The 57,671-nt window shown below is 38.9% G+C and carries 48 protein-coding genes (1 of these 48 running past the window's edge); 29 read left to right on the forward strand and 19 right to left on the reverse strand.

Annotation, left to right across the window (positions count from 1 at the left end; translation table 11 throughout):
* On the forward strand, window positions 1-217 hold a 217-nt coding region (locus XM47_RS19200; RefSeq protein WP_048693559.1), incomplete at its 5' end, for a hypothetical protein.
* 266 nt (window positions 218-483) lie between these two features.
* On the opposite strand, the gene XM47_RS13585 is transcribed toward XM47_RS19200, so the two are convergent.
* The 3 genes from XM47_RS13585 to XM47_RS13595 form a co-directional block, all read right to left on the reverse strand.
* The gene (locus XM47_RS13585) at window positions 484-1,380 is read right to left on the reverse strand and encodes a surface lipoprotein assembly modifier (protein WP_048693562.1); all 897 of its coding nucleotides are present in this window, start codon (window positions 1,378-1,380) and stop codon (window positions 484-486) included.
* 90 nt (window positions 1,381-1,470) lie between these two features.
* Window positions 1,471-2,385 (reverse strand): hypothetical protein, encoded by a 915-nt coding sequence (locus XM47_RS13590; protein WP_048693564.1) that lies wholly within the window; start codon window positions 2,383-2,385, stop codon window positions 1,471-1,473.
* A gap of 171 nt (window positions 2,386-2,556) precedes the next feature.
* Window positions 2,557-2,757 carry a hypothetical protein gene (locus XM47_RS13595; RefSeq protein ID WP_048693567.1) on the reverse strand — a complete coding sequence of 67 codons (201 nt, stop codon included), beginning with the start codon at window positions 2,755-2,757 and terminating at the stop codon, window positions 2,557-2,559.
* Between the two features lie 52 nt (window positions 2,758-2,809).
* Here XM47_RS13595 and XM47_RS13600 point away from each other — a divergent pair, with 52 nt between their 5' ends.
* From XM47_RS13600 to malE, 6 genes are all read left to right on the forward strand, one after another.
* Complete coding sequence (locus XM47_RS13600; protein WP_053084573.1) at window positions 2,810-3,736, forward strand: class I SAM-dependent methyltransferase; 927 nt, start codon at window positions 2,810-2,812, stop codon at window positions 3,734-3,736.
* Between the two features lie 128 nt (window positions 3,737-3,864).
* Window positions 3,865-5,208 carry a hypothetical protein gene (locus XM47_RS13605; RefSeq protein ID WP_048693569.1) on the forward strand — a complete coding sequence of 448 codons (1,344 nt, stop codon included), beginning with the start codon at window positions 3,865-3,867 and terminating at the stop codon, window positions 5,206-5,208.
* A 65-nt stretch (window positions 5,209-5,273) separates the two neighbouring features.
* Window positions 5,274-6,272, forward strand: a complete 999-nt coding sequence (locus XM47_RS13610) for a serine/threonine protein kinase (RefSeq protein WP_048693572.1) — start codon at window positions 5,274-5,276, stop codon at window positions 6,270-6,272.
* A gap of 61 nt (window positions 6,273-6,333) precedes the next feature.
* Window positions 6,334-6,945: a thiol:disulfide interchange protein DsbA/DsbL gene (locus XM47_RS13615; RefSeq protein WP_048693575.1), complete on the forward strand. Its 612-nt coding sequence runs from the start codon at window positions 6,334-6,336 to the stop codon at window positions 6,943-6,945.
* A 201-nt stretch (window positions 6,946-7,146) separates the two neighbouring features.
* On the forward strand, window positions 7,147-8,862 hold the full coding sequence (locus tag XM47_RS13620; RefSeq protein ID WP_048693578.1) for a methyl-accepting chemotaxis protein: 1,716 nt from the start codon (window positions 7,147-7,149) through the stop codon (window positions 8,860-8,862).
* Between the two features lie 13 nt (window positions 8,863-8,875).
* Entirely contained in the window at window positions 8,876-10,069 is a 1,194-nt protein-coding gene (malE, locus tag XM47_RS13625; RefSeq protein ID WP_077066570.1) for a maltose/maltodextrin ABC transporter substrate-binding protein MalE, read from the forward strand.
* A 61-nt stretch (window positions 10,070-10,130) separates the two neighbouring features.
* Here the strand turns inward: malE and metJ are convergent, their stop codons facing one another.
* Entirely contained in the window at window positions 10,131-10,448 is a 318-nt protein-coding gene (metJ, locus tag XM47_RS13630) for a met regulon transcriptional regulator MetJ (RefSeq protein WP_048693581.1), read from the reverse strand.
* 243 nt (window positions 10,449-10,691) lie between these two features.
* Between metJ and metB the strand changes: the two genes are divergently transcribed.
* The 7 genes from metB to argA all read left to right on the forward strand — a co-directional run bounded on the left by metB (window position 10,692) and on the right by argA (window position 19,127).
* Entirely contained in the window at window positions 10,692-11,849 is a 1,158-nt protein-coding gene (metB, locus tag XM47_RS13635; RefSeq protein WP_048693582.1) for a cystathionine gamma-synthase, read from the forward strand.
* 300 nt (window positions 11,850-12,149) lie between these two features.
* Window positions 12,150-13,166, forward strand: coding sequence for an N-acetyl-gamma-glutamyl-phosphate reductase (gene argC, locus XM47_RS13640; RefSeq protein ID WP_048693587.1), 1,017 nt, complete (start codon window positions 12,150-12,152; stop codon window positions 13,164-13,166).
* 101 nt (window positions 13,167-13,267) lie between these two features.
* Window positions 13,268-14,077, forward strand: coding sequence for an acetylglutamate kinase (gene argB, locus XM47_RS13645; protein ID WP_048693589.1), 810 nt, complete (start codon window positions 13,268-13,270; stop codon window positions 14,075-14,077).
* Window positions 14,078-14,101: 24 nt separating this feature from the next.
* Window positions 14,102-15,013, forward strand: coding sequence for an ornithine carbamoyltransferase (locus XM47_RS13650; RefSeq protein WP_048693592.1), 912 nt, complete (start codon window positions 14,102-14,104; stop codon window positions 15,011-15,013).
* Between the two features lie 85 nt (window positions 15,014-15,098).
* Window positions 15,099-16,325 (forward strand): argininosuccinate synthase, encoded by a 1,227-nt coding sequence (locus tag XM47_RS13655; RefSeq protein WP_048693595.1) that lies wholly within the window; start codon window positions 15,099-15,101, stop codon window positions 16,323-16,325.
* The gene (gene argH / locus XM47_RS13660) at window positions 16,325-17,689 is read left to right on the forward strand and encodes an argininosuccinate lyase (protein ID WP_048693598.1); all 1,365 of its coding nucleotides are present in this window, start codon (window positions 16,325-16,327) and stop codon (window positions 17,687-17,689) included. Before XM47_RS13655 ends, argH begins: the two co-directional genes overlap by 1 nt.
* Window positions 17,690-17,807: 118 nt before the next feature.
* Window positions 17,808-19,127, forward strand: a complete 1,320-nt coding sequence (gene argA / locus XM47_RS13665; protein WP_048693762.1) for an amino-acid N-acetyltransferase — start codon at window positions 17,808-17,810, stop codon at window positions 19,125-19,127.
* A 21-nt stretch (window positions 19,128-19,148) separates the two neighbouring features.
* On the opposite strand, the gene XM47_RS13670 is transcribed toward argA, so the two are convergent.
* Window positions 19,149-19,658 (reverse strand): MarR family winged helix-turn-helix transcriptional regulator, encoded by a 510-nt coding sequence (locus XM47_RS13670; protein WP_048693601.1) that lies wholly within the window; start codon window positions 19,656-19,658, stop codon window positions 19,149-19,151.
* Window positions 19,659-19,836: 178 nt separating this feature from the next.
* Between XM47_RS13670 and putP the strand changes: the two genes are divergently transcribed.
* Window positions 19,837-21,333, forward strand: a complete 1,497-nt coding sequence (putP, locus tag XM47_RS13675; RefSeq protein WP_048693604.1) for a sodium/proline symporter PutP — start codon at window positions 19,837-19,839, stop codon at window positions 21,331-21,333.
* Between the two features lie 3 nt (window positions 21,334-21,336).
* Window positions 21,337-22,443: a glutamate 5-kinase gene (proB, locus tag XM47_RS13680; protein WP_048693607.1), complete on the forward strand. Its 1,107-nt coding sequence runs from the start codon at window positions 21,337-21,339 to the stop codon at window positions 22,441-22,443.
* A gap of 21 nt (window positions 22,444-22,464) precedes the next feature.
* On the opposite strand, the gene XM47_RS13685 is transcribed toward proB, so the two are convergent.
* The 6 genes from XM47_RS13685 to XM47_RS13715 all read right to left on the reverse strand — a co-directional run bounded on the left by XM47_RS13685 (window position 22,465) and on the right by XM47_RS13715 (window position 27,850).
* Window positions 22,465-22,707, reverse strand: coding sequence for a hypothetical protein (locus XM47_RS13685; protein WP_048693610.1), 243 nt, complete (start codon window positions 22,705-22,707; stop codon window positions 22,465-22,467).
* A 468-nt stretch (window positions 22,708-23,175) separates the two neighbouring features.
* Window positions 23,176-23,835 (reverse strand): dUTP diphosphatase, encoded by a 660-nt coding sequence (locus tag XM47_RS13695; protein ID WP_048693614.1) that lies wholly within the window; start codon window positions 23,833-23,835, stop codon window positions 23,176-23,178.
* A 145-nt stretch (window positions 23,836-23,980) separates the two neighbouring features.
* Window positions 23,981-24,310 carry an antibiotic biosynthesis monooxygenase family protein gene (locus XM47_RS13700; RefSeq protein WP_048693617.1) on the reverse strand — a complete coding sequence of 110 codons (330 nt, stop codon included), beginning with the start codon at window positions 24,308-24,310 and terminating at the stop codon, window positions 23,981-23,983.
* An 11-nt stretch (window positions 24,311-24,321) separates the two neighbouring features.
* Window positions 24,322-25,071, reverse strand: a complete 750-nt coding sequence (locus XM47_RS13705; RefSeq protein ID WP_048693619.1) for an SDR family oxidoreductase — start codon at window positions 25,069-25,071, stop codon at window positions 24,322-24,324.
* Between the two features lie 319 nt (window positions 25,072-25,390).
* Window positions 25,391-26,479 (reverse strand): DUF21 domain-containing protein, encoded by a 1,089-nt coding sequence (locus XM47_RS13710; RefSeq protein WP_281175816.1) that lies wholly within the window; start codon window positions 26,477-26,479, stop codon window positions 25,391-25,393.
* Window positions 26,480-26,506: 27 nt separating this feature from the next.
* The gene (locus XM47_RS13715; RefSeq protein ID WP_048693622.1) at window positions 26,507-27,850 is read right to left on the reverse strand and encodes a magnesium transporter; all 1,344 of its coding nucleotides are present in this window, start codon (window positions 27,848-27,850) and stop codon (window positions 26,507-26,509) included.
* Window positions 27,851-28,002: 152 nt separating this feature from the next.
* Here XM47_RS13715 and XM47_RS13720 point away from each other — a divergent pair, with 152 nt between their 5' ends.
* The 6 genes from XM47_RS13720 (at window position 28,003) to XM47_RS13745 (ending at window position 32,243) form a co-directional block, all read left to right on the forward strand.
* On the forward strand, window positions 28,003-28,254 hold the full coding sequence (locus XM47_RS13720) for a hypothetical protein (RefSeq protein ID WP_048693624.1): 252 nt from the start codon (window positions 28,003-28,005) through the stop codon (window positions 28,252-28,254).
* Window positions 28,251-29,084 (forward strand): mechanosensitive ion channel family protein, encoded by an 834-nt coding sequence (locus XM47_RS13725; RefSeq protein ID WP_048693626.1) that lies wholly within the window; start codon window positions 28,251-28,253, stop codon window positions 29,082-29,084. Before XM47_RS13720 ends, XM47_RS13725 begins: the two co-directional genes overlap by 4 nt.
* A 35-nt stretch (window positions 29,085-29,119) precedes the next feature.
* Complete coding sequence (locus tag XM47_RS13730) at window positions 29,120-29,698, forward strand: sigma-70 family RNA polymerase sigma factor (protein ID WP_048693628.1); 579 nt, start codon at window positions 29,120-29,122, stop codon at window positions 29,696-29,698.
* An 84-nt stretch (window positions 29,699-29,782) separates the two neighbouring features.
* A complete protein-coding gene (gene rimK, locus XM47_RS13735; protein WP_048693630.1) occupies window positions 29,783-30,688 on the forward strand; it encodes a 30S ribosomal protein S6--L-glutamate ligase in 906 nt (301 codons plus the stop codon).
* A 4-nt stretch (window positions 30,689-30,692) separates the two neighbouring features.
* Window positions 30,693-31,727: a succinylglutamate desuccinylase/aspartoacylase family protein gene (locus XM47_RS13740; protein ID WP_048693632.1), complete on the forward strand. Its 1,035-nt coding sequence runs from the start codon at window positions 30,693-30,695 to the stop codon at window positions 31,725-31,727.
* A 9-nt stretch (window positions 31,728-31,736) separates the two neighbouring features.
* The gene (locus tag XM47_RS13745) at window positions 31,737-32,243 is read left to right on the forward strand and encodes a DUF1439 domain-containing protein (protein WP_048693633.1); all 507 of its coding nucleotides are present in this window, start codon (window positions 31,737-31,739) and stop codon (window positions 32,241-32,243) included.
* A 61-nt stretch (window positions 32,244-32,304) separates the two neighbouring features.
* On the opposite strand, the gene XM47_RS13750 is transcribed toward XM47_RS13745, so the two are convergent.
* Together XM47_RS13750 and XM47_RS13755 are read right to left on the reverse strand one after the other, a co-directional pair.
* Window positions 32,305-34,977 carry an SdrD B-like domain-containing protein gene (locus tag XM47_RS13750; protein ID WP_048693635.1) on the reverse strand — a complete coding sequence of 891 codons (2,673 nt, stop codon included), beginning with the start codon at window positions 34,975-34,977 and terminating at the stop codon, window positions 32,305-32,307.
* 55 nt (window positions 34,978-35,032) lie between these two features.
* Window positions 35,033-36,499, reverse strand: coding sequence for a glycoside hydrolase family 27 protein (locus XM47_RS13755; protein ID WP_048693636.1), 1,467 nt, complete (start codon window positions 36,497-36,499; stop codon window positions 35,033-35,035).
* 218 nt (window positions 36,500-36,717) lie between these two features.
* On the opposite strand from XM47_RS13755, the gene XM47_RS13760 reads away from it, so the two are divergent.
* The 3 genes from XM47_RS13760 to XM47_RS13770 all read left to right on the forward strand — a co-directional run bounded on the left by XM47_RS13760 (window position 36,718) and on the right by XM47_RS13770 (window position 46,540).
* Entirely contained in the window at window positions 36,718-42,507 is a 5,790-nt protein-coding gene (locus XM47_RS13760) for an alpha-2-macroglobulin family protein (protein WP_048693638.1), read from the forward strand.
* A gap of 3 nt (window positions 42,508-42,510) precedes the next feature.
* On the forward strand, window positions 42,511-44,865 hold the full coding sequence (gene pbpC, locus XM47_RS13765; protein WP_078061912.1) for a penicillin-binding protein 1C: 2,355 nt from the start codon (window positions 42,511-42,513) through the stop codon (window positions 44,863-44,865).
* Window positions 44,866-44,989: 124 nt separating this feature from the next.
* On the forward strand, window positions 44,990-46,540 hold the full coding sequence (locus XM47_RS13770; RefSeq protein WP_048693642.1) for a carbon-nitrogen hydrolase family protein: 1,551 nt from the start codon (window positions 44,990-44,992) through the stop codon (window positions 46,538-46,540).
* An 85-nt stretch (window positions 46,541-46,625) separates the two neighbouring features.
* Here the strand turns inward: XM47_RS13770 and XM47_RS13775 are convergent, their stop codons facing one another.
* The 6 genes from XM47_RS13775 to XM47_RS13800 form a co-directional block, all read right to left on the reverse strand.
* Window positions 46,626-47,327, reverse strand: a complete 702-nt coding sequence (locus XM47_RS13775) for an OmpW/AlkL family protein (RefSeq protein ID WP_048693644.1) — start codon at window positions 47,325-47,327, stop codon at window positions 46,626-46,628.
* A 202-nt stretch (window positions 47,328-47,529) separates the two neighbouring features.
* The gene (locus XM47_RS13780) at window positions 47,530-48,414 is read right to left on the reverse strand and encodes a substrate-binding periplasmic protein (protein WP_048693646.1); all 885 of its coding nucleotides are present in this window, start codon (window positions 48,412-48,414) and stop codon (window positions 47,530-47,532) included.
* A gap of 325 nt (window positions 48,415-48,739) precedes the next feature.
* A complete protein-coding gene (gene gpsA, locus XM47_RS13785) occupies window positions 48,740-49,744 on the reverse strand; it encodes an NAD(P)H-dependent glycerol-3-phosphate dehydrogenase (RefSeq protein WP_048693648.1) in 1,005 nt (334 codons plus the stop codon).
* 9 nt (window positions 49,745-49,753) lie between these two features.
* A complete protein-coding gene (gene secB / locus XM47_RS13790; protein WP_048693650.1) occupies window positions 49,754-50,257 on the reverse strand; it encodes a protein-export chaperone SecB in 504 nt (167 codons plus the stop codon).
* A 25-nt stretch (window positions 50,258-50,282) separates the two neighbouring features.
* Window positions 50,283-50,537 (reverse strand): glutaredoxin 3, encoded by a 255-nt coding sequence (grxC, locus tag XM47_RS13795; RefSeq protein WP_048693652.1) that lies wholly within the window; start codon window positions 50,535-50,537, stop codon window positions 50,283-50,285.
* 4 nt (window positions 50,538-50,541) lie between these two features.
* Window positions 50,542-50,967 carry a rhodanese-like domain-containing protein gene (locus XM47_RS13800; RefSeq protein WP_048693655.1) on the reverse strand — a complete coding sequence of 142 codons (426 nt, stop codon included), beginning with the start codon at window positions 50,965-50,967 and terminating at the stop codon, window positions 50,542-50,544.
* A 240-nt stretch (window positions 50,968-51,207) separates the two neighbouring features.
* On the opposite strand from XM47_RS13800, the gene gpmM reads away from it, so the two are divergent.
* From gpmM to XM47_RS13820, 4 genes are all read left to right on the forward strand, one after another.
* Window positions 51,208-52,758: a 2,3-bisphosphoglycerate-independent phosphoglycerate mutase gene (gene gpmM / locus XM47_RS13805; protein WP_048693657.1), complete on the forward strand. Its 1,551-nt coding sequence runs from the start codon at window positions 51,208-51,210 to the stop codon at window positions 52,756-52,758.
* 13 nt (window positions 52,759-52,771) lie between these two features.
* Window positions 52,772-53,947 carry a murein hydrolase activator EnvC family protein gene (locus XM47_RS13810; protein ID WP_078061913.1) on the forward strand — a complete coding sequence of 392 codons (1,176 nt, stop codon included), beginning with the start codon at window positions 52,772-52,774 and terminating at the stop codon, window positions 53,945-53,947.
* A gap of 89 nt (window positions 53,948-54,036) precedes the next feature.
* Window positions 54,037-56,394, forward strand: a complete 2,358-nt coding sequence (locus tag XM47_RS13815; RefSeq protein WP_048693658.1) for a Tex family protein — start codon at window positions 54,037-54,039, stop codon at window positions 56,392-56,394.
* 326 nt (window positions 56,395-56,720) lie between these two features.
* Window positions 56,721-57,671 carry the 5' portion of a c-type cytochrome gene (locus XM47_RS13820; protein ID WP_048693660.1) on the forward strand. 405 nt of this gene lie beyond the right edge of the window, so the window shows 951 of its 1,356 coding nt (coding positions 1-951); its start codon is at window positions 56,721-56,723; its stop codon lies off the right edge, out of view.

Below are 57,671 nucleotides of genomic sequence, written 5' to 3' on the forward strand. Positions count from 1 at the left end.
CACCTCATACAATAGTTTACAAGAATATGTTGATAGTTCTCAAATTAACATTAGTCAAATTGATGACTTAGAAACTGAAACATGGAATGAATTTGTGGCACAAACTTCGAGTTTCGATTCTTGGGAATCAATGAAGGCTCTAGCTTTAGGTGAACTGCGCTCTAAGCATAAAGAACAAGTTATTGAGGAGTTATGTAACATCAAACCAATACAGTGAAGCTCAAGGGTAAAGTAACCTAAACGTTGGGGGGGCTAAAACTTGTAGTAACAGAGTGCTGTAACGAAAGCGAATTTGCAGATGTGTAGCTATAAATAAAGGTTATAAACCCTACCGCTAATTACATAGATTAGCGTTTTTCGTCTTGGCCGTTTTGTTTATTTGGAGTAAGTAAAAGCTAAGCTCATTCATCGCTGAGCTTAGCCTAATTCAAATACCGGTTTTAAATTCGAGATATTACGGGCTCTAGTCAAATTTTAGCGAGCTTAAAAGTTGGCTTTTAATTGGATTGAGCTAATAGTTTCATTATAAGTTAATGAGGCTAGCGTCGAGTTATTATCCGCATATTCAACTTTATTCGTTAGGCTAAATTGAGGCGTAAATTTCAATTTCCACTCTAACCCAAGTACTTGGCGTTTATCTTCTCTTGTCTGATTCGATTCAAAGTCATCTGAATAATCTTTATGGCTTAACTTCCACCAAGTTTGCACTGTATTGTCTAATTCCAGCCATTTAAAATTATGTGATAGCGCCAGCTGGCCTTGGAAACCTTGGTTGCTGAATTCTTTATGTTCCGCATCTTCATTGCTGATCCCTAGGTTTATATGGACAAAGCTCGAGGTTTGATTAAAAAAGTAAAAACCATCGATCATTTGCTCCATTATTTTGGCATCTCTACTGTTTAGATTAGCAAAATCTTTATCTTTAAAGTTGCTACTGAGTCTTAAATAGAAATCTTGATTTAGCAATTTAGACCAATAAAAGCTAAGTTGATTAAGTTTTAAAAAATCAGCTTTTGCCAGTTTTACTTGAGTAGAATAAAAGCTGGTGCCAATGGTTGATGCAGTTAAATCATAAGTTAGGTTGGTCGAAAACTGATTTAGCTTAAGATTATATTCATCTTCTTGCTGGTAATTTTTAGTGCTGTAGAGGTAGCTTGAACTCCAGTTTAAGTTATCGCTAATTTGCCAATCTGCTTTTAACTTAGCTGATAGCTTGAGTGAGATGTCAGACTTTTCACTCACTTGGTCTAGTTCAACTACTTTTAGCTTACTGTCGTGCTCAACACCTGAGTTTAGTCCTAAGCCAAATTTAACTGGCTCAGCGTTAAGGGTTTGAATTGCACATAAGTTAAATAAAATAACAGGGAATAAAGCTTTCATTTTGATAGCTCCTTAGCGTTGGTGATAAATGGGAGTTTGACCAATGTGCAGTAAACTACACATTGGTTTGGATTAAGGTTAGGCTTGAGGCTAGATAGAAGCCTTGATGCTTTCTGAGATAGAGTTTTCGACAGTATTCTCTACGGTTAACTCAATCACGCTATCTACTTCTGAGTTGATTGCTTCAGTCACTTGGGTTGAAACCGTTTCTGTAACGCTAGTCGTTGCAGCTTCTTCAGCGAGTATCGATATGTTCTCAGTCACAGCCGTTTCAATTGTTTGTGAAACCGAGTCATTCGTTGTTGCAATTACTTCAGCGGACAAATCTAGGCTGCTCTCAATTGATTGGTTTACACTGTTTTCAATATTGCTGCTCACTAGAGTTAATGCTTCAACACTGCTTTCAACTTGAGTTTCAGCAGTTTGTGTTAGTTCGGTCATAGTTGTTCCTGCAAGCGCAACATTTTCTGATACTTGGTCTTGAGTGTCTGCTTGCGCATCAAGACTGGTATCATTGGTTGATTTAAACCAAGCGGCGAACATGCTGAATAAGCTGGTGTCTGCTGTTTCTGTATTCTGTGTGGCATCACTTGATTCATCATTACTCGCAGTGGTCTCTGTGTTTGATTCTGATTCAGTTTCAGTTGGTTCATCTTGTGGCGCTGAATTGTCAGCTATTATTTCGCTATCGTCAGTCAGCGCTTCGTCTGTTTCTGCAACCAGTTGCGAGTCTTCTGTCTCAGTCTCTTGATCGTCAGTCATAACCGTATCTTGGCTTGGTGTCGCAGGGCTACTTTCTGCTGCTACTTCAGCCTCTTTCGAGGTTTCAACATTTGAAGTTTGCTCAGCTTGGCTAGCTTGCGTAGATTCCTGCTCAATTTGAGTCGTAGCATCTGCTTGAGTGTGGTTGTTGTGGCTTGCCGTAATTGCTATGTCTGCATTTGCCGCAGAAGAAATTAAACAAGTTACGATTAGTGCAGTTTTAGTTAAGTTGAAGTTAGTCATAATTTTTTACCTATATATTTGTTAATCTCACTTAGGTAACGTACTGACTGGCGAATTTATTCCAGATAAATTTTAAACTTGGAATAAAATGAGAACTAGATCACGGAATAAAATCGATAAAAAAGAAATGGAATCGTAAGTGACTGATTTTTATGTTGTTGTGTTTTTTTACTATTTTTTGTGTGCTGGCTTGTCGTTTTGTTCTGCTTTTTTTAACCAAGATTTAATCACCCTAGCAATTTGTTGGTAATCATCTTCAGCGAAAGTTTTTAGCAGGGCTTGGCTATTAGCTGTAGGTTGATGTTTTTGCAGTTGGCGAGCAAATAGTTTGTGTAATGGTGATGATTTCTTATTGGGTTTTGTGTGCGTCATAGTGCGTTTGCGTATAAACTATCGGCCAATTTTCTTTTAAGCATAATAAGTCATGTCGATAAATCCAGAAACCTTGTTTACTAATTTAATTATTCCTCAAAACGATGATTGCCAACGTTTGTTTCATGGCCGTGGGCATAGGTTTGCTGGATTTGAGCATATTTGTATTGATTGGTTTAAACCTGTGGTTTTGATTACTTTATATAAAGAAACCGCAACTGAGTTAGTCAATCAAATCTCTGAGTTTATCCAAGCTAATATAACGGCATGCCAATCTATTCAGGTGCAATCTAGACATTTGATGCAAGCGCCCATTGAAGTTGTTTGGGGTCAAGAGATAGATGCATTAGAAGTGACAGAGGCTGGGCTTAAATATGGTTTAACTTTAGGCCGCTCTCAAAACCATGGTATTTTTCTGGATATCAAATATGGCCGAGACTGGGTTAGACAAAACAGCCAAGGCAAACGAGTGTTAAACTTATTTTCGTATACTTGTGCTTTTTCTATTGCGGCGCATGCGGGTGGCGCAAAGCAAATACTTAATTTAGATATGAGCCGAGCGGCTTTAAATCGAGGTCGTGAAAATCATCACCTTAATCAGCAAGACACTAGCATAGTCAAATTTGAATCTGTTGATTTGTTTAAATCATTTGGTCGAGTTAGAAAGCATGGCCCTTATGATTTACTAATCTGTGATCCGCCTGCGTTTCAAAAAGGCAGTGTTAAGATAGAGCGAGATTACAAAAAAATAATACGACGCATACCTGAATTTATGGCAGACGGCGCTTTAATTATGTTGTGTTTAAATTCTCCAGATCTGGATGAAGCCTTCTTAACCGATACAGTTACTGAATATTGCCCTGAATGTCAATTTGTTGAGCAAGTCTCTGCGCCTGAAGTATTTACAGATGCGATTGCCGGTAAAGGATTAAAAGTCTTTATTTATAAGTACTCGGCAGTAGTTTTATCTGAACAATAGGATTACTTTGGTTAAAACATTGTTGTTTTAAAATTAGGCTGAATTTATTGCAAATAAAGTGTAAATTTTAATCTATGCTTTAGATAATAATTATACTCCCAAGGGTATGGAAACTAATTAGAGGTGCTATGTTTAAAACGGTTTTACTTGCAGCTTTTAGCCTAGCTTTAGGCTATTCAATTGCCTATTTACAGTTAAACTCTGATAAACCAACCCCAACCTCTAATTTAGCGGGCCAAACTAACTTGCCTGTCGAACAATCTGATTCGATCTCGTTTTCTGATTTTTTTCAATCAAATCATATTGAAGACTCTAAGTCTGCTCTGCAATTGGAAGCAGTCGAGCAATTACCGACTGAGAAAACCGCGGCAACAGATTGGCAAACAAGCGTAGAGGAATACGAGCAAGGTAATAGCAGCTATTTAGATTTATTAAAATTGGTCGCTTCTATTGCACAAAGCTCACCTGAAGAGCAGCAAGCTTTCATCTTAGCTAACTTATCGGATGAAAAAAGCCATAATTTAAAAATGACGACAGGCTTGTTGCTGAATAGTTTTTCCGAGCAGCACCCTGAATTGGCGATTGGATTATTGGACATAATGCCGAAGGAACAAAGAGCTGATTTTGGTCGAAATGTGCTTGTTAGCCTATCGAGAACTGAACCAGAGTTTGCTTGGGATTGGTTGAAATCAGCCGATACCGAAGCTACGGGAGATTTTTTATCGAAACGTAATTCAGCCTTTGCGGTTTCGAGTGTTTTGCGTCAGGCTGCTAAAAATCCAGAGTTGCAGCAAGATGTTTATCAATTTGCAGCAAGTTCTAATTTACTGTCACGCAATTATGTTAATTACACTCAGAGAAAAATTGCCGCACTCATGGCTGAAGAAGATGTTTACGCTGTATTAGATAAAGCATTAAATAACGATACAATTGATTCCATTTTATTTGAGAGTGCCGTTCAAAAAATTAGCGAAAATGATGCAACAGAAGCCGCAGAACTGATTCTTGATAATGAAGATATCGCCAGTAGCCGAACGGTTAATCAAGTATCCAAGCAGTATATTGAACAAGGTAAACAATCAGACTTAACCGAATTTTATGATGCGATTCAGGATGCTAGATTAAAAGATAATGTTGCAGTTAACCTAGTTTCGGAATTGGCAGAACAAGATTTGGAACAAGCCGGTGTTTGGCTAGCTCGGATTGAAGATAGTAGAAAAAAAGCCAACGCAGGTGTTGATATTATTCAGAGCGCCAGACAACAAAGCTATCATTCGTTAAGTCACGAAATTGATTTTATTAAAGATAATTTTCAAGGCAAGCGCAGTGCTCAAGTTAACTTATATGTTAACGCGTATAAGTATTGGTCTAAAACGGATCAAGATTCCGCGTTAAAAGCTATCAACAATATCCCTGATGATGACGGTAAAATCCGCGACCAAGTCAAACGTAGATTAAAGATTCGCGAATGAATCACTACCTGAGTTAACTTAAGCCATGTATCATGGCTTAAGTTTTTACCAAATGATTGATATTTATGACTGCTGATAAAGCTTTAGATTTTTCTTTTAGCACGCTGACACCTGATTTAATTTTAGATTTAATTGAATCGGTTGGCATTTTCCCTTCTTCCGGTTTAATTCCACTAAATAGCTATGAAAATCGCGTTTATCAGTTTGTTGCCGACGACACTAAGCGTTATGTTGTTAAGTTTTATCGCCCTCAAAGATGGACAAAAGCACAAATTTTAGAAGAGCATGAGTTTGCCAAGCAACTCATGGATGACGAGATCCCTGTCGTTGCGCCATTAATATTAAATGGGACTAGCTTGCATGAAGCATCAGGTTATCTATTTACTATCTATCCAAGTGTTGGCGGACGCTGTTTTGAAAATGATAATTTAGATCATTTGGAATGGATGGGACGCTTTATTGGCCGAATACATTTAATTGGCCAAAAACAAAGTTTTCAGCATAGACCTAGTATGCAACTGGCTGATTATTTAGATGGTGCTAGCGAACAATTGCTAGCGAGCGAGTTGCTCCCTATGTCATTAGAAACCCCATTTATCACGATTCTTGAACAGCTATGTGCTGCGACTAAAACTTTTTACCAGACAGACGGTATTAAACAATTTAGATTACATGGCGACTGCCATGCCGGTAATATTTTATGGCGAGATGGTCCCAATTTTGTTGATTTAGACGATGCTAGAAATGGCCCTGCTATTCAAGATATTTGGATGATGTTATCTGGGGACAGAGAGCAGCAATTAATGCAGCTAGATACTATGATTGACGGCTACGAAGAATTTTGCAGTTTCAATCCAGCTGAATTAAAACTGATTGAACCGCTGAGAGCTATGCGTATGGTGCATTATATGGGGTGGATTGCAAAACGCTGGTGTGACCCTGCATTTCCTCGTAGTTTTTCATGGTTTGCCGAAGGAAAATATTGGGAACAGCAAATACTAGCGTTTAAAGAGCAGTTATCTCAGTTACATGAGGAACCTTTACGCTTGATGTCTGGTCTATGATAAGTTATTTTCGTTTCTAGAATGATGAATTATTAATAAAAGATAAAAATTGGAATTTAGTATGAAAAAAATCTTAGCTGTTGTTTTCTCTATTTTATTGCCTTTGACGGCATGTGCCGAGAAATTTGAAGAAGATAAGCATTACAAAGTATTACCGATAGCGGCGACTAAGACGCCAGAAGTTAAAGAGTTTTTCTCGTTTTATTGCCCACATTGTTTCGCTTTTGAACCTTATATAGACACAATCAAAAAATCTTTACCGGCAGATGTAAAATTCAGTAAAAGCCATGTGGATTTTATGCCAAGAAACAATCGTGAGGTTGCACAAGGTTTATCTAAAACCATGGGCGCATTACAAATATTGAAACAAGAAGAAAAAGCGGTATCGGCTATTTTTAATCATATCCATACTGACAGAAAAAGCTTCTCTTCAATGACTGATGTTAGAGGCAAGGTTGTTGGTGCCGGTGTAGACCCGAAAAAATATGACGCGGCTTATAATAGTTTTGTTGTTTCTGGGATGGCTAACCAAATGAAAAACGAACAGAAAAAGTTCAGAATCGACAGCGTACCAACGGTTGTTGTTAACGGTAAATATAAAGTGATTTTAGGTAGCGTTAAAACCGAAGCTGCTTACGCTGAGTTAGTGAATTACTTATTAACTAAAAAATAAACTAAAGGTTATAGACTCTAAAGTCGCTTTTTAGCATCACTTTAGAGTCTATAAATTATCTCTCTTTCTTTTTTCTTCCCTTTTACATCATTTTTATTTCTAAACTTCTCAATTATCACCATATTGCACTAATCTAAAGATCTAAACATTTTTACGGACTTTCCTTTTTTAATTAAAGGATTGAGCAATTTTAGGTTGGGTATGAATTTAAGAAATCGATTGAGTATTTTTATGGCTTTAATTGGCCTACTCATTTTAGGTAGCTTATCAACTATTTTTAATTCCACTTCAGATGTGGGTGAGACAGCTGATCAGCAAAAAATTCAAGTGTTAAAACAAAATGAGTTGGTTGTTACCTTGAAAGCTCAAGCTAGTAAAGTTGCACCAGCGGTTGATTTGATGAATCAAATCTCAAATATTCAGCGAGAGTTATTTTCTGTTCAGTACGCTTTTGCTAACGCGAGTTTAACTTTAACAAATACCGATCTGGTTGCTGCTAATAAAGCCATGAAGCAATTGGAACCAAAAGTTCTGAGCTTTTTAAATAAATTCCCAAGTATTTCTAACCAAATTCCTGCGGTAAAAGATGCATTTTATGCGGCTAATGTTTACGGCAATAAAATGAATGACTTTTTGTTGGATGATTTATCTGCCATTGCAGGTGATATGGCAGTTGGTTTAAATCAGCAAGTCGGCATTATTTCTAAAGTGTTAGATGAATTAAGTCAGCAAAGCACCAAAGACGTAAATAATAATATTAGAGATGTTGTCAGTGAGATTAACCAAGTAAACACCAGTGCTGATCTGGTTAGCCAAGGTGTAGATAAAATTATTGATAAGGTTGCTTCGGTTAGCCAGTTGGTATTTATTGTTGGTATTGTCGTGATTGGCATATCTATGTTGTTAGTTGTTTCCTTCACCCATTCACTCAAAAGTGCAACTAAGCAGGTTGCATCAAACTTGACTGAAATTAGTCGGAATAAGAATTTGTCATTAAGAATTAATCGTTCTCAACAAGATGAATTTGGTTTAATTGCAAATGATGTTGACAATATGATGGAAACCTTCCAGCAGGTCGTTATGCAAGTTACTTCGACAGCTGATGGTGTAGGACATGAAATTGAGCTAATGAGTAATCGCAGCGATAGTCTAAATGATTTAATTCGATCACAGCAAAATTCGCTTGAAACTGTTTCTGCTTCTGTCACCCAAATGTCAGCTTCAGCAGAAGAGGTTTCAACTAATGCGGATGTCACCGCCAAAACAACTGAAGATGCAAACGCTATTGGTCAACGAGGCTTAGATGTCGTGGCGCAAAGCATTAGTAACATTCAAGATTTAAGTCACCAGCTAAACGTTTCCCAGCAAACTATTAACGATTTAGAAAAAGATGTTGCTAGCATAGGCGGGATCTTAGCTGTTATTGAAGGTATAGCAGAACAAACAAATTTACTTGCATTGAATGCAGCAATTGAAGCCGCAAGGGCTGGCGAGCAAGGTCGAGGCTTTGCAGTTGTTGCTGATGAAGTTCGTTCACTCGCTAGTCGAACTCAGGAAAGCACGGTGGAAATACGCCAAACGATTGAGGGGTTACAAAGTCGAACGACTACTGCTGTTTCGGCAATGAAAAAATCAATTAGTGTTAGTAGTAGTAGTGTTGAGCAAGCTCAAAGCACTTCTGATGCGATTAGCGATATTTGCCGCTCGTTGCATGAGATTATGGATTTAACTCAGTTAATTGCAACCGCTTCTAAAGAGCAGTCGATTGCATCTGCTGATATATCAACTCAGTTATCCAATCTTTCGAATTCTTCATTTGAGTTGTTACAGCTAGCAAATGAAAATAAAGATGGTGGGCATAGAATGTTTGATCAGGGCGAAGAGCTAAAATCGTCAATCTCAATATTTAAACTATAGAATGAGTAAGGTTATGAAAAACAGAGCAATTTTCTTTTACGTTTTACTCTTTATGTTTAGTTCTCACAGTTATGCTTGGGAAAAAAATGAATTATTAATTTGGACCAAACCGGAAAACTTTGGCAATCAAGGCTTTATTAAGTTGGCCAAAAAATTTGAACGTGAAACGGGTAAAAAAATCACTATAGTTGAGCCAGAGTCTTTAGTGGATGATCAACCAACACGAGACTATAACCGTAAGGTGGTGTTAAACCGAGGTCCAGATATTTTTATTCGAACACATGATCGAATTGGCGAACTCGCACAAGCAGGTTTGATTGCCGAGGTTAAACCTAAGGCCTCTACGCTAAAAAATATCAATCAAAATTACTGGAATGCGGTTAGTTACGACAGTCGCTTATTTGGTTACCCAATTTCGGTTGAGGGAGTCACGCAAATTTGCAATGCTAAATTGGTCGATAGGGCTTATCAGTCGATAAAAGAAGTAGAGCAAGATACGCCTAGGTTGAAGCGTCAAAATAAAAAAGCTTTTATTTGGGATTATATGAATAATTACTTTTCATATGGCTTCATCACATCAGAAGGGGGCTACACCTTTAAATTTAGTGATGGCGCTTATAACCCATCAAACACAGGCGTTAATAATCAAGGTGCAATTGCCGGTGTGTCTATGATAAAACGCTTATTGACGAATAAATTACTCCCTGCAGAAATCGGCTACTCTGTGGTTGATGATGCATTTAAGAATGAAGAAGTTGCCTGTATTGTTAATGGTCCTTGGTCTTGGGAAGATTATAAAAAATCTGGGATAGATATACGTATTTCAGGTCTACCCAAAGTAGATAAAGGTCAGCCTAAGGTTTTCATTGGTGTACTTTCTGCAATGGTAAATCCAAGTTCTCCTAATTCTGCTTTAGTAAGTCAGTTTATTGAAGACTATTTATTACAACCTTCTGGTCTTGCTATGATTAATGCCGATAAGCCCCTCGGTGCAGTGACTCATAATGGTTATATGCAGACGCTTTCAAAAGGAAATACTCGATTAGCGAATGCGAGTAAGGTTTGGGAAAATGGTGAGCCTATGCCGAATATTCCTAAAATGGCTAGGTACTGGAATCATATGGACACGGCTTTATATGAAGTACTACGTAATAACAAAGATGTACGAGAAGCACTTAAAGATGCTTCTGAACGGATAACTCGATAATAATTACGCGGGTTTATTCTCGCTTAAATAGCCTAATGTGGGAGGAAACAATCACATTAGGTTAAATATCTTCTTCATCAATCTCGATACCCATAGCTTCCATAATTTCTTGTGCTTCTTTTGGAATGATATGGGTTGAATCTTTGGCTAGATCTTCATCTGACGGAAGAGGCTGGCCAGTAAATGCATGCAAAAAAGCTTCGCAAAGTAATTCGCTATTAGTGGCGTGTTTTAAGTTGTTAACTTGTCTACGTGTGCGTTCGTCAGTTAAAACCTTTAGAACATTGGTTGGAATAGAAACGGTGACCTTTTTGACTAGTTCACTTTTTTTACCATGTTGTGCGTAAGGGTGAATATATTGTCCGTTCCATTGTGCCATAATGAGTACTTCACTTTTTTAATATTTATTTTTCTGGCAAAATTGTAACCCTTACACATGATTCGTCAATAAACTCTTGTATGCAAATACCTGCTATATGCTGGTTTATATAACGAATAAGTTGAAACAACTTGACCAGAACGAATTCAATCGCTACATTTTAGCCGTATAGACGTCCATACTCAAGCTATCTTAAGATTCTTATCTTTAAAGCAGTTTGAACCAACATAAAAGAAGCTAATTATGACTAAAAAGAATCTTTCAACTATCGCTGTTCGCGGTGGTATCGAAAATGATGGCCAATATAACGCTGTTGTTCCACCAATTTATCTTTCAAGTACCTATGCGTTTGAAGGCTTTGACCAAAAAGGTCCATATGATTACAGCCGTTGTGGCAACCCATCTCGTGATATTTTAGCCAACACATTAGCTGAATTAGAGCAGGGCGAACACGGTATTGTAACTGCAACCGGAACGGCTGCGATCCACCTTGTCTGCCAATTATTAAAGCCAGATGATTTATTAGTTGTGCCGCATGACTGTTATGGCGGAAGTTATCGTTTATTCGTTAACCTTGCAGAACGTGGTGCTTTTAAATTAAAAGTGATTAACCAGACAAACCCTGCGGAATTAGATGAAGCGTTTGCAGCTAAGCCTAAAGTTATTTGGGTCGAAACACCTAGCAACCCATTATTACGCATTACTGATGTTAAAAATATCAGCGCAAGAGCAAAAGCTTGTGGTGCTTATGTCGCTGTTGATAATACTTTCCTTTCGCCAGTATTCCAGCAACCTTTAACTTTAGGTGCTGATATTGTCGTGCATTCAACCACTAAATATATCAACGGTCATAGTGACGTTGTTGGTGGTGTAGTTGTAACTGCATCAAAAGAGCTGGGTGAAGAATTGGCTTGGTGGGCAAACTGTATCGGAATTACAGGCTCAGCATTTGACAGTTATCTAACCTTACGTGGTGTGCGCACGCTTGTTCCAAGAATGAAACAACATCAAGAAAACTCATTATTGTTAGTTGATGTGTTAAATGGACACGAAGCTGTTGATGTTGTTTATCACCCTAGTTTACCGACCCATCCTGGTCATGATATTGCTCGTGAACAGCAACTTGGTTTTGGTGCTATGTTAAGTTTCGAGCTTAAAGGCGGCACAGATCAAGTGATCAAATTTATCGACGCATTGCATCATTTCTCATTAGCTGAGTCTTTAGGTGGCGTTGAAAGTTTAGTGTGTCATCCTGCAACTATGACACACGCAGCAATGGATGAAGCGGCTCAATTAACGGCTGGTATTAAGCAGAACTTAGTACGCTTTTCTGTTGGTATCGAAGATGGCAAAGAATTAGCAACAGATGTTAAACAAGCTTTAGATTCATTATTGGATTAACTTTTTGCTAATAATGCTAAATAGGTGTTTAAATATTCACTTTTTTTGAATATATATTCACTTTTTAGCTTGAGAATATCTAATTTGCTGGTTAATATATCAGCAATTGAAGTTTGCTATTTTCCTTGTTTGAAAACTTATTAAGCTCATTCAAGCCAAATTAGTCAATTTATACAAATTAGCGCATGGTTCAGGCATTTTTTTTCAATTTGTCCTCACCGTGCGCTTTATTTTTTAGCTAGCTGATTGTTACAATACGCCTTTGGTTTTGCGCTCAGAAAAAAGAGAAGGGTAAAATAAATGATTCGAGTTTCTATTGTTGGTGCAAGTGGTTACACAGGTGCTGAGCTTGCAGGCATTATTCATAAACATCCAGAGTTTGAAATAGCTGGTTTATACGTTTCTGAGAACAGTGCAGATGCCTATAAAGCGTTTTCTGCAATTCATGGTCAATTTGCTTACCAAATCGATCGTACATTAATCCCTATTTCTGAGAATCAAATCCCTAAAATCGTCGCAGAATGCGATGCTTTATTCTTATGTACACCACACGAAGCGAGTGTTGAAATGGTGGCTAAAGTTATTGCTTCTGGTGGCGTTGTATTTGATTTATCTGGTGCTTATCGTCTTTCTGACTTAGCGGTTATCAAGCAATATTACGGTTTCTCTCATAAGCACCCTGATTTATTGACCCAAGCTGTTTACGGTTTAGCTGAGTGGAATAGCGCAAATATTGCAAAAACGAATTTAATTTCTGTACCTGGTTGCTATCCAACTGCATCTTTATCTGCATTAAAACCATTAAAAGAAGCTAAATTAATCGATACTAATGTTTTACCTGTCATTAACGCGACTAGTGGTGTTACTGGTGCTGGCCGTAGTGCTAAATTAAGTTCAAGCTTTTGTGAAGTTAGCTTGAACCCATACGGTGTACTTAATCACAGACACCAGCCGGAAATTACCGAGCATTTAGGCAACCCAGTTATTTTTACGCCTCATTTAGGTAATTTTAAGCGCGGTATTTTAGCGACTATCACGCTTAAATTAGTGGATGGCGCTAATTTAAATCAAGTTAATGCGGCTTATGCGACAGCTTACGAAGGTAAGAGTTTAGTTCGTTTACGTCAGGCTTGGCCTTCAATTAAAGATGTTGAGAATACGCCTTTTGTTGACCTACATTGGGAATTTGATCCAAATACAGGTTACTTAGTTGTGGTTTCTGCCATTGATAATTTATTGAAAGGGGCTGCGTCACAAGCTGTACAGTGCGCAAACTTAAGATTTGGCTTTGACTCAGGTCGAGGCTTAATCCAGTAAGGCTTCGGCAGAAGCTTATTAAGCTAATAAGCATGTATTATCAGTAAAAATTAATAAGGGCTAATGCAGCCCTTATCTTATTTAAGGTTAGACCTCCAGAAATGTCAGAAATTACGTCAGATGCATTAACGAATTCTAAAACTCTAGTGATCAAAGTCGGTGGTGCTTTATTAGAAAGCGCTGAAAGCCTGACAGAGTTTTTTTCTGAATTAAAAAAAATCCGCCAACAACATAAAGTGGTTGTTGTTCATGGTGGTGGTGCGCTAGTTCAGCAGTTGTTAGCTGACTTAGGCATTAAAAGCGAAAAGAAAAATGGTTTACGTATTACGCCAGCTGAGCATATTCCTTATGTTGTTGGTGGATTAGCAGGTACTGCTAATAAGCAAATGGTTTCATCTGCAACTGCTATCGGCGATAAAGCCGTTGGTATTAGCTTAGCCGATGGTGCTGAAATTATTTGTACCGTTCCAGATGCAGACCTAGGTTGTGTTGGTCAAGTGGAATCAGGTAAAGCAGATTTAGTGAATACTTTGCTAGATGCCGGTTATTTACCTGTGATTAGTTCAATTGGAACCGATGCAAATGGCACCTTACTTAATGTAAATGCCGATCAAGCAGCAGAAGCTTTAGCTAAAATATTAAACGGTCAGTTAATCTTATTGTCTGATGTAGATGGCATTTTAGATGGCGAGAAAAAAGTTATCTCAACTATGACCAAGTCGCTAGCCGCTCAGTTAATTGAAGCGCAAGTGATTACCGATGGCATGGTAGTAAAAGTAAATACGGCAATCGAAACTGCGACGACATTAGGCGCGCCAATCGGTATTTTAAACTGGCGTTATCCGCAGTTAATTTCTCAATGGTTAGCAGACCAATCTTGCGGCACAACAGTTGTTCCAGCAAATAGTTAACCTGAAAATGAATGGAGTTGTATTGTGCAACATTTTTTAACGGTAAAAGATCGCTCTAAAGAAGAGCTGATGGATATCATCAAACTAGCTGTCGATTTTAAAGCAAATCCAGCTAAGTACAGCCAAGCATTAGCGGGCAAAAGTATCGCGACAATTTATGAGAAGCCTTCATTACGTACTCGTGTTAGCTTCGATGTTGGTATTGCTAAGTTAGGCGGCCATGCGGTTTATATGGATCAGCAAAATGGCGCTTTGGGTAAACGTGAATCAGTTAAAGATTTTGCACTAAATTTATCTTGCTGGGTTGATGGTATTGTTGCGCGCGTCTTTGATCATAATACCTTACTTGAGTTAGCTGAATTTGGTTCTGTGCCTGTGGTTAACTCATTATGTGATTTATACCACCCTTGCCAAGCAATGGCTGATTATCAAACTTTATACGAAGCACGTGGTAACTCTTTAGAAGGCGCATCAATCGCTTATATTGGTGATGGTAATAATGTAACCCATTCTTTAATGTTAGCTGGTGCTATCTTAGGGGTTAAAGTTGTTGTTATTACCCCAGTTGGCTATTCACCTGATGCTCATTTAGTATTAGAAGCTCAGAAATTAGCAGCTGAAAATGGCGGAGAAATCATTCTGAGCCATAATGTAGACGATGCGAAAGGTGTCGAGGCTGTTTATAATGATACTTGGATTTCTATGGGTGACACTAAATCACTTGAAGAGATCAAAAAAATATTTGAACCTTACCAAACCAATGTAGAATTAATGGTTAAATTAGGCGCTAAATATTTCATGCACTGCCAACCTGTTTATCGTGGTATTGAAGCAACAGACGAAGTGGTAGATGGCGAAGATTCTTTGCTTATGCAACAAGCGGAAAACCGCATGCATGCGCAAAACGCTGTTTTAATGACCTTACTTACTAAATAAGTAGTCAAAACATTAATGTAGGTCAGGCTTAGCCTGAAAAACTGAAATGTCGGCTAAGCCCGATATACAAAGAGAGTAAATTTACATGTCAGATATCAAAAAAGTAGTATTAGCATACAGTGGCGGTTTAGATACGTCGGCTATCATTCCGTGGTTAAAAGAAACTTACAATGGATGTGAAGTTGTTGCTTTTTGTGCCGATGTTGGCCAAGGCGAAGAAGAACTTGAAGGTATTCAAGAAAAAGCTATCGCCTCTGGTGCTTCTGAATGTCATGTTGTTGACCTTAAAGAAGAATTTGTAAAAGACTACATTTACCCAATCGTTAAAACAGGCGCTGTTTACGAAGGTGAATACTTATTAGGTACGTCAATGGCGCGCCCTGTAATCGCTAAAGCACACGTTGAAGTTGCTTTAAAAGTAGGTGCAGACGCGGTATGTCACGGTTGTACTGGTAAAGGTAATGACCAAGTTCGTTTCGAATCTTGTTTTGCTGCATTAGCGCCACAGTTAAAAGTAATTGCTCCTTGGCGTGAGTGGGAAATGCGTTCACGTGAAGACTTATTAAACTACTTAGCTGAGCGTGATATTCCTTGTGCTGCATCTTTAACTAAGATTTATAGCCGCGACGCTAATGCATGGCACATTTCACACGAAGGTGGTGAAATTGAAGATCCATGGTGTGAGCCGTCTAAAGGCATTTGGACTATGACAGTTGATCCTATGGATGCACCTGACGAGTCTGAAACAATTCAATTAAGCTTTGATAAAGGTGAATTAGTTGCTGTTGATGGTAAAGAATTATCAGCTTATAACGCATTAGTTTACTTAAATGAAAAAGCAGCAGCACACGGTGTTGGTCGAATCGATATCGTTGAAAACCGTTTAGTTGGTATGAAATCTCGCGGTTGTTATGAAACACCAGGCGGTACAGTATTAATGAAAGCTTACAAAGCTTTAGAGTGTATGGTGCTGGACAAAAACTCACTTAAATTCCGTGAGCAAGTTGGCCTAGAGTTCTCTCATGTTATTTATGACGGTCGTTGGTTCACGCCATTATCTAAGTCTTTATTAGCAGCGGCAGCTTCTTTTGCTGAAGATATCACAGGTGATATCGTGGTACGTTTATACAAGGGTAACTGTACAGTTACACAACGTCGTTCAGTTAACAGCTTATACAACGAAGAATTCTCAACTTTTGGTGAAGACGAAGTTTATAACCAAAAAGATGCTGAAGGCTTCATCCGTTTATTCAGCTTATCAAGCCGCATTGGTGCAATGAATAAAGCTGAGCAAGCAGCGGAGAAAAAATAATGGCACTTTGGGGCGGCCGTTTTACCGGTCAAACAAGTGATTTATTTAAAGCATTTAATGACTCTCTGCCTGTGGATTACCGCATGGCAGAGCAAGATATTGTTGGCTCTATCTCTTGGGCGCGTGCATTAGCGACAGTTAATGTATTAACGGCACAAGAGCAACAAGATCTAGAAGCGGCATTAAATGCGCTTTTAGCTGAAGTTAAAGCAGATCCTGCGATCGTTTTATTATCTGATGCTGAAGATATTCACAGCTGGGTTGAAGGCAAGTTAATCGATGCTGTTGGTGATTTAGGTAAAAAATTACATACAGGTCGTAGCCGAAATGACCAAGTGGCAACAGATTTAAAACTTTGGTGTAAAGAGCAAGTTGCGACTTTAGCGGGTTTACTAGAGAACTTAATTGAATCTTTAGTTGAATTAGCTAAGCGTGAACAAGATACGGTTTTACCGGGTTACACGCATTTGCAAAGAGCTCAACCTGTTACTTTTGCACACTGGTGTTTAGCTTATGTTGAAATGTTTGAACGTGATTTAATCCGTTTAAACAATGCCCTTAATCTATTAGACACTTCGCCTTTAGGTTGTGGTGCATTAGCTGGGACTGCATACGCAATTGACCGTGAAGCATTAGCTAAAGATTTAGGTTTTGCTCGTGCGACACGTAATAGCTTAGATTCAGTATCTGATCGTGACCATGTAATGGAATTATTATCAGTTGCTTCTATTTCAAGCGTACATTTATCTCGTATGGCAGAAGACATTATCTTCTACAATTCGGGTGAAGCTGGTTTCTTAGAAATGGCTGACAATGTAACTTCTGGTTCATCTTTGATGCCACAGAAGAAAAACCCAGATGCAATGGAGTTAATCCGTGGTAAATGTGGTCGTGTTGTTGGTTCATTAACTGGCATGTTAACAACCATGAAAGCTTTGCCACTTGCATACAACAAAGACATGCAAGAAGACAAAGAAGGTTTGTTTGATGCAGTTGACACTTGGACAATTTGCTTACAAATGGCTGTACTTTGTATTGATGGGTTAAAAACTAATCCAGAACGTACTTACACAGCTGCACAGCAAGGTTATTCAAACGCAACTGAACTAGCAGATTACTTAGTGGCTAAAGGTATTCCTTTCCGTGAAGCACATCATATTGTTGGTGTTGCTGTTGTTGCTGCAATTGAGTTGAAGCAACCGCTTGAAGATTTACCAATTGAAAAGCTAAAAGAGTTTAGTGATGTTATTGAAGATGACGTATACCAACACTTAACAATTGAAGCTTGCTTAGAAAAACGTGTTGCTTTAGGTGGAACATCTAAAGAACAAGTTAAAGCCGCGATAGCAGCTAAAGCTAAGTAAACGAGGTTAATGGGAACTTCTCCCATTAAGGTCAATAAAAAGCGAGTCAATTGACTCGCTTTTTGGTATAAGAAAGTAACAAAACTGTAAAGCAAGAATTTATATGTTAGATAAACAAGTGCGTACCACCGAAATCGTTGCTGGCTTTCGCCAATCAGCGCCTTATGTAAATGCTCACAGGGGGAAAACCTTTGTTGTTGTATTGGGTGGTGAAACCATACAACAGGCTGAGTTTCATGAAATTATCAATGATATTGCTTTGTTGCATAGCCTAGGTATTAAAATTGTTTTGGTTTACGGTGCTCGTCCGCAAATATCGAGTGCACTTGAATCTAACCAGCTAACCTCTTCCTTTCATAAAAGTATACGCATAACCGACGACTCAACACTTGGGTTAATTAAACAGGTTGCCGGCGGCTTAATGCTAGATATTACCGCTAGGCTTTCAATGAGCCTAAGTAATACCCCAATGCAAGGTGCTCAAATCAACGTAGTCAGTGGTAACTTTGTCATTGCTCAACCAATTGGGGTCGATGATGGCATTGATTATCATCACAGTGGTAAAGTGAGACGAATTGATGTCGCAGGTATTAAACGCCAGTTGGACAACAATTGTATTGTGGTGATGGGACCGATTGCTGCGTCAATCACAGGTGAGAGCTTTAATTTGACCGCTGAAGAAGTCGCGACGCAAGTCGCAATTAAATTATCAGCCGATAAGATGATAGGTTTTAGCGAAGCTAATGGTGTGTTTAATAAAGACGGTAAAATTATAGCTGAGCTAATGCCAAATAAAGCGGAATCTATCTACCATAAAATGGTCGATAATGAAGAAGGCTGCTCTAGCTTACGCGCTTTTTTAAGAGCATCCGTGACTGCCGCAAGGGCAGGCGTGCCAAGATGTCACCTTGTCAGTCATCAAATTAATGGTTCATTACTACAAGAGCTTTTCTCTCGTGATGGTATTGGTACGCAAATCGTTACTGAGCCTGCAGAGCGTTTACGTGCCGCTAGCATTAGTGACATTGGCGGTATTATCGATTTAATTCGCCCGCTAGAAGATCAAGGTTTATTGGTTCGTCGCTCGCGCGAACAATTAGAAATGGAAATCGATCACTTTATTTTGATTGAACGTGATGGCTTAGTTATCGCCTGTGCTGCTTTATATCCGTTTAATGAAGAATCTTGTGGTGAGATGTCATGCTTGGCGGTACATCCAGAATATAGAGACGCCGATCGCGGTCAAACTTTATTAAAGCATATTGTACTAAAAGCGCGTCAACGCAATTACGAAAAAGTATTTGCCTTAACGACTCGTAGCATTCACTGGTTTTTAGAACATGGCTTTAAAATTGGGAAGGTTGAAGACTTACCACAGCAAAAACAAAAACTTTATAACTACCAAAGATTATCAAAAATACTGACTTTAGAGCTCTAAAATCAATCTGAAAATCCAGTTTTAAGTGGCTTCATCAAGCTGAATTTGAGCTTGTATATCTTTAGTCTGGATCTGACCTATCTCTAAGATTGGTGCTGCATCGATAGACTCAGCATCCATCATGCTTGCGATACGCTGTACGCTCGACATCAACATCATTTGTTCCCATTCTTCTAATCCTTCAAAGCGAGTCACAAAGTGCGATTGGAGTGCTTTGGGGGCATTTTTTAATATAGCTTCGCCTTGCTCTGCTAAATATAAACCAACGCGTCGTTTGTCATCTTCAAATCGTTGACGTTTGATAAATTGTTTTTGTTCTAATCTATCTAAAATACTGGTTACTGTTGCTGAGCTTAAATTGATACTCTCAGCTAAGTTTTTCACCATAATGCCAGGTTGGACTGAAACCGCTTGCATTATGATGAGCTGCGAGCTGGTCAGTCCTGTTTCTTTACTGAGTTTTTTCGAATACAAATCGATGGCTCGGATAACTCGCCTAAGAGACGTTAGCAATACTTCGTAGTTTTCCATCAATAACCTTTTAAGAGGGGAATATAATAATTGTTAGTACTCTAATTAATTATTTGTCTGATTTCCAATCAATTCTGTCCTCGGTTAGCAAAAAACTTCAGCTTGTGCTAATATTCGCCCCGAATATTAGTTTGTATTCTAATTAAATGCCAAATCAGATGGAATAAATATTAATCAAATGCATTATTATAGTTATATATCTTTATTTTTATATTTCGCCGTTATGCTCGCAATAGGATTGTTTGCATATCGAAAATCAACAGCAAATGTTTCAGATTACTTACTCGGTGGGCGTAAAGTCAGTCCCCAAGTTACCGCGCTTTCTGCAGGGGCTTCAGACATGAGTGGCTGGATGCTAATGGGGTTGCCTGGTGCCATGTTTACCGTTGGCTTAGATATTATCTGGGTTGCATTTGGTTTATTAGTCGGTGCTTTTTTAAATTACTTGTATGTCGCGCCCAAATTAAGAGGGTTTACCGAGTTTTTTGATGATGCTCTGACCATACCTGATTTTTTTGCCAAGCGTTTTAATAAGCCTGATAGTTCAATTAGGCTGATATCCGCAACCGTTATCATAATATTTTTCACCTTGTATACCTCTTCTGGTTTAGTCGCAGGCGGTAAATTGTTTGAGAGCTCTTTCGGTTTAGATTACCAACTAGGTTTGCTTGTGACAGCATCTATTGTAGTAGCCTACACTGTATTGGGTGGTTTTTTAGCGGTTAGCCTGACGGATTTTGTACAAGGCTGCATTATGTTTGTTGCTTTAGTGCTAGTACCAGTTGTTGCCTTTTTCAATTTTGATAGCTTGGCTGATTTAAACCAAGCTGGGTTTAGTACTATAGCTGGTTTTGATCAGTTTATTGCTAACGCGACCATACTGGGTGTTATTTCAAGTATGGCTTGGGGCTTAGGCTATTTTGGTCAACCCCATATAATTGTTAGGTTTATGGCAGTACGCTCTGTTAGTGACATCAAAACCACTCGACGAATTGGCATGAGTTGGATGTCGGTAACATTAATTGGTGCACTTGCGACAGGCTTTACTGGTGTAGCTTATATCAATAAATTTAATGTGAGTCTGACAGATCCAGAAACAATATTTATCTACTTTTCTCAGGTGTTGTTTCATCCGTTAATTAGTGGCTTTTTATTAGCTGCAATTTTGGCGGCCATTATGAGTACGATTTCGTCTCAATTATTAGTCTCTTCAAGTTCTCTAACTGAAGATGCACTTAAAAGATTTAGTAAAAAAGAATTTACGCAATCTCAACTGGTTGTTTATGGTCGAGTTTGTGTCGCACTTGTTGCGCTTGTCGCAGCAGGTTTAGCTTGGGATGCAAGTAATAGCATTCTGAGTTTAGTGAGTAATGCTTGGGCAGGCTTTGGTGCAGCCTTTGGGCCGTTAGTTTTATTTAGTCTTTACTGGAAAAGCTTAACCCACCGAGCCGCAATAGCGGGTATGTTATCAGGCGCAGCAACTGTGCTTATTTGGATATATCTACCTGTATTGGAAAATGAACAGACATTAAGTTCTGTTATGTATGAAATTGTCCCAGGCTTTATCGTTAGTAGTCTAACGATTGTCTTAGTGAGTTTGTTTGATAGCAAGCAAACAGAAAACTATCGAGCGCTTTATCAAAGTGCTGAACAAAAAATGCAGGAAACTTATTAAATTATGCAAATTAGTAAATGGAAACGTATCGTTATTAAAGTTGGTAGTGCGTTAATTGCTCCACATGGTAATGGTTGTAGCTCTCATTATCTATTAAGCATTGCGCAGTTTATTGTTCGTTGTCGCGAACAAAATATTGAAGTCGTGTTGGTATCGTCAGGCTCTATTGCCGCTGGCAGCCACTTATTCCCTGGCGAAGTGAAAAATATCGCAACCAAAAAAGCGATGGCCGCTGCAGGGCAAACTGAAATGATGGCAACTTGGGATAAATTATTTGATTTCCCTACCGCGCAAATACTTTTAACTCATGCCGATTTAAAAGACAGAGAAAGATACACGAGTGTTCGAGAAACCTTATTCTCTTTATTAGAGTATGGCTTATTACCTATAGTTAATGAAAATGACACTATAGTTACAGACAAGCTTAAAGTAGGTGACAATGACAATTTGTCAGCCATGATAGCAACAGCTGCAGATGCTGACGCCTTGATTATTTGCTCTGATATTGATGGCCTATATACAGCCAACCCGCAAGTTGATAAAAAGGCTAAATTGATCCCTCAGGTTGCTGAAATCAATGATGAGATTTATGCAATGGCCGGCGGTGTAACTAGCTCTGTTGGTACTGGTGGTATGAAAACCAAGATACAGGCAGCAAAAAAAGCAGTCTCACACGGTATCACCACTTATATTGTAAATGGTTTTACTGAGCAATCGTTTAATACCCTATTGCAAGGTGGCAATCCTGGTACGGTTTTCTTACCGGAGCAAAATCCGTTAAAAGAAAATATTCACTGGATGACCCATACGGCTTCTGCTCAGGGAGAGGTTGTGATTGATTGTAATAGCTCACCAGAGCTTGCAGATGATCCAAGTAAACTCAAATCAGAAGAAATCGTTTCTGTTAATGGTGAGTTTGCGATAGGTGATACTGTGTTGCTAACTAACAATGATGGAACTAAAGTGGCTAAAGCTGAGGTTAACTATAGTAGTTGCTTGTTGAGTTACTTAAGTGAGCAAACGCTTGATGTGGAAGCTCAGGAAAATTTAACGACTAAAGGTCCTATTATTTCAGATAAAAATATCGCGATATTAAATAAATCTGAATAACAGCCGAAACGATAGCAGCAACTATCTTGTTAAAGAGGATATTTGCTGCTGTTTAAACCAGCCTTTATGATTACCTTTCTCATCAATCAATAAATATTCTGGTGGGTATCCAGGTAGTTGAGCTGTTCTAAATACTGAAGCTTTTACTGTGTCACCAGTAATGGTTTTAGCGATTACATACGAGCCTATTTTCAACTTTGTCGGTACTATTTTGTACAGTAAAGCACGCCATGAATGAATTAAATATTCTTTTATATATGTCACGCTAACCTCCTTTTACGTATCATTAAATTATCCTAGAGATCTTTATTTCCACTTTTCTACGTTATTACTAGCTAGCTTCCAGCTAGTGTATAAAGCAAAGTTTGCTCTGCTCTGAAAGTTGTATTAAATCTGAGTTGACTTAAGTTTGGACGCAACGGACCAAATGAAAATATTAGAAATAATGAATAAAAGTACAAAACTGATAACCCAGTGCGATAACTCAGCGGGAAATAGGCTAATTTGGTTATAGGCTTTAAATCCCATTAAGGATACAAGGGCTGCCACAATCAGAATTAAAATACTGGGTTTAAACATATTCATCTCCTTAGGTCTCAGAATAAGGATAGAATACACTTATTTTTATCTTTGTAAATGATAATTGTTATCATTTGTGTTTGTGGGTTGGAAATAGGTGGGTAATAGTCGCCCAATTCGTTAAATTGGGCGCAGACACTCAATTATCCGCTATTAGGCCGGATTGAGAGACTGATAACGTTGGACTAGCTCATCGTACAAATCAGTTTGATAGCTTGCCGATTTCACATCCAATGCCGCCATAGCTTCTACTAGGTGTTCATTGTCTTCGCGGCCAGCCCAGATTTTTACGTAAGTTCCTTCTTTATAGCCATTATCTTGGCGGAAAAAGTTGAGTACATTCTTACTTACATACTGAGCGTATAAGTCGTCCCAGTTCATTTGGCAGTCTGTTAATAAAGCTGAAAATAAGCCTAAGTCGTAACGTTTTGCTGCAGCTAAACCTATAGTGAGTTCTAACTTTTCTAATAGGTTTAATTCGCTATAGGTGTATTCAACACCATCAAATGTCAGACTGGTTGAATCCAATTCAGCTAAAACATCATTTAATGCTTTAGCTTGGTCGCCTTCGTGCTTAATCAAGATAGCGGATAAAATAAAGTGCCAAATATCAACAAGCTCCATTTGAAGTTGCTCAAGATCGCAATCTTGTTTTTTCCACCACTTCCAACCATGGTGCTCAATTGCCTCTGCAGCTTCAATGACAACAGCACGTAAAAATGGTGATTTTACTGCAATCCAGTCAGGATTTACTTTTGCATTCATTTTATCTTGTAAAGCCAGCATAGTAGCGGCTTGGGTTGACGCAAGCATTGAAGCTCCTCTTATTCATGTATTTTTGCTAGTTAACCTGGGTGCTATGTATGGATTCCACCAAAGGAGCTCATACATAGAATTTAGGTTAGTTTAATCTACTGTGAGATTTAGTGCAGCGCTTTTTATTGATTAAGAGGGGAATTTACTCAGCTTCAAAGTCATACTCCATTTCAACTTTTGCGATTTTTACTGAGTAAGCTTGATACCATTTCTCTCTACCTAGGGCTTGTGCTAGTTTATGATCTGCGTGGTTTTTCCATTGCTTTATTGTGTCTAAATCTCGCCAATATGAAACTGTAATACCAACGTCATTTCTCGCAGAATCTAGGCCTAAAAAGGCGGGATACTCGTTTGCGAGCTGATGCATTCTATCTGCTGCATCAGCATAGCCAAATGGATCTTGTTTGGTTCTAATCGAAGTAAAAATGACCGCATAATAAGGCGGCGTGAGTTGGGGGTTTAACTTAGTCATTTATTTTGTCACTAATTCTTTCTTTCGACATTAAAGCCAGCAAAGGTTTGTCTGGTTGGCATTAACTCGAGTTTGTTTACATTCATGTGTGGTGGTAAAGATGCGCTCCAATATATAGATTCAGCAATATCATCTGCTGTTAGCGGCTCCATTCCTTGATAAAAGTTGCTGGCTTTATCAACATCGCCTTTAAACCTCACGACGGCAAACTCAGTTTCGCAGTATCCAGGTTCAATGCAAGTAACACGTATATTCTTACCTGTAATATCGGCTCTAAGTTCTAATGAGAACATATTAACGAAAGCTTTAGTTGAGCCGTATACGTTAGAGCCGGGATATGGGTAAGTGCCAGCTGTCGAGCCTAGGTTGATGACATGACCCTGTTCTTGTTTAATAAACTTTGCCAGCACGGTTTTAGTTACGTACAGCAGGCCTTTTATATTCGTGTCTATCATGGTTTCCCAATCACTGATATCGCCTTCATCAAATTTATTTAAACCCAAGGCAAGTCCAGCATTATTCACTAGTGTATCTATTTTTTGCCATTGTTCAGGTAAAGATGAGATCGCTGATTCAACCGCTTTAAAGTCTCGTATATCAAATGCCAGTGGAAAAAAATTATCACCCAGTTCGGCTTGTAATGCTGATAATCTTTCCGCTCTTCGACCCGTTCCAATAACTTGCCAACCTTCTTTGATAAAGCGCTTTGCAGCCGCTTCGCCAAAACCTGCGGTTGCACCTGTGATTAATACAGTTTTCATGGTTTTCCTTACACTCAAAGTAAAATTGATAAAGACAAAATATCGTAAAAACAATTCATTGAATAGTATTGTTCAGCCTCTTTGAAATTATATTCAATATTCTGGATAAGCCTTATTGTAAGCTTTAATTGTGTTGTTGCGCATTTGGCGTATAGGCTGGTTTATTGAATCTTTATTTTATTTTTACTTCTTGAGAGATTTTTGATCTTAGAAAAAGCGAATTTTCTTACTTAATAGCTGGCTATTACGTAAGAATTCAAAGCTGTAATCAGGAGGAATCTCTCAAGAAACCAAGTTCTTATCTCGAACTTAGGTTAAATTAGGTATGAGCAATAATCTCAGTAGCCTCTTTACTATTTGATAAATTGTTCTGAGGCGTTATACCTTTTAACAATCTACCTAAAATATCGGCACCAGTTATAATTCGTGGTTTGTCACTCCAAACTAACACCGCATCAAACTCTATAGCGGCATCATGGTGTTTATCGTGTTCCTCTTTTGCTTTTAAGTGCCAAATAACATCACCTACGGTTAAGTTTGGATCTGTAATGACGAGTGGTCTGTGACAGTAATCATATAAATCAAAGGGTTCATCTAAATTATATAAAGCCGCTCTTAAGGCACCATCCGCATCCAAAATAAGATGAGGTTCATCACTTTCACTTGTTAATATAACCCAATTACGGCCACTTTTATTTATTTGCCTTAATAGCGGATCGTTAGAATCTCTCGTAATTTCTGGAAAAATAGGTAAGTCTACTTTTGTGGGTAGTTTAATAATTGACTCGGGATCAATTAATTCACCTTCTTGCGATACTTTGATGTCGTCAATTGCTAAAAAATTAAGGGCGCCAATACCTTCAACATGGTCTACATCAGCTTCGTCGGCTTCCACATGTTTTTTAATGACTCTTCGTAAATCTTTCTCACGAAGATAATCTATACCCTCTTTACCTAGCCAACCGTCTAAAATTAGAGCGCAAGGCTTAGCGACTGGAAATAATAGTATTTGATAAAAAAATAAAACCGGCGATAAAATTGATGCCATTCTCAGTGCATTTCTTGAGAAATAAGCTTGGGGTAATATTTCACCAAATATAGTAATAAAGCCAGTTGAAAAGGCAAAGGCGACAAATCCTGCTAGCGCTGAATCAGATAATAGCGTTAATAAGACGTTTATACCGACGTTGCCCCATAATATAGTGGTTAATAAAAAATTAGAATCTTCGCGTAGTCTTAAAATCTTTTGCGCAGCTTTATCGCCATTAGTCGCTTCAACTTCAAGTTGTAATCTACTCAATGAAAAAAATGCTAGGTTTAAACCAGAAAACATAGCTGACTGCGAAATACAAAAAATAATGCCAATCCAAATTAGCGCGTCAGTGCCTAATGAATTAAATATGTCCAAAGTGTTCTCCACAAACAAAAATGACTATTAAAGTAAAAAAATTGTGCCTAAGCCTAAAAATGCGACGAAGCCAACGATATCTGTGACTGTTGTTAAAATGACTGAACCAGACAAAGCGGGATCTAGCTTAGCTTTATCTAAAATGACAGGAATAATTACACCAGCCAAAGCTGCTGATAATATATTCATTAAAATAGCAACAGCGATGACTAAACCAATTAAGCTAGAGTCAAACCATAAATAAGCGACTATGCCTATTACGATTGCCCAAACAATCCCGTTGAGCGCACCGACGCTTAGTTCTTTAATCAACAAGGCTCTACAGTTAGCGCTATTTACTTGGTCTAGTGCTAATCCTCTAATAATGAGAGTTAAAGTTTGGCTACCTGCAATCCCTCCCATACTCGCAACAACAGGCATGAGCACAGCTAGCGCAACAACTTCTTGTAAGGTTGCTTCAAATAAGCCGATAAACCAGCTTGCCAAAAAGGCCGTTAATAAGTTGATGCCTAGCCATAAAGCTCGATTTTTAGCGCTTTTCTTTACGGGAGCGAATAAATCTTCATCTTCATCCATACCCGCACTTGCCATTAGTTGGTATTCGTAATATTCCTGAAGTAGATCACCTGCAGTTGTTACATCTACTTTACCCATAAGTTTGCCTTGTTCGTCGACAACCGGTAAGGCCGCAAAACCTGATTTTAAGACGTTGGTTGCAGATGAGCTACAATCTGCCGTTACTACTATGGTTGGTATGGTTTCTTCGGCAATATCTGACAATGGGATATGTTCTGGTGAACTGAGCAAATTAATGATTTTAACCGCTTCAGAAAATTGCCCATTCCTGTTTATTAAAAATATAGTGTCAGTATGCACTGCTATTTCTCGGCGTGCGATACGCATACCATCACGCACTTTCGCATTACTTGGCAGTACTAAAACGTCTTGACACATCCAGTGACCAATTTGTTCGTCTTCGTATTGATTTGCGTTTTGGAAGTATTGACGCTGTTGTTTATCCATTACGGATAAGGCGTTCTCTAATAATTCTCTAGGTAAAGAGTCAGCTAATTCAAGCAAATCTTCAGCGTCTATATCTTCAAAAATTCGAGTCCAATTGGATTCATCTGTTTCTGCTATTAATATTTCGCGCGGGTCAGCGCGCATTTGAACTAATACATCTAATTTTTTTCTATTAGGTACATTAACCCAAACTTTTAGTCTTTGATCCAGAGGCAAAGATTCTAGTAATAATGCTATTTCTTCTACATCTTGTGATGCAATTAAGTCTTCAATAGTTGAAGCAGAATCATTCTCAGCTTGCTCTGCTGCAACGACTTCCTCTATTAATTGAGGTAATTCATCTGCCATATTTAACCCTCTTAATTCTTTTATGTACGACTAACTTCGAATTAATAACGTAATTAACTACTAAAGAGTCACAATTTTTTTTATTATTTATGTGACTTTAAGTCTAATCGCCTCGTTTCTATAGTCAGGTTTGTAATTGCGAAGAACACTTTATGAATGAACAAGAACAAAATTTAAAAAAATTATTAGAAAATGGGGCTCCACCAGAGCCTAAACAGCCTTCTTTAAATAATGTAATAAAGCGTGCGCAACATATAAACAATGTTAAGGATATTGGAGGCTTATTTGTAAGTTGGTTTTGGGTGCTGTTACTTGGTTTAGGCTCAAATGCTTACACTCATTACCATAAAATAAATCGCAATAAACAATCAAAACCAATCCATAAAAAGGAACTAACCAAATGAATGTAACCTCTTGGTTTTCTGCTTTTACTGAGGCACTTAGTCAATTTTTATTACAGGTCGTTAATTACCTACCTCATATTTTAGCCACTTTGTTAATTGTTTTAGTTGGCTGGTTGCTTTCTAAATTATTAACTCAATGGTTAGCTAAACTACTGGCTAGAATCGGCTTTAATAAAGTAAGTGAGGGCATCGGCTTAAATAATTTATTGCAAAAAGTGGGTTTTCAACAAACTCCTTCAGAATTATGTGGCAGTTTAATTCATATCTTTATCATTTTAGGTATTCTTGTTGCTGCAGCATCTAGCTTAGGTTTTGATTCAATAAGTAATGTGTTCGATGCATTTATTTTATATGTGCCTAAAGTGGTTGGAGCGCTCATTATTACCTTATTAGGTTTGTTCATTGCTAATACAGTCAAAAGCCAATTAACCAAGACGTTAGATAATTTAGGCGTCGAATATAGCACTACAGCAGCACGTCTGGCTCAGGTCGTTATTTTATTTGTGACATTTTCACTTGCGGTCTCCCAGCTGCAAATTGAAACCGGATTATTAAATACAGTTTTCGCTGTTGTACTTGGCTGTGTAGGGTTAGCTATTGCATTAGCACTCGGTTTTGGGAGTAAAGATATTGCGAGCAACATGGTTTCCGGTATCTACGCTCGTGAGCAGCTATTACCAGGTGATGAAATAGAAATAGATGGTTTCACGGGTAACATAGTCGCCATTACAAATGTCACCACCATAATAGAAAATAAAAAAGGTCAACGTTTATCTGTGCCTAATAGTAGTTTAATTAATGGCCAATATAAATATAAGCCTTTAGCTTAATTCAAGCCTAAATTCATCATATAGAGCATTGACTGATGTCTTTTAACAGGCGAGGTGTGCCTGCTGCTTCGTTGAATCTATCAAAATTAGATGATGCAGAGTTAGTCAGGATCGCACAATTACAGCTCCCTTATGTAACGAGTGCGTATGAAGAGCTGTTTAACCGTTATTTCAAACAGGTTTACCACGTCTGCTACCGCTACTTAAACTCGGTTGAAGAAGCGGAGGAATGCGCCAATGATACAATGCTTAAAGTGTTTAATAATTTAAAACGTTATGAGGAAAGGGCAAATTTCAAGACTTGGCTATTTCGCATTGCACATAACTTATGTATGAGTTTGTTACGGAAAAAACAGCTAGATCAAGTCAGCATTGATGAAGCTATGGAGATAGAATCATCACCAATAGCGGAACATGGGGCGCATTCATCTTCAATTGAATTGTTATTAAATCAACTTAGTATAGATGATAGATCTATCATTATTTTTAGAGTAATTAGCGAATTAGAGTTTCAACAAATTTCTGATATTACTGGCTTAAAATTAAGTACCGTAAAAATGCGATGTAAGCGAGCATTGGAAAAACTTAATTTGATTTCAGAACAAAAAAATTAATTTAAAATATCGAACATACTTTGTGACTTTTTATAGATTCTCTTCGTTTAGGTTTGTATTAACTTAATTAATAAAGAGAATTCTATGAAAATTGCAGTCTTATCCCGTAACCCTAAGTTATATTCTACTCGTCGTTTAGTTGAAGCCGGACAAGCAAGGGGCCACGAAGTAGATGTTATTGATACACTTCACTGCTACATGGATATAACAAGTAACAATCCTGCGGTTCGCTTTAAAGGCGAACCATTGCCAAAATACGATGCAATTATCCCGCGTATAGGCGCCTCTGTGACGTTTTATGGTACTTCAGTTGTACGCCAATTTGAAATGATGGGTAGCTTCAGTGTCAATGAATCTGTTGCGATTAGCCGCTCACGTGACAAATTACGCTCAATGCAGTTACTTTCTCGTAAAGGTATCGGTTTGCCTCGTACAGGTTTTGCTCATAGCCCTGATAACATTAAAGACTTAATTAAGAACGTTGGTGGTGCCCCAGTTGTTATTAAATTACTTGAGGGTACTCAAGGAATCGGGGTGGTATTAGCTGAAACCAATAAAACGGCTGAAAGCATAATTGAAGCATTCATGGGGGTAAAAGCTAATATTCTAGTCCAAGAATTTATCAAAGAAGCAGATGGCGCTGATATCCGGTGCTTTGTTGTTGGAGATAAGGTTGTTGCGGCCATGAAACGCCAAGGTCAAGAAGGTGAATTCCGTTCTAACTTACATCGTGGTGGTACGGCGCAATTGATTAGATTAACTCGAGATGAACGTGCAACTGCAGTTGCAGCAGCTAAAGCTATGGGCCTAAATGTATGCGGTGTTGACTTATTGAGATCTAACCGTGGACCTGTGGTTATGGAAGTAAACTCATCTCCAGGTTTAGAAGGAATTGAGGTTGCAACAGATAAAGATGTTGCAGGCTTAATTTTTGAATTTATTGAAAATAAAGCTAATTTAGCGAGTACTCGTACTAAAGGTAAGGGTTAATACCATGGCTGACATCCTGCAAATTGGCGAACATAAGATAGGAATAGGCCAACGAGTAAAGCTTGAACTGCCGGTGGCTAGTTTATATTCAGATATTGATGTAACTATGCCGGTGGAAGTTATACGAGCACGTAAGCCTGGACCGACTTTATTTATTAGTGCAGCTATACATGGGGACGAACTCAATGGTATCGAGATCGTACGCCGCTTATTGTTACAAAAATCGTTTAAATTAAGCAAAGGAACACTTATCGCAGTTCCTGTTGTAAACGTCCACGGGCTTTTAAACCAAAGTCGATATTTACCAGATAGGCGAGATTTGAATCGTAGCTTTCCTGGGTCTGCGAAGGGGTCATTAGCAGGACGTTTAGCTCATTTATTTTTAAATGAAATAGTACACAAGTGCGATTATGGAATCGACTTACATACTGGAGCCATTCATCGTAGTAATTATCCGCAAGTTAGAGCTAATTTAGCGGATGAAGAGACTCAGATGCTAGCTCGCGCTTTTGGCGTTCCTGTATTACTTAATTCAGATTTACGAGATGGTTCGTTGCGTCAAATCGCGGCAGAAGAAGGCACTAAAATTCTGTTATACGAGGCTGGGCAAGCTTTGCGGTTTGATGAGTTATCAATTCGAGCTGGAATTAAAGGAATTATGAATGTAATGGTTCAACTTGGCATGTTACCACCTCGAAAAAGGTCTAAAACAGACAGAATAGAACCTTTTGTTGCTTACTCAAGCAGTTGGGTCAGAGCCAGTACCAGTGGAATGGTTCGTGATCTAAAAAAATTAGGGCAGCGCGTTAAAAAAGGAGAGGTCCTCGCTGAAATTTGTAGTCCAAATGGTAGTTTTATCGAGCCTATAGTCGCGACAAGAAGCGGCATTATTATAGGTAAGCAAAATATCCCATTGGTACAAGAAGGCTCCGCTATGTATCACGTTGCAAACTTTGAGCAAGTTGGTGACGTGGTGGAACACATTGAGCAATTGAACGATGCGTTTCAAAGCGAAGGTGAAATGTTAGATATTGAATAGGGGATAAACATGAAATTATTAAGAATTATATTTACTAGTTTTGTTTTATTTACTAGCAACCCAGTCCATTCGTTTGTTATTGAACTTAATGAAATTCAAATCAACAGCTTAATGTCGGTTTATTTTCCGCTTGCCTTTAATTATGAGCAAGCAGAGATACAATTGACGAACGCGAATGTAACTGTAAAAGGTGAAAACAAACGTCTACAAGTGACCGCACATTTTAAAATACAGCAAAGTGCTGATTTTATGATAGGCACAGTCACTGTCGATGGCCAAGTCGCTTATGATAAAGCCTTACATAAGCTACAAATTATAGAGCCAAAATTAATCAATGCGGATATTACAGAGTCTAGTTTTAAGCGTAATGATATTAACGATTGGCTGCAAAAAGCCTTTCATCACTCGTTACCTATTATTGTTCTGTTAGACTTTAAACAGCTCAATTTCAGAGGCTTAGCACTACAACCAGTTAGAGTCGAAGTACTAACGAAAAGTGTCTTAATTGAAATCTAGATCTTAAAAGCTCAGGATGAACTCCTGAGCTTATCGGTTCTGATATTAGCTCAAATTTAAATTAGTTTGCAGTAAAGACAGCTTCTATACTGACATCAGCAGAAGCATTGCTAACAGTATAGTTTGCTAGAGCACCTTTAGATTCTCCATTTACTAGGATATCTGATAATTTATAGCCAGTATCCGCTTTAAAGGTAAAGGTTTGCGATTTGCCCTCTAATATTTCCATACTGCCTTCTAGTGGTTTAATAGAGCCATTATCAGAACTAGTTAAAGAAATAGTATGCAGTTGTGTTGAACAACCATGATAAACAATGTTTTCGGTTGTTGCTGAATCTACACTGTTATAGCTATCTTGGTTTGAATTATCTAAGCACTTACCGTCGATCGTGACGTTGTTAAAACTGACATCAGATATTTTATACATATCGCCATTATCTAGTATTGTGCCTTCAATTAAACCTTTAGATGCCTTGGGTGTTTGTTGGTATCCACTGCCATCAAAAATAACCTGCTTACCAGTTACTGTGATATTTTCAAAATGAACACCTTGAACTTTACCTACGGTCGTGCGATTGGCGTGTTGATTATCAATTTTTAATTCGGCTTTATTTAACTGACTAGAGTTATTATGCAAATTAACTAAAGCTGGAATATTACCGTCAATATGTAAATTACGAATTAAGACATTGGTACCAGACATATCAAAGTCGATTTGTGACATAACAATACCATTGTTATTGCCTAATCCTCGCCACTCTGGATAAATAATATAGTTATTAATAAAAACGGAATTTTCAGTGTCATAACCACCATTCCAACCCAAAGTCACAATAGAGCCATTGCTGCCTTGCCACATGACAGTATCCGTAACGATAAGTGACTTGTTATAGAAAACGTCGTCAACGGCTTTAAAGAAACTTTTATCTATTATGTTTGGTTTGTTACCCCAAGGACGAGCGCCATCGTTATTAGCATGCCAACCCCACAGTTTAAAATGTCGGTAGGTGCTTTCATTACCTAAATTCACACCGTGACCAGCAGAATCACAAACTGCAACGCCTTCAATAATATTTCTATCACCACTTAAGCCGATAAGTGAAGCGCCTTCCTTGTATGAGTCTACGCCTAGTACACCACCATTAGTATCTAGTTTCTTTGCCCATTTAAAATCACGCCCAGAAAGGACACCACGACCGAATATTTTTACATCATTTACACTTGTGTATATACGCCCATGCACATAAGCGCCACCAGCAAAATAGACTTGTTGGCCATCAGATAAAACAGGTCCCATATTACTTACTGTTTCGGTTTTCCAGACGTTAGAATCAGACAAGTCTGGGTTGGTATCTTTGAATAAACGACCGAGATCATGATAGCCAGGTGGGAAGTAAATAGTATCCGCAGCTGTCATTTCAGCTTTAGTTGAAGTTTCAGAATAAACATGCACGCCTGCGTCATTCATATCTGGTATATCTTTTTCTTCAGGATCAGCAAAGAGCATAAAAGCGTGTCTGACAACCCCATCACTGGTTTGTTTATTGTCATCCGTTTTAAAATTAACGGCGACATATTTTTGTTCATCCATAGTGAAAGTGACTGACATACCATCAGCTGAAACGTTTGGAGTAATACCATAAGGTGATGGGACTATTTCAACATCTTGCGTGCCTGTTCCCCACAGCTTAGTAACCGTTACGTCGATAGGATCACAGAAACTAGAAGAAAAAGATGCCCTGTTAAATGTACGAATTTCCTCGGGCGTTATCGCTTTAAATTCTGAAACCCAAGAATCCGCTATTTCAATATCTTTAGAGATAGACTTAATGACTTGAGCAGGAATTGTTTTTCCGTTTTGGCTAAAGCTAACAGAGTACCTGTCAGATAGAAATGCTTCACTAGGTGCTGTCGGCCAGTCGTAAGTTTCGATACAAGTTGCTTTACCCGAGATTTCAATCTCACGAATACCCGCATCTATATCCATTAATACTTTGTCATCGGTTAACTTTATCATGGCGGTTAAGCCTGCGCCCGAAGCCGCTTTTGATTCAACATCACTATCAATTGAATCATCCGCGCCTTGATTCGCAGTAACAAACTCTTTAGTTGCGGTTGGTGCAGCAAATTGAACTTGATAGCTACCTGCTGCTATTTTTTCAAATTGATATTCACCTTGGCTATTCGATTGCGTTTGTTTTTCGATTTGGCCATTAGCATTGAGTAGCCAGATGTTGGCGTTTGCCACCCCAGGCTCTTGATCATCTAGGTTGTTTTTATTGTTATCGTTAAAGTATCTACCTGAAATTCCAGCAAAGACAGATGAGACAACTTCCGATTTTGATAACTTGATTAAATCAGTTTCACCTTGATTGTTGTTATTGGCTGTAACCACGTCACTATCTATAGTGTCGTTACCAATATTGGCCGAGACAAACGCATGATCAGAAATCGGAGCTGAAAACCTGACTTTATAGCTAGCGGCTTCAAGACGAGTAAAAGAAAATGTACCGTCTGAACTTGTTTTTGTCTGCTGAATGACTTGGTCAGAAGCATTTAATAGCCATACATCGGCTAAAGCTAGCCCAGATTCTACATCAAACTGATTATTGTTGTTTTCATCTATAAAGTAGCGCCCAGAAATAGACGCATTTGGGCTATTATCAATAGGTTCCGGTTGGCTATCTGAACCGCCGCCTCCGCCGCAACCAATTAAAGTACCTGCTAAGATCAAGCTAGAATACTTTACTGCAAAAAAATATTTTTCATTCTGTTTCCTATAATGCTTACTATGCGAATAATTTAAATATTTGAGCACCGTGAGGCGCGACATTAGTCGTGAATAAAGAATCAAACTTACCTAGATTACGTTTTTGCCATAAATCTCGAATGTTGGCGCCTTTGCCGAATGCAAACTGGGCTGGCGAAAATGAAATAGCTTGCTCATTGTCTGCTAGGTTAAATACGGCGACGAACTTTGCGCTTGATTGAGAATCTTCAGCAACCCAGATGATCTGCTCGTTTTGACGGCTAAATTGTTTCGGCTTTTGTCCAAACTGATTAACGTATAAAATTTCGTTATTGCTCAGGAGTGACTTTACGAACTCTGAGTTTTCGGGCATATGCCCACCCATCATTAATGGCGATCTGAATATGCTCCATAGTGTCATATGTGTATATTGCTCGGCCTCATTAAAATTGCTTATCCTAGGTATGCCTACCGGGCCGCGTTTTGCTAATGAACCTAATGCCAGCATATCTGCATCTGGGCCATAGCCTGTGCCCACTTCGTCTTGCCATTGAAAACACCAATCAAACTGCTTTTTCAGCTTTCCCCAATCATCCCAAAAGTCAGATGAAATACGCCATAGGTTGGCTGTTTGCTTTAGGTGCTCACGATCTTTATGCTTTAAAAACAGTGATAAACTCAAAACAATAGGTTTACCATTGTTATCAATTGCGTTACGCATAGCTTCGGCTTCTGTTTTACGATACGGACGTTTGGGGTTACCACTGTCTAGGTCATCCATTTTGATGTAATCCACATTCCATTCGTTGTATAGCTCAACAATAGAATCGTAGTATTCTTGTGCGCCAGGCTTTGACATATCAATGGCATACATGCTGTTTAACCAGCCGCATTGCATTTCTTCTCTAGTATCCGCAATCATAGAGGCATCTATACCCGGAGCGCCTTTAATTGGCGTTTTTGCCCAAACAGCTTGACGAGGTACACCGCGCATTACATGAATACCAAATTTTAACCCTAGGCTATGTATATAATCTGCTAATTCTTTAAAGCCATTACCTCGGGCTGCACTTGGAAATTTTTCAATAGCGGGCAGTAAACGGCCGTATTCATCCATGCCAAACCATGGCACAGGTGCATCATCTTTTTTTAATCTAAATTGAGGGGGATTACTTTGAATAGATCCTGGTGGGTGCGGGTAATACCAACAGTAATCGACGACTATGTACTCCCAGCCATATTTTTTCAGGTGCTTAGCCATGTAATCCGCATTGGCTCTTATTTCTGCTTCTTTGACAGCGGCACCAAAACAGTTGTAAGAATTCCAACCAAGTGGAGGGCGTTTCGCCCAGTCATGAAAATTGTCAGAATGAGGCTCATTACTTGATTGGTCATAGATTAAAGGCGTAGAGGCAGCAGCTAGATTATTTTTTGTCGTGCTACAACCAGCGAGTGCGGCACCTGCTGTACCAGCCACAACACCTGTCATAAACTCACGTCTGTTCATTTCAAACTCCACTTTGATTCATTAAATAATGAAGCGAGTCTATAACAATAAATAAACAAAATCGTTCATTTGTAATATATGTAACACTTTTTTACATTTTGACTCTGATTGGAACTAATTCATAATGCAGTGCTCATATTTCAAACGCTTTATTAATCCAATTTCTGGTTTTTTAGAGCAGCAAATACTTATGAATTTTTTATATTTAGGACTCAGGTATGTTGGTTAGTAAATGGATGACGGGGCTGGTTTTATGTTTCAGCTGGATAGTTTTAGCTGGCTGTAATCAAGACGATGCTGCAGAAAATAGAAGTGAAAATGTTACAGAGCAAGCAAACCAAAGGCTGAACCAAGCTCAAATACACACTAAGCCTGATGTTTTACCAGAAGCGGTAGAGCTAAAACAACCTATTGTTAACTCGAAAACCAGCGCTAAAACGAGTGTGTTAGATTCGACTAGTTATCAAAAATGGCAAAGCTATTTATTATCACTACCCAAATACTGGGTTTCTGCTTATCAGCCTATAATCATACAATTTAGCCAAAACGTTTCTGCTGAACATGAGTTAAACCAGCCTATTGAAGGCCTGATATCTGCAGAGCCTCAAATTGATTTTATCACTCGATTTGACAGTCAAAACCAAATCTCGATTGAATTATTAGAGCCAATGCAGCGAAACACTGAATATACCTTTTGGCTATCGAGTAAGCCTTTAGCAAACATACCGAGTAATTTGCCCGAGTTACCAGTTCGAGTGACAGCAATGGCGCAAGATTTCAGCATAAAGCTAGATGGCTTAATGATAGAGGAATACGATAACAACTATATTTCAGGTGAGATAGTTACAGATGATGCTGAACTAGACGACAATATAGAAGATATACTGACTGCCAAGTTAGCCGATAAATCACTGGCGATTCAATGGCAGCATACATCTGCGACAGAGCATAAATTTAAAATTGAGAATATAGAACGTAAATCTGTCCCTTATCAAATCGAACTTGCTTGGTCGGGCAAGGCGATAACAGTTGATAAGTTTGGCTCTGAGATTATAGACATTCCTAGCTTGGATGAATTTGTTGTAACTGCCAGTTCAGTTCAGCAAGTTGATGGTCAATATATTTCAGTTTTGTTCTCAAAAGCCTTAGCTAACAAACAATCGGTTAAAGGTTTAGTTTTAGTTAACGGCCGGGCGCCAAGAAGAGTGCTGATTAAAGGCAATAGCTTAAAAGTTTTCCCATCAGATACCTTAAGCGGAGAAGTTGAACTAACCGTGTTGGCGGGCATAAAGAGTAATAAAGGCCAAGCTTTAACCCAAGCATTCGACAGTAAATTAACTCTGTTGAACACTAAACCAGGTGTACGTTTTGTCGGTAAACACAATATATTGGCTCGCTCAGGGAAAAAAACGGTCAGTATCAGCGCAGCTAATGTCGATTCAATACAAATTAAAGCCTATCAGGTTCAGACACAAAACTTACCCCAATTTATACAACATAATCCATTGTCGAGTAATCGAATAGATAAAAAAACTAGCCAGGTACTGTGGCAAAAAACCTATGTTTTACCAGAGGTTGCTAAAGACCAATGGCGAAATTATGAATTAGATTTAACCGAGTTAATGCCGCAAACCTCTTCAGATTTACTCGCACTAGAGCTGAGTATAGATCAAAGTAATAGCATTTTAGATTGCGGCGAAGCTAGGCCTTTGCACGATAACCAATTGGAGCAAGCTAGCTGGGCGGTTGATCAAATTAAAACAGAACCTTCTTGGGTAAGGCGTTATTACCGGTCTCAAGGTTATGGCTCATGGCGTGATAGGAATAATCCATGTAAAACACGTTATTACAATTACTATAATAATCCAACCAAGGCGGTTAAATACTTCTCAAGCTCAAATTTAGGCTTAATTGCTAAAATGGCAATGAAGCATCAGCTTCATGTTGTGGTTAATCAGCTAGATACAGCAAAGCCAGCTAAAAATGTAGATGTGGCTGTTTATAATTATCAACATCAATTGCTTACATCAGCAAAAACCGATGAATTCGGTATGGTGCATTTAAACCCAGCGACTGCCCCTTATTACATTATTGCTCGACAAGGGGCTGATATCAGCTTTTTACGCTTAAGCCGAAATGCAGCACTGTCGACCAATGTATTTGATACAAGTGGTGAGCTCAATACTAATGGTATTAAAGGCTATTTTTATGCAGAACGTGCAATTTGGCGACCGGGAGATGATATATATCTAACTTTCATTATGTTAGATAAAAGCAAAAGCTTACCTGAAAATTATCCACTTTCGCTCGACTTCTTTGATCCTAAAGGCGCTAAGGTTTCAGTAACAACCCAATCCGAACCTGTAAATGGATTTTATCGATTTAATTTAAAAACCACAGAGCAAGCGATAACAGGGAATTGGAAAGCTATTATTAAACTGGGACAAACCTATTTTTCAAAAACTATCCCAGTAGAAACGATAACGCCTAATCGTCTTAAAATGGCGCTGGAAATATCGGGTCAGCAAGCAAATCAGCCCCTCACTTTTGATCAACCCCCATATTCAGTAAATTTAACCGCTCAGTGGCTACATGGTGCAATTGCAAAGGCGCTAAAAGCAGATGTCAGTGTTAGTGCTATACCGACTAAAACACAATTTAAAACCTATAATCAGTTTGTTTTTGATGATCCTAGCAGACAGTTGCAATCTAAAAGTCAGCTGATTTTTGAAGGTAAATTAGATGATAAAGGCCAAGCCAATTTTAAATACCAACCTATTTTTGCGTCGTCACCTGGGCAAGTAAAACTTAATTTTACGACTCGGGTATTTGAACAAGGCGGTCAATTTAGCACTCAGTATTCGCATCTAAATTTTATGCCGTATCAAAAACTGGCTGGGCTTAATGTGCCTAAAGGCAGCGGTTGGAACGACTCTATATCAAAAGACGAAGATCATAATATTCAGTTCGTTACTCTTGATGGCAAAGGGCTTGCTGAGCCAAATCAAAATTTAGAGTTAACCTTACATAAACTAAGTTGGCGCTGGTGGTGGGACTACTCTCGCGATAATTTAGGTGCTTACTTAAATAGTGCTCATGCGGATTTGCAACTGAGAAAGAAATTAAAAACTAACGACCAAGGCTTAGCTAACTGGCAGCTCAAAGGAAATGAATATGATTGGGGACGTTATTTAATTCGTGTTTGTCATCAAGCTAGCCAACATTGCTCAGGCAAAATTGTTTATCTAGGTTGGAGCTATCAAGATAGCAAAAATCCATCAGCAGAAACTCAGTTAATGCTGACTCTGGATAAAGCTGAATACCAAGTTGGAGATACGGCTTACTTAACAATACCGCAAAGTTTACCAAGCGCGACTAAAGCGCAATATTTACTCTCGTTAGAAAACGGCAGCGAAGTTATTTCGCTTTCTTGGGTGAGCGAACAAATCAGTGGCAATCGTTTAGCTATTCCTATCACAGCAGAAATGGCACCTAATGTTTATGCTCACATTAGCTTGATTCAAGCGGTTGAAAGTAAAACGAATGATGCACCCGTGCGCTTGTATGGTGTTGTACCTATCCTAGTTAATAACCCTAACAATCAATTACACCCAGTGATTAATGCGGCGAAGAAAGTGCGGCCTAAATCAAAATTTGATGTGCAAGTGAGCGAGCAGTCAGGCCAAGCAATGACTTACACACTCGCGGTTGTGGACGAAGGTTTACTCGGTATTACGAATTTTAAAACGCCTAACCCAAGCCATGCTTTTTATCAAAAAGAGGCTCTAGGTGTACTCACTTGGGATATGTATGATTTGTTGGCCAAGAATAACAATCATTCAATATCTGGGTTAATTTCCTTAGGAGGAAGTGATGAGGCTAAAAAAGACGCAGAGCTAGCTAACCAAAGGCGATTTCCGCCTGTGGTTAAATTTTTAGGTCCATTTGAGCTGGCTGCAGGAAAGGTTCAAAACCATCAAATTCAACTCGAAGAATATTTGGGCGAAGTGAGACTGATGCTAGTTGCTGCCAATATATCAAAACCTAATGCAGCGGCTTTTGGTGCGGCAGAGAAAAGTGTCGTGGTGAGCCAGCCATTAGGCGTACTTAGTACGGCACCTAGAGTGGTAGCCCCAAATGAAACTTTCAGTTTGCCGGTTAATATTTTTGTTAGTGATCATAAATTAGGTCCGGTTAAAGTCGCGGTTAAAACGAATGAGTTATTAGCAGCAGAAGTTGACAGTGCAGAACTGAGCTTTGATCTGGTTGAAGGTGAAAGGGGAGATGAAATTGTCGAACTAAAGTTAAAGAGTTTAAATCAAGTTGGCCAAGCTAAAATTACTGTAACAGCCACCAGCGCGAATCAGGTTGCCAGCCAAACAATTTATCTTCAAGTGCGCTCAGTGAATAGTCCTCAAAGCATTTCTCAAGTTAAGTTGGTTAAACCCGGCGAAACCGCGAGTTTGAATTTAACCCCAAATGGTTTAGTGAATACTAACCAAACTCAATTTAACGTGAGCCGTTTCCCTGCGATTAACCTTGCTGAACAGCTAGACTACTTAATTAAGTATCCGCATGGTTGTTTAGAACAAACTAGCTCAAAGTTATTTGCCCAGCTGTATTTGAATCGTTTCACTCAGTTGAGTGATTGGCAGCAAGCCGAGGTCGAAGATAATATTAAAATCGGTATAGATAAGCTTAAACAATTTCAGTTAAGTTCTGGGGCCTTTAGTTATTGGCAAGGGGGCAATTATGCCAACCTTTGGGCGAATAGCTACGCTGGACATTTTTTATTAGAAGCTAAAAAACTGGGTTACTTTGTACCAGCTGAACTCGTTTCTAGTTGGCTCGCAGAGCAACAAAGATATGTTGAAAAAAGATTTAGAAATCAAGCTAATAATAGTTCGATTGCCTACGCAATTTATACCCTAGCTTTGGCTGATAAACCAAACTTTAATGCTATGAACCGGCTCAAAGCCAAGTTAGAAGTTAACTTGAACTCAAATAACCAAGAGCAGCAAACCCAACATCAGCAGCAAGATCTAAAACTTTCAGCTTGGTTACTTGCTATGAGTTATGCTGAAGCAGGAGCGATAGATGCAGCTCAGCAAGTATTTAGCTTCACCGACAAGCAAGTAGAAGCTTACCCATATTCAGGTTATAACTATGGCTCCAAAACCCGAGATTTAGCGATAAGATTGATGACGGAAAGCGCGATACAAGATCGCGCAGCAAGCTGGGAAAGTGCAACTCAGTTAAGCCAAAGCTTATCGAGTCAAGATTACCTTTCAACTCAATCCAGAGCTTGGAGTTTAGTTGCATTAGCTGCAGCATTTAATTATGAAAAATCCGATAGCCAATTTAGCTACAGGCTGAATCAAGCAGCTGAACACCAGGTGAATACTCAAGATGCGATTTATCAGTTGCCAATTGCTAGCCAAGTCGATCCTAAGCTAAACAAAGCAAGCGAGGTGGCGATCCATTTCACAAATCAGAGTGACGTAAATTTATACACAGAATTAACTAATATCGGTATTCCTGAAAGTGGTGATGAGATTGCAGGGGAATCAAAACTAAGTTTATCTGTGGTATTTACTGACCTAGACGATAACCCAATCAGTGTTGATAAAATTAAACAGGGAACAGATTTTAAAGCGATAACTGAGATCCGCGCTTTAGATAAGTCGGCTAGGTTAGAAAATTTAGCATTAACCATGACTTTGCCTAGCGGTTGGCAGTTAAAGAACAGCCGACTTTCGGGAGCCAAAATTGCTAAAGGGTTAGATTACCAAGATATACGAGATGATCAGTTATTGAGTTATTTTAGTTTAGGTAAATACTTAAGTTATCAAGATATTAATCAAACATCTGTCAGGATAGAAACTGAGTTTAACGCGTCGTTTAAAGGTGAGTTTTATTTACCTGGTTGGCATGTAAAAGGCATGTACGATCATAATGTTTGGGCAAGATTAAAAGGTAAATGGATTCAGGTCGTTTCAGAGCCTTAAGTTATGTTTACAAGTAAAAATATACGCCAAACTCTACTCCGGCTGATGCGAATATTTGCGATTTGCTTGTGCTTACTGAGTTTGGGCTTGTTTGGCTATATTAATACGCCTGTCGACGCTACATTATTTAAGCAGCCCTATAGTTGGGTATTATTCGCCGAAGATAAAAGCTTGTTAGCCGCCAGCATAGCTGAAGATGAGCAGTGGCGTTTTCCAGCCAGTGAAGCACTGCCAGAAAAATATGTTGAAGCCTTACTTACCTTTGAAGATAAAAGGTTTTATCAGCATATAGGAATTGATTTTTTGGCACTTGCCAGAGCCATCAAGCTTAACCTTAATCAAGGTAGAATCGTCTCAGGCGCTAGCACAATTAGCATGCAGCTGGCGCGGTTATTAAAAAAACATAACGAACGCAGCTTTTCCGCCAAATTGAGCGAGGTTTTACTCGCACTTAAACTTGAATATCAACTGAGCAAAGAGCAGATTCTAATTGAGTACACAGCGCGTGCACCATACGGCGGTAATATTTTGGGAATTAGCGCTGCAAGCTGGCGTTATTTTAATCATGGTTTAGCTGAGTTAAGCTGGGCAGAAGCGGCCATGTTAGCGGTTTTACCCAATAACCCAGCTATGATTCACTTAGCAAAAAATCGAACTCAACTTAAACAAAAGCGCGATAAGCTGCTGGATAACCTAGCTCAACGCGGTTTTATTTCTGAGCTTGATTTAAAGCTCGCTAAGTTAGAAGCTTTACCTAGTCGACCTAAACCCATACCCCAGCATGCAAGTCATTTACTAACTAGCCTAAAACAAAAGTATCCGCAGCAACACTTGTTCCATTCTCATATTCATTTTCAAACCCAGCTAGCCATTAACCAGCTATTGTCTGGTGCAAGCTTGGGGCTGTCGCATGATAACATTCATAATTTGTCGGCAGTCGTAATAGATAATGCTAATCAGCAAGTACTTGCTTACATAGGAAATCAAACGCTAAGTGAAAATGTTAATTATGCGAAAAGTCTAGATATAGCGCAAAGGCCCAGATCGTCAGGTAGCTTATTAAAGCCTTTTTTGTTTGCTATGGCTTTTCAGCAAGGCATGATTTTACCCAGTAGTTTGCTGCCAGACATTCCAAGTTATTACCAAGGTTATCAGCCAAAAAATTATGATAGAGAATATCGAGGTTTGGTTTCAGCAGAGCAAGCGCTGATACAGTCGCTTAATGTACCAGCTGTTAATTTACTGGCAGATTATGGCGTGCCCTTTTTTTATCAGAACTTACAAGACATAGGCTTAAGTACACTTTGGCGTCAACCAGATGAATATGGATTGTCTTTGATTTTGGGTGGCGCAGAAACGAACCTAGTTGAAATGACGCAAGCGTATTCGCGTTTAATGTTAAGTGCCCAAGGCCAGTTAGAAAGTCAGCTAATGCCAAGTTATTTGGTCAATCAAGTTTCACAAGTAAAACCTTTCCCAATAAATCAAGCTGCAGCTTGGTTAACCTTAGAGGTACTAACTGGATTAAATAGACCTGGTATTAATAGTTTATGGAAAAGTTTTGCTAGCCAGCAAAAAATTGCGTGGAAAACAGGCACAAGTTATGGCTGGCACGACGCTTGGGCAGTTGGTACTAATGGCCGTTATACAGTTGGCGTTTGGGCTGGTAATGCTAATGGCGAAGAAGCAAGAAAGCTCTCAGGCAGCTTAACCTCAGCCCCGCTTATGTTGGATATTTTTAATATATTGCCTAAAGGCACTTGGCCAGAAAAACCGCTAAGGCAGCTAAAAAGCTATCAGGTTTGTCAGGCGGATGGTTATCTCGCTGCGGGTGGCTGCAAAACCACAACAGCTTTAGCGCCGATTGAAGCTGAATTTACTCAACTTTCGCCTTATCACAAGCAAGTCAATTTGGATCCTGTATCTTTAAAGCGTGTTCATGGGTTGTGCTTTAGCCCAGCTAAAATGTGGCAAAAAAGCTACTTAATTTTACCAGCTGTAACGGCTTATTATTATCGGCAAACTAACCCGAATTGGCGCACGCCACCAGAGTGGCGAACTGACTGTACGAAACAGGCTGTTGACGCAATGGAGCAATTGAACTTTGCGTTTGAATATCCACCCAAAGGAGCCAAAATTAAACTACCAGTTGAGTTAGATGGAAAGCTAGGCCGACTGGTAGCCAAAGCGCATCACATTAATCAAAATGAAGTGCTCTATTGGCATTTAGACAATGAATTTATTGGCACTAGCCAGCACATACACGATCAAGAAATAGCGGTTAATTCAGGCTGGCACCTACTCACGATAACAAATCAACAAGGCGAAAAAATAGAGCGTTGGTTTAAAGTTATCTAACCACACATAATTGGTTTAAAAATAGCGTACAGTGATCGGATAAAAAGCTTGAGTATCCGGTAATTTAGGTCATATTATGCTAAATCCTTAAAGGGACATTTTCCATTTTCTTGAGCAGGTATATATGAGCTTAAATGATCTTCACCTTAGTTTAATTAACTTACAGCCAGAGCATTACCCACAAGTACAAAAATTGATGGATCTGGTTTACGCCGATATTGGCGGCGCTTGGCCAGAAAAAACAATTAGCCAGATGATTAAAGATTTTCCTGAAGGTCAGCTCGGTTTAATGGATGATGACAAATTGGTTGGTATTGCCTTATCTGTTCGAGTTGATTATCTAAAATTTAGTAACCCGCATACCTATGATGACTTAATTGGCCCACAAAGCATCATTTTAAATAACGATAAAGGTGACGCGGTTTATGGTTTAGATATGCTGATTCACCCAAAATATAGAGGGTTTAGATTAGGCCGACGCTTATATGATGCGCGTAAAGAGTTGTGTCGCCAATATAATTTAAAAGCAATACTCGCGGGTGGTCGAATCACTGAATATCACAAACATAGTGATACGGTATCGCCTTCTGAATATATTAATAAAGTAGGGCGAAAAGAAATTTACGATCCTATTTTAAGCTTTCAGTTGTCGAATGATTTTCAAGTAAAAAGACTTTTAAAGCAGTATTTGCCCGAAGACGAAAAATCAGCAGGCTACGCTACCTTACTAGAGTGGAACAATATTTTGTATGAGCCAGATGCTTTAGTGGTTGATACGCGTCCAACACAGGTTCGCTTAGGGGTTGTTCAGTGGCAAATGCGAGAAGTGAAAAGCGTTGAAGAATTAATGCAACAGGTCGAATTTTTTGTTGATGCTTTATCCGAATATGAAAGTGACTTTGCGTTATTTCCTGAGTTTTTTAATGCACCTTTAATGGGACTTTCACCGGATAAATCACGCACAGGATCTATTCGTTTTTTAGCTAGTTTCACCGAAGAGTTTTGCACTCAAATGTCTGGTATGGCAGTGAGTTATAACATCAATATTATTACCGGCTCAATGCCGTTAGTTGAGGACGAGCGCTTATATAATGTCAGCTACTTATGTCGGAGAGACGGTACGGTAGAAGAGCAAAGAAAACTGCATATAACCCCGCATGAAAAATGGGACTGGGTGATTGAAGGCGGTAATCAACTGAAGGTGTTTGATACAGATGCTGGTAAAATTGGCATACTGATTTGTTATGACGTTGAATTTCCAGAGTTAGGTAGATTACTTGCCGAGCAAGGGTTAGAAATTTTATTTGTACCGTTTTGGGTTGATACCAAAAATGCTTACCTAAGAGTTAGACACTGTGCTCAGGCTAGGGCGATTGAAAATGAATGTTATGTAGCGATTGCAGGCAGTGTTGGTAATTTACCTAGTGTTGATAGTTTAGATGTGCAATACGCGCAATCGGCCGTATTTACGCCTTCTGATTTCTCATTTCCACACGATGCAGTGTTATCAGAAACAACACCAAATACAGAAATGCTGATGTTTGCGAATGTGAATTTAGAAGCGTTAAAAATATTAAAAGCGGAAGGGGCGGTTACTAACTCGAAAGATAAGAGGCGAGATTTGTATCAAACCGTTTGGCTAAATCAAGATAAACCTCAAGACAAAGCAGATTAATATCTGCTTTACACAGCTAAACTACAAAGCAAAAAGGCGCTAAATAGCGCCTTTTAAATCTATTAAACTTTAACTCGGCCTAATCTTAAAAATAATACTTAGCCGCTAGCATCCAAACCATAGGATCAATTTCAACTGCTACTGCTTGCGCTGTCGTACCATTTACTTTTACTTCAGCATCCGTATCTATATCCATAAAGCTAACCATGGCATGTAAACCCCAGTTATCATTTAGTTTATAGTTAGCACCAAATTGCATTGCAATGCCAAACGAATCATCTAGGTCCAATTCAACTTTATCACTTGCTGTGGCTACGTTTAAAGCCTGTAAAGTGCTAACGAGTTCAGGTGCAGCAGATTCATCAAAAAAGACCGTGTAATTTAAACCAGCACCAGCAAAAAATCTTAAATCATCACTTGGGTTACCAAAGTGATATTGCATCAGTAATGTTGGTGGTAAATGTTTAGTTTCACCAATCTTTAAACCATCAACGGCAGACCCTTTAACACTAATTTGGTGAGTAAATGGAGTTGCAGCAATTAGCTCAACAGTCCAATTTGGGTTTAGTTGATAATCTATCGTAATACCGATTTGAGTATTGGTGCCAACTGCTGCTTGGGTTGAGTCTGTTTCTAATCCAGCTAAAGATTCAACTACCGATAAGTGCGTGCTGTTGTCTGACGGCTCAGCGGTAATAACCCCTAAATTAACAGATAGATTTGCAAATGCAGGAAAGCAAACTGCGAAAATTGAGCTTAAACTAACTAGTTTGATGAATGATTTCATAATAACCTCTTAAAATTAACTGAGGTCATTCTCGCAAACTGTTACGGAATAAAGTTGTTTCAGATCAATTATCTATTTAGGCGTGCCTCTATATGCATTAGGCTTTGATCTAGATTATAAAGTGATTAAAATTTGTACTCAGTTTAAACCCAAAGAGTGTTTAGTTATTAAACTGAGTACGGCGTGGTGGCTAGCTTAGGTTTTAAAGCGATGACAATAAAATTTCTTTATTGCTCGCTTTAATCCAAAGTTTAGATTGAGATAGCGGTGTTTTTTTCGGTAAATGAATGTTGGCAACCTCTATTATTTTATTACTTTCACTGGAAAGCTCTGGCAAGCTACTTAAAGCGAGATTACTTGCTTTAAAATAAGCATCAAATTGTCCCGACTCTAACATTTGAGTCAAGCCTTTGGTTATCAGTTGCGCTAGCTCTGGGTTATCAATATTTACAAAAAAATAGGTTGGATCGGCCCAAGTAAAGACTAAGTTTGGCACTACCTCTAATTCTGGATGATTAGATAGAATGTCTGATACAGAAGCAATTGGAATTGGCATGGCATCAAACCGACCGCCTTCAAGCATGGAAAGTAAATTAATCGCTTTTACTGTGCTGACCAAGTTCATTTGTTGAGTTTGCAAAATACTGCTGTGATTACTGTATCTAACCACGCCCAGTTTAAGTTTTCTTAATGTCTCAAATTGGTCTACATCCGCTAGAGTCGCCGTTAAACCACTATTTTTATTAACCAATAATTTTTGGTAACTCATTAGGTTTTTGTAGATAGGGATCCTAACTGGGATAAAGCTATCTTCTAGCTCTGTTGAGGTTGCTAACCATAAGACATCTAACTCTTTATCCTCAAGCATATGAATGGCTCTTTGGTTATTAGCTGCAATTTCAGACTCTGATAATATTAATGATGCATTGGCGGTTTGAATCGCTTTTTTCAATAATCCTGCAGCGTATTTATCAGATTCTGTTGATATTGTCGGATGTTGAATCGTCTCTGCGTGAAGAAAGCTAGCGGAAAAAAATAAGCTGCAAGCTAAGACTGAATGTCGAGCGAAAAATTTAACAGTAAACATATAACTCTCCCTAGTGGCACACCTATAAGTGTTTTACTCGAATTATTTCAAGTTCTACTTTAGCGAGAGGAAAGGGCGATATGGTGATAGTTAATATAATACTTTTTTAAGTTTGCTAATTTTACGCTATAAGAATTTTCATCTAATTGAATTTAAAAAGATAAAGTTAAATTGGAATAGATATTTCACTATCTAAATCGGTTAATTATTAAGCATTAAAGTGAGAATAACTTACAGCTTTGTGAGAAATATCTGAAAGGCCAAAGTGTAGAAGAAATGACAGTCGGAAATGGAAATTAGGGAAATAGAATAAGAGGAGACCCTCTTATTCAAATTTTTGCTCTCTGCTTAACAATGCAATAGAAGCTTCTTTTGGCGATTTACCTTGATATAAAACCTGATAAATCTGATCCACAATTGGCATTTCAACTTTCATGCGTTGTGCCAGCATGTAGACTTCTTTCGTATTTCGGTAACCTTCGACAACCTGACCTATGTCTGTCATCGCTTGCTCAACTGATTTACCTTGACCAAGTGCTAAACCAAAACGACGGTTACGAGATTGATTATCAGTACAAGTTAATACTAAATCGCCTAAACCAGCCATACCCATAAAGGTCTCTGTTTTAGCGCCTAATGCTTCGCCTAGTCTACAAAGCTCAGTTAAACCTCGAGTAATTAACGCTGTTCTAGCATTTGCGCCAAAACCAATACCATCCGCAATACCAGAGCCAATCGCAATGACATTTTTAACCGCGCCACCTAACTGTACACCAGTAAAGTCATTGTTTTTATAAACTCTGAATTTACGCTCGCAGTGCATGAGATCAGACAAGGTTTGAATAAATTCACTGTTTGTCGAAGAGACTGAAATTGCAGTAGGCATACCGGCTGCCATTTCTTTCGCAAATGTAGGGCCGCTAACAACCGCTAACGTTACCTCATCGCCTAGGGCTTCACGAGCAACGTCTTGCAACAAACGACCTGTTTCTGGTTCCAAACCTTTAGTTGCCCAAGCAACATTTGCATCTGGTGCTAAAAATGGTTTTATTTGCTTTAACGTTTCCGAAAATGCATGGCTAGGGACAACAATTAAAATGTTTTTACTAGCCTTAACAACTTGTTCTAAATCAGAATCAAGGTCAAGAGATTCAGGAAAAGGTATACCGGCAAGATAACGTTTGTTTTCGTTTTCTTGCTGCATTAACGCAACTTGCTCCGCATTGCGAGCCCACATTAAAGTATTGTGGCCGTTTCGGGCAATGCAAATTGCTAATGCGGTGCCGTATGAACCAGCACCAATTACGCTAATATCGTATTGTTTTTGCATAAATTTAGCTTAAGAGTCTAATTTTTGCGGCGCATCATCGCCTTCTTCAGCTTGTTGCTGTGCAACTTGCTGCATGTAGCTTGCAAATAACGCATCAAAGTTAACTGGTGCTAAGTTTAACGGCGGGAAAGTACCACGGTTAACTAAGTTAGAAATAGCTTCACGAGCATAAGGGAATAAAATACCAGGACACATAGAGCCGATAGTATGAGCCATTTGCTGCGGAGGTAAGTTCGTAATAGTGAAAATACCAGCTTGCTCAACTTCTACTAAAAATGCAGTTTTGTCTTCAACTTTAGCCGTTACTGTAATTGATAAAACGACTTCGTAGTTATCGCCTTCAAGCTTTTGGCTTTTAGTATCGATATCCATTTGCACTTCTGGTTTCCACTGAATTTTGAAGATATCAGGAGAGTTAGGCGTTTCAAAAGAGATGTTCTTAGAGAAAATGCGTTGAATGTTAAACTGTGGTGCAGCTTGATCTGCGCCTGCTTCTGGAGTTTGTTCTGACATAATAGTGTCCCCTCTGTTAGGTATATTATTTAAGTAAACGGTCTAAAGTGCCGTTTGCTTCGGCAGCGTATAAATCATCACAGCCGCCTACATGTTGTTCGTTGATAAAAATCTGTGGCACAGTGTAACTACCGTTACTTTTATTGATCATCTCTTGGCGAAGTTGAGCATCTGAATCAATTTTTAATTCAGTAAATTCAACGCCTTTATGACTTAGTAGCGACTTAGCGCGAACGCAAAAAGGACACCAAGCTTTAGTATAAATAATTACATTTGCCATATTATTAACCTTTTGCGACAGGTAAGTTAGCGCCAGACCAAGAATTCATACCGCCATCAAGTACATCAACTTGCTCATAGCCAGCGTCAACTAATTGATTTGCGGTTTTTGTTGCTGTCATTCCTGCTTGGCAAACTACAATAATGGGTTTGCTTTTATTTTTTTCAAGGTTTTTATGACCACTAGCCGCTTGCTCTGGTGTTAAATTAATTGCACCAGCGATATGACCCTTGTTGAAGTCTGCTGCTGCTCTAATATCAAGTACAACAGCGTCTTCTCTGTTTACTTTTATCGTTAACTGTTGCGCATTTATTTTAGTGAATTTACTAAACTTTGACTGGAATATTGTATAAATAACCGCAAAAAATAGAACAAACCAAATTGCGCTTAAAAAAGGATGGCGAGCAAAAAACTCAATGTACTCTTGCATGTTTTAACCTAGACGAATAAAAAATTGCTGTGATTATACCCAAACTACCTCAAATTACGATATTCCAATCAGCGTAATTTTGCTTAATAAAGCATAATTATCTGCAAAATAAGGTAAATACACAGATTGACTCTGGTTTGTCATCAAAAACAAGGTAAAATCAGCTTAACTGAATTTGAAATAAGCCAAGCGCGGATATCTAATTGACGGATATCAGCCTGAAAAGCAAAATTAGGAATTATTATGAGTAATAAAAAACCTTTAGTTCTAATCATTATGGATGGTTGGGGTTACAGCGAAAACCCAGAAAACAATGCAGTATTAGCTGCTAATACACCAAACTTAGATCGTTTAACTAAAGATTATCCAAGCACTCTCATTTCTGGTTCTGGCCTAGATGTTGGTTTACCTGATGGTCAAATGGGTAACAGTGAAGTAGGGCATGTAAACCTAGGTGCAGGCCGAGTGGTTTACCAAGACTTTACTCGTATCACTAAAGACATTAAAGAAAAAACTTTCTTTGAAAACCCTGCTTTAACTAAAGCCGTAGATGCAGCAGTTAGCCAAGGCAAAGCGGTTCACATTATGGGCTTAGCTTCACCAGGTGGCGTACACAGCCATGACGAACACATCTCTGCAATGATAGATTTAGCCGCACAGCGCGGTGCAGACAAAATTTACTTACACGCATTTTTAGATGGTCGTGATACACCGCCACGTAGCGCAAAGGCAACATTAGAAACGTTTGAAAAGCAATTTGCTGAAAATGGCAAAGGCCGAGTAGCGAGCTTAATTGGTCGTTACTACGCACTCGATCGCGACCAAAGATGGAATCGTGTTGAAGCGGCTTACAACTTAATGACTTTAGGTGAAGCTGAATACACAGCAACTAATTCTTTAGAGGGTTTAGCTGCCGCTTACGAACGTGATGAAAATGATGAATTCGTTGCTGCTACTGCTATTTTAGATGACGCTGGTAATGCAGCGACAGTTGACGATGGCGACGCGCTTATCTTTATGAATTTCCGTGCTGACCGTGCGCGTGAAATTACTCGTGCATTCGTAGATGCTGACTTCTCTGGTTTCGAAAAGAAAAAAGCACCTAAATTAGCTGACTTTGTTATGTTGACTCAATACGCAGCAGACATTAAAGCAAGTATTGCATTCCCATCTACTGACTTAGTGAACGTATTCGGTGAATGGTTAGAAAAACACGATAAAACCCAATTACGTATTTCAGAAACTGAAAAATATGCTCACGTTACTTTCTTCTTTAGCGGCGGCCGCGAAGACGAATTTAAAGGTGAAAAACGCGTATTGGTTCCGTCTCCACAAGTCGCAACATACGACTTACAACCTGAAATGAACTCTGTGATATTAACTGACAAGTTAGTAGAAGCTATCGAAAGCCAAGAGTTTGATGCCATTATTTGTAACTATCCAAATGGTGACATGGTTGGTCACACAGGTATTTTTGAAGCCGCAGTTAAAGCTTGTGAAGCGGTTGACGTTGCTATTGGTCGTGTATGTGAAGCATTAGATAAAGTTGGCGGCGAATGTTTAATTACAGCTGACCACGGTAATGCAGAGCAAATGGTTAATCCTAAAACGGGTCAAGCACATACAGCGCATACTTCTGAGCCAGTTCCATTTATTTACTATGGTGGAAACAAAACTGAAGTTGCTAAGCAAAACGGTGTACTAAGCGACGTAGCGCCAACTATGTTACACCTAATGGGTATGGAACAACCTGAAGAAATGACAGGTACACCAATTATCAAATTGAGCTAATCGCTCAGTGATAATGGATTATACCCAACAAAAAATAGCCAGACTTATGTCTGGCTGTTTGCTATTCGTTACCAGTATATTATTACTGGTTGCGAGTTTTACTTTACATGCTGATTCCGAACAAAAGCAGCAAACCTTAAAAAAACTAGAACAAGTTCAACAAGCTATATTAGATAAGCAATCCCAGCTCGAAAAAAAACAATCAGAACAAAATAAAATTGAACAAAGCATTCGCCAGACAGATAAAAAAATTGGTGATGTGAGTAAAACCCTCAGACAAATTGAAAACAAACTGCAACAAGTTACTCAACAAATAAAACGACTTGAAAAACAACAAGAAACCTTAGAGCAAGATCGCCAAGCCCAAGTTAAAATTTTAGCCGAACAAGTAAAAAGCATTTACCAAGTCGGCCAGCACGACTTTATGAAAATGATGCTGAACCAAGACTCGCCAGCCAAACTAGAGCGGGTACTCAGCTACTACCAATTTTTAAATAAAGCGCGCACTGAAGCGATAGAAAAGCTAAAACAAACACTCGCTAAACTAGAAGAAACGGTTACTCAGCTTAACCAACAAAGACTAGCGCTAGCCGAATTACAGCAAGAAGAAAAAACTAAGCAAGCCGAGTTAGTCAGCTTAAAAACAAAACAAAAAGCAAACCTTGCCAGTATAGAAAAATTTATTAAAACAGAATCACAACGAATAGAAACGCTAAAGCAAGACGAAACAGCACTAACCCAAGCGTTAGAAGCGTTAGCCGAAGCAATTGAAGAACTGCCAAACCAACTTGATTTTAACGGTTTAGGTGACATAAAAGGCAAAATTTTATGGCCAACCCAAGGCTCAATTAAAAAGAATTTTGGCCGCCGAAAATCAGGCCAACTCCGCTGGAAAGGTGTTGTCATACAAGCGAACTCAGGAGAGGTTGTACATAACATACACGCTGGCCAAGTGATTTTTTCTGACTGGTTAAAAGGGTATGGATTGGTACTGGTCGTTGAACACGGCAATGGTTACATGAGTTTATATGGCCACAACCAAGCATTACTAAAAGATGTTGGCGATGTTGTGCAATCGGGCGAACCAATCGCTTTAGTTGGACAATCTGGCGGACAAGCAAAACCCGGATTATATTTTGAAATTCGACATCAAGGTCAACCGGTGAATCCGGTCGACTGGTGTCGATAAGTTTTATTAAAAGTGAGTTGGAGTTGTTGCTAAAATTTTGCCAAGCAAAGTATTAGCAGATTCAACCACACCCGTGATTAAGGTTAAAAATGACAGATATTGTAAATATCATCGCAGCAGAACTAAATGCGAAAGATAGCCAAGTTACCGCAGCGGTAAAATTATTAGACGAAGGCGCAACTGTGCCATTTATTGCGCGTTATCGTAAAGAAATTACAGGCGGGTTAGATGACACTCAGCTGCGTAACTTAGAATCTCGCCTTAACTATTTACGCGAGTTAGGTGAGCGCCGAGCAGTTATCGTTAAAAATATCGATGAACAAGGCAAGTTAACACCAGAGCTAAGCCTAGCGATTAGCCAAGCGCTGACCAAAACAGATTTAGAAGAAATTTACCTACCGTACAAGCCAAAGCGCCGCACCAAAGGTCAAATCGCGATTGAAGCTGGTTTAGAGTCATTAGCGGACGCTTTATTTAATGATTTTTCGCTTGTACCAGAAACACTAGCTGCTGAGTATGTTAGCGCTGACAAAGGTGTAGCAGACGTTAAAGCTGCACTTGAAGGTGCACGCTTTATTTTAATGGAGCGTTTTGCGGTTGATGCTAAGTTACTTAAAAAAGTGCGCCAGTATTTATCTGAAAATGCGACCATAGATGCCAAGGTGATTAAAGGCCAAGAAAAAGCTGCGCAAAAATTCTCGGATTACTTCGAATTTAGCGAAGCGGTTAAAAGCATACCATCACATCGTGCCTTAGCTATTTTTAGAGGCAGAAACGAAGGCTTTTTAAGCTTAAACTTAAATGCTGATCCAGAAAAACCTGAAGAGCAAACCGGCTCTATTGTTGAAGTTATGATAGCTCAACACTTTGGCATTGAATGGCAAGGCAGACCAGCGGAAGATTTTATAAAACAAGTGATTAGCTGGGCATGGAAAGTAAAATTACTGACCCATATGGAAACTGAAATTTTCTCTGAAATAAGAGAAAAAGCCGAAGCTGGTGCTATTTCTGTATTTGCGACTAACTTAAAAGACCTAATTATGGCTGCACCAGCCGGTGCGAAAGTCACTATGGGGCTAGATCCGGGTATTCGTACTGGGGTTAAAATTGCGATAGTGGATGCCACAGGTAAACTACTCAACCATGCAACTATTTTTCCGCATCCACCACAAAATGCATGGGATAAAAGTAAGAAAACCCTGATCAATATGATTCGCCAATACAAGGTTGAGCTTATCAGCATTGGTAATGGCACTGCATCGCGCGAAACCGACAAATTAGTTGCCGAACTAATGAAAGCCGAGCCAGAGCTTAAATTAAATAAAATTATGGTTAGTGAAGCGGGCGCTTCTGTTTATTCAGCTTCTGAAGTGGCAGCTAACGAATTCCCAGATTTAGACGTATCGATTCGTGGCGCAGTTTCAATTGCTCGTCGCTTACAAGATCCACTTGCTGAACTGGTTAAAATAGAGCCAAAATCAATTGGTGTTGGCCAATACCAGCACGATGTAAACCAAAGCGATCTTTCTAAATCACTGACATCTGTTATTGAAGACTGTGTAAACGCAGTTGGTGTCGACTTAAATACAGCCTCTGTGCCTTTGTTAACCCGAGTATCTGGATTAACCAAAGTGATGGCGCAAAACGTGGTTGAATACCGGGAACAACAAGGCCGTTTTGAAAGCCGAACTGAGCTGAAAAAAGTGGCGCGTTTAGGGCCAAAAGCGTTTGAACAATGTGCAGGTTTCTTAAAAATTCGAGATGGCAAAAACCCACTAGATGCTTCATCTGTTCATCCAGAAGCTTACCCTGTGGTTAAAAATATTTTAGCCGCGAACGACTGTGACGTGACTAGCTTAATAGGCAATACAGAAACACTTGCTAAATTAAAAGCAGAAGATTACACAGATGAAAAATTCGGCTTGCCAACAGTTAAAGACATTATTACTGAATTAGAGAAGCCAGGTCGAGATCCGCGACCAGAGTTTAAAACCGCAACCTTTAAAGAAGGTGTAGACACGATTAACGACCTAAAAGTGGGCATGACGTTAGAAGGTGTTGTTAGTAACGTTACTAACTTTGGTGCATTTGTCGACGTGGGCGTTCATCAAGATGGTTTAGTTCACATTTCAGCTATGTCGGATACTTTTATCGACGACCCGCGTAAAGTCGTCAAAGCAGGTGACATAGTTAAAGTAAAAGTGATTGAAGTAGACGTTGAACGTAAACGTATCGCCTTTACTATGCGCTTAAATGACGAAGTTGATTTACACGCTAACAAAGCGGATAAATCAGCAAATGGCCGTAATCAAGCAAACCGTAAACCGCAAAACAACAAACCTCGTGGTCAAAAGCCAACGGGTAACAAAAGTTTTGGTGGCTCGCAAGGTGGCGGTATGATGAACAGCGCTTTTGCTGATGCATTTGCAAAAGCGAAGAAGAAGTAACTTCTACCACTAAATTATCTCGCCATTAGATAGCGCCAATCAATTCTGGATTGGCGCACATATTCTTGCCTCTGCCAATATCTTCTAAAGTTAGTCTCTCTATTAGTTGCTTATTATCACTCTTAACTCTGTTTGTTGGGTGGTACTTGCTGCGACTTTATTCCGCATATTTCCTTATTAAGCTCATGTTTCATCCAGAGTAGAAGTTAATTTAATCAATAATTGTATTCAAAATAGTAAATTTTATACAAGCTTGAGCATATTTAGCTCTATCTCCCTAATGTGTTTTTGTATACAGTTAACAAAAATATTTTGGGAGCCTAACTATGAATGTATTGTTTAAGCGCCGAGCTAGATACTATGTGCTGGTGGTTACTCTACTTACAAGCTTAACTACACAAATGGTAGTGGCTGCAACTCAGCCTAGCCAGCAAGGCCAAGAAGTCTTTGCCAGCCTGTGTTCATCTTGTCATGGTAAAGATTTAACTGGTGGGGTGGGGTTTAATTTAATTGATGCAGAATGGATTCATGGTAATAAGCCTGAGCAAATCGTTAAAAACATTCAGCGCGGTTTTGCCCAAGCAGGTATGCCTGCTTTTAAAGGTATTTTGACGGATTCACAAATTAATGATGTGGTGAGCTTTATTTTGTCGAAACAGCTTGGGTTTAGAGATCTGAGCTACACAATTTATCAATTGCCTGAGAAAGCCAAAAAGAGTTTTGACGCAATTGATACTTTGCCTATCGCAAGCCAAGGTAAATACAAAAATGGCTTAATCAATTTTGATTTACCTGAGATTAAAAGCTTTATTATTGAAACGACAGGCGATTTTTATGCGCCAACCGATCAAGACACCCATTTTAAAATTCAATTTTTACCGCCGCATATGCTAGTCGAATTATGGATTGATGGTGAAAAAATTAAGTATACCAAGCCTGTTTGGGGTGAACGAGCATGGCCGCTTAAACGTGGCAAACAAGCTATTACGATACGCTATAACTCAGTCGGACGACCTAACTGGCAAGGCAATGGATTACATTTCTTTGTTACGGACCAAGCTCAGACAGTTAAGTTATTCGCCACTAGTGTGCAGGCTAAGGCTTATTTAGCGGATTCTAAACACGAGGTTTTAGTTAAAGACAAAGCTAGGATACAGCGGAAAAAAGCGGTTAATTTACCAAGCCACTCAATTTTAGTCGGCTTACCACAAAAGGTTAATTATGCTTTTAACAGTCGTAGCTGCGCGATTGTTGGGGTATGGCAAGGTGAATTTTTA

The sequence above is a fragment of the Catenovulum maritimum genome, from assembly GCF_001050375.1.
GTDB lineage: Bacteria > Pseudomonadota > Gammaproteobacteria > Enterobacterales > Alteromonadaceae > Catenovulum > Catenovulum maritimum.

Excerpts from the sequence above, each read along its gene's own strand:
- XM47_RS13585 (WP_048693562.1), bottom strand. The coding sequence starts at position 1,380 with ATGAAAGCTTTATTCCCTGTTATTTTATTTAACTTATGTGCAATTCAA.
- XM47_RS13590 (WP_048693564.1), bottom strand. The coding sequence starts at position 2,385 with ATGACTAACTTCAACTTAACTAAAACTGCACTAATCGTAACTTGTTTA.
- XM47_RS13595 (WP_048693567.1), bottom strand. The coding sequence starts at position 2,757 with ATGACGCACACAAAACCCAATAAGAAATCATCACCATTACACAAACTA.
- XM47_RS13600 (WP_053084573.1), top strand. The coding sequence starts at position 2,810 with ATGTCGATAAATCCAGAAACCTTGTTTACTAATTTAATTATTCCTCAA.
- XM47_RS13605 (WP_048693569.1), top strand. The coding sequence starts at position 3,865 with ATGTTTAAAACGGTTTTACTTGCAGCTTTTAGCCTAGCTTTAGGCTAT.
- XM47_RS13610 (WP_048693572.1), top strand. The coding sequence starts at position 5,274 with ATGACTGCTGATAAAGCTTTAGATTTTTCTTTTAGCACGCTGACACCT.
- XM47_RS13615 (WP_048693575.1), top strand. The coding sequence starts at position 6,334 with ATGAAAAAAATCTTAGCTGTTGTTTTCTCTATTTTATTGCCTTTGACG.
- XM47_RS13620 (WP_048693578.1), top strand. The coding sequence starts at position 7,147 with ATGAATTTAAGAAATCGATTGAGTATTTTTATGGCTTTAATTGGCCTA.
- malE (WP_077066570.1), top strand. The coding sequence starts at position 8,876 with ATGAAAAACAGAGCAATTTTCTTTTACGTTTTACTCTTTATGTTTAGT.
- metJ (WP_048693581.1), bottom strand. The coding sequence starts at position 10,448 with ATGGCACAATGGAACGGACAATATATTCACCCTTACGCACAACATGGT.
- metB (WP_048693582.1), top strand. The coding sequence starts at position 10,692 with ATGACTAAAAAGAATCTTTCAACTATCGCTGTTCGCGGTGGTATCGAA.
- argC (WP_048693587.1), top strand. The coding sequence starts at position 12,150 with ATGATTCGAGTTTCTATTGTTGGTGCAAGTGGTTACACAGGTGCTGAG.
- argB (WP_048693589.1), top strand. The coding sequence starts at position 13,268 with ATGTCAGAAATTACGTCAGATGCATTAACGAATTCTAAAACTCTAGTG.
- XM47_RS13655 (WP_048693595.1), top strand. The coding sequence starts at position 15,099 with ATGTCAGATATCAAAAAAGTAGTATTAGCATACAGTGGCGGTTTAGAT.
- argH (WP_048693598.1), top strand. The coding sequence starts at position 16,325 with ATGGCACTTTGGGGCGGCCGTTTTACCGGTCAAACAAGTGATTTATTT.
- XM47_RS13670 (WP_048693601.1), bottom strand. The coding sequence starts at position 19,658 with ATGGAAAACTACGAAGTATTGCTAACGTCTCTTAGGCGAGTTATCCGA.
- putP (WP_048693604.1), top strand. The coding sequence starts at position 19,837 with ATGCATTATTATAGTTATATATCTTTATTTTTATATTTCGCCGTTATG.
- proB (WP_048693607.1), top strand. The coding sequence starts at position 21,337 with ATGCAAATTAGTAAATGGAAACGTATCGTTATTAAAGTTGGTAGTGCG.
- XM47_RS13695 (WP_048693614.1), bottom strand. The coding sequence starts at position 23,835 with ATGCTTGCGTCAACCCAAGCCGCTACTATGCTGGCTTTACAAGATAAA.
- XM47_RS13700 (WP_048693617.1), bottom strand. The coding sequence starts at position 24,310 with ATGACTAAGTTAAACCCCCAACTCACGCCGCCTTATTATGCGGTCATT.
- XM47_RS13705 (WP_048693619.1), bottom strand. The coding sequence starts at position 25,071 with ATGAAAACTGTATTAATCACAGGTGCAACCGCAGGTTTTGGCGAAGCG.
- XM47_RS13715 (WP_048693622.1), bottom strand. The coding sequence starts at position 27,850 with ATGGCAGATGAATTACCTCAATTAATAGAGGAAGTCGTTGCAGCAGAG.
- XM47_RS13720 (WP_048693624.1), top strand. The coding sequence starts at position 28,003 with ATGAATGAACAAGAACAAAATTTAAAAAAATTATTAGAAAATGGGGCT.
- XM47_RS13725 (WP_048693626.1), top strand. The coding sequence starts at position 28,251 with ATGAATGTAACCTCTTGGTTTTCTGCTTTTACTGAGGCACTTAGTCAA.
- XM47_RS13730 (WP_048693628.1), top strand. The coding sequence starts at position 29,120 with ATGTCTTTTAACAGGCGAGGTGTGCCTGCTGCTTCGTTGAATCTATCA.
- rimK (WP_048693630.1), top strand. The coding sequence starts at position 29,783 with ATGAAAATTGCAGTCTTATCCCGTAACCCTAAGTTATATTCTACTCGT.
- XM47_RS13740 (WP_048693632.1), top strand. The coding sequence starts at position 30,693 with ATGGCTGACATCCTGCAAATTGGCGAACATAAGATAGGAATAGGCCAA.
- XM47_RS13745 (WP_048693633.1), top strand. The coding sequence starts at position 31,737 with ATGAAATTATTAAGAATTATATTTACTAGTTTTGTTTTATTTACTAGC.
- XM47_RS13755 (WP_048693636.1), bottom strand. The coding sequence starts at position 36,499 with ATGAACAGACGTGAGTTTATGACAGGTGTTGTGGCTGGTACAGCAGGT.
- XM47_RS13760 (WP_048693638.1), top strand. The coding sequence starts at position 36,718 with ATGTTGGTTAGTAAATGGATGACGGGGCTGGTTTTATGTTTCAGCTGG.
- pbpC (WP_078061912.1), top strand. The coding sequence starts at position 42,511 with ATGTTTACAAGTAAAAATATACGCCAAACTCTACTCCGGCTGATGCGA.
- XM47_RS13770 (WP_048693642.1), top strand. The coding sequence starts at position 44,990 with ATGAGCTTAAATGATCTTCACCTTAGTTTAATTAACTTACAGCCAGAG.
- XM47_RS13775 (WP_048693644.1), bottom strand. The coding sequence starts at position 47,327 with ATGAAATCATTCATCAAACTAGTTAGTTTAAGCTCAATTTTCGCAGTT.
- XM47_RS13780 (WP_048693646.1), bottom strand. The coding sequence starts at position 48,414 with ATGTTTACTGTTAAATTTTTCGCTCGACATTCAGTCTTAGCTTGCAGC.
- gpsA (WP_048693648.1), bottom strand. The coding sequence starts at position 49,744 with ATGCAAAAACAATACGATATTAGCGTAATTGGTGCTGGTTCATACGGC.
- secB (WP_048693650.1), bottom strand. The coding sequence starts at position 50,257 with ATGTCAGAACAAACTCCAGAAGCAGGCGCAGATCAAGCTGCACCACAG.
- grxC (WP_048693652.1), bottom strand. The coding sequence starts at position 50,537 with ATGGCAAATGTAATTATTTATACTAAAGCTTGGTGTCCTTTTTGCGTT.
- XM47_RS13800 (WP_048693655.1), bottom strand. The coding sequence starts at position 50,967 with ATGCAAGAGTACATTGAGTTTTTTGCTCGCCATCCTTTTTTAAGCGCA.
- XM47_RS13810 (WP_078061913.1), top strand. The coding sequence starts at position 52,772 with ATGGATTATACCCAACAAAAAATAGCCAGACTTATGTCTGGCTGTTTG.
- XM47_RS13815 (WP_048693658.1), top strand. The coding sequence starts at position 54,037 with ATGACAGATATTGTAAATATCATCGCAGCAGAACTAAATGCGAAAGAT.